The 57671-nt window shown below is 41.0% G+C and carries 57 protein-coding genes, 1 pseudogene and 1 riboswitch (1 of these 59 running past the window's edge); of the genes and pseudogenes, 8 read left to right on the top strand and 50 right to left on the bottom strand.

What is annotated here, in order from left to right; genetic code table 11:
• Positions 1 to 54, bottom strand: partial view of a TetR/AcrR family transcriptional regulator gene (locus tag DXC01_RS12660; RefSeq protein WP_118699037.1) — the 5' portion only. The gene continues 288 nt to the left of window position 1, outside the view; only the first 54 of its 342 coding nucleotides appear in the window; the start codon lies at positions 52 to 54; its stop codon lies off the left edge, out of view.
• A gap of 106 nt (positions 55 to 160) precedes the next feature.
• Positions 161 to 237, bottom strand: a riboswitch (cyclic di-GMP riboswitch).
• Positions 238 to 411: 174 nt separating this feature from the next.
• On the opposite strand from DXC01_RS12660, the gene DXC01_RS12655 reads away from it, so the two are divergent.
• Together DXC01_RS12655 and DXC01_RS12650 are read left to right on the top strand one after the other, a co-directional pair.
• Positions 412 to 1215: a TerD family protein gene (locus DXC01_RS12655; protein WP_118699036.1), complete on the top strand. Its 804-nt coding sequence runs from the start codon at positions 412 to 414 to the stop codon at positions 1213 to 1215.
• 15 nt (positions 1216 to 1230) lie between these two features.
• Entirely contained in the window at positions 1231 to 1935 is a 705-nt protein-coding gene (locus DXC01_RS12650; RefSeq protein WP_118252689.1) for an AIM24 family protein, read from the top strand.
• 50 nt (positions 1936 to 1985) lie between these two features.
• Here the strand turns inward: DXC01_RS12650 and DXC01_RS12645 are convergent, their stop codons facing one another.
• From DXC01_RS12645 to DXC01_RS12585, 13 genes are all read right to left on the bottom strand, one after another.
• Positions 1986 to 4625 (bottom strand): cation-translocating P-type ATPase, encoded by a 2640-nt coding sequence (locus tag DXC01_RS12645; protein ID WP_118699050.1) that lies wholly within the window; start codon positions 4623 to 4625, stop codon positions 1986 to 1988.
• A 98-nt stretch (positions 4626 to 4723) separates the two neighbouring features.
• Positions 4724 to 5314, bottom strand: coding sequence for a TerD family protein (locus tag DXC01_RS12640; protein WP_118699035.1), 591 nt, complete (start codon positions 5312 to 5314; stop codon positions 4724 to 4726).
• 64 nt (positions 5315 to 5378) lie between these two features.
• Entirely contained in the window at positions 5379 to 5960 is a 582-nt protein-coding gene (locus DXC01_RS12635; RefSeq protein WP_022213637.1) for a TerD family protein, read from the bottom strand.
• Positions 5961 to 6009: 49 nt separating this feature from the next.
• Complete coding sequence (locus DXC01_RS12630; RefSeq protein WP_022213636.1) at positions 6010 to 7155, bottom strand: toxic anion resistance protein; 1146 nt, start codon at positions 7153 to 7155, stop codon at positions 6010 to 6012.
• 6 nt (positions 7156 to 7161) lie between these two features.
• Entirely contained in the window at positions 7162 to 9432 is a 2271-nt protein-coding gene (locus DXC01_RS12625; protein ID WP_118699034.1) for a YceG family protein, read from the bottom strand.
• 173 nt (positions 9433 to 9605) lie between these two features.
• On the bottom strand, positions 9606 to 10559 hold the full coding sequence (locus tag DXC01_RS12620) for a U32 family peptidase (protein ID WP_330427670.1): 954 nt from the start codon (positions 10557 to 10559) through the stop codon (positions 9606 to 9608).
• Positions 10560 to 10568: 9 nt separating this feature from the next.
• Positions 10569 to 11933, bottom strand: coding sequence for a hypothetical protein (locus tag DXC01_RS12615; protein ID WP_118699033.1), 1365 nt, complete (start codon positions 11931 to 11933; stop codon positions 10569 to 10571).
• Positions 11934 to 12061: 128 nt separating this feature from the next.
• Positions 12062 to 13492: a glycoside hydrolase family 32 protein gene (locus tag DXC01_RS12610; protein ID WP_118699032.1), complete on the bottom strand. Its 1431-nt coding sequence runs from the start codon at positions 13490 to 13492 to the stop codon at positions 12062 to 12064.
• A gap of 329 nt (positions 13493 to 13821) precedes the next feature.
• Positions 13822 to 15402 carry a glucose-6-phosphate isomerase gene (locus DXC01_RS12605; RefSeq protein ID WP_118699031.1) on the bottom strand — a complete coding sequence of 527 codons (1581 nt, stop codon included), beginning with the start codon at positions 15400 to 15402 and terminating at the stop codon, positions 13822 to 13824.
• A gap of 130 nt (positions 15403 to 15532) precedes the next feature.
• Positions 15533 to 16219, bottom strand: a complete 687-nt coding sequence (locus tag DXC01_RS12600; RefSeq protein WP_330427669.1) for a pyridoxamine 5'-phosphate oxidase family protein — start codon at positions 16217 to 16219, stop codon at positions 15533 to 15535.
• Positions 16220 to 16249: 30 nt separating this feature from the next.
• On the bottom strand, positions 16250 to 16501 hold the full coding sequence (locus tag DXC01_RS12595) for an RDAC family protein (RefSeq protein WP_022213629.1): 252 nt from the start codon (positions 16499 to 16501) through the stop codon (positions 16250 to 16252).
• Positions 16502 to 16518: 17 nt separating this feature from the next.
• Positions 16519 to 17082 carry a hypothetical protein gene (locus DXC01_RS12590; protein WP_147342101.1) on the bottom strand — a complete coding sequence of 188 codons (564 nt, stop codon included), beginning with the start codon at positions 17080 to 17082 and terminating at the stop codon, positions 16519 to 16521.
• A gap of 59 nt (positions 17083 to 17141) precedes the next feature.
• Positions 17142 to 17996, bottom strand: coding sequence for an FKBP-type peptidyl-prolyl cis-trans isomerase (locus tag DXC01_RS12585; RefSeq protein ID WP_118699030.1), 855 nt, complete (start codon positions 17994 to 17996; stop codon positions 17142 to 17144).
• Between the two features lie 485 nt (positions 17997 to 18481).
• On the opposite strand from DXC01_RS12585, the gene DXC01_RS12580 reads away from it, so the two are divergent.
• A complete protein-coding gene (locus tag DXC01_RS12580) occupies positions 18482 to 19990 on the top strand; it encodes a DUF2828 family protein (protein ID WP_118699029.1) in 1509 nt (502 codons plus the stop codon).
• Here DXC01_RS12580 and DXC01_RS12575 read toward each other — a convergent pair.
• The 5 genes from DXC01_RS12575 to DXC01_RS12555 all read right to left on the bottom strand — a co-directional run bounded on the left by DXC01_RS12575 (position 19969) and on the right by DXC01_RS12555 (position 24260).
• Positions 19969 to 20289 carry a helix-turn-helix domain-containing protein gene (locus tag DXC01_RS12575; RefSeq protein WP_022213625.1) on the bottom strand — a complete coding sequence of 107 codons (321 nt, stop codon included), beginning with the start codon at positions 20287 to 20289 and terminating at the stop codon, positions 19969 to 19971. The two genes, DXC01_RS12580 and DXC01_RS12575, sit on opposite strands and share 22 nt — an antisense overlap.
• Before the next feature lie 17 nt (positions 20290 to 20306).
• Positions 20307 to 21335: an ADP-ribosylglycohydrolase family protein gene (locus DXC01_RS12570; protein ID WP_243111621.1), complete on the bottom strand. Its 1029-nt coding sequence runs from the start codon at positions 21333 to 21335 to the stop codon at positions 20307 to 20309.
• Between the two features lie 175 nt (positions 21336 to 21510).
• Positions 21511 to 22365, bottom strand: a complete 855-nt coding sequence (locus tag DXC01_RS12565) for a TIGR02452 family protein (RefSeq protein ID WP_118699028.1) — start codon at positions 22363 to 22365, stop codon at positions 21511 to 21513.
• Positions 22366 to 22375: 10 nt separating this feature from the next.
• Entirely contained in the window at positions 22376 to 23041 is a 666-nt protein-coding gene (locus tag DXC01_RS12560) for a vWA domain-containing protein (RefSeq protein WP_022214646.1), read from the bottom strand.
• A gap of 106 nt (positions 23042 to 23147) precedes the next feature.
• The gene (locus tag DXC01_RS12555; RefSeq protein ID WP_118699027.1) at positions 23148 to 24260 is read right to left on the bottom strand and encodes a macro domain-containing protein; all 1113 of its coding nucleotides are present in this window, start codon (positions 24258 to 24260) and stop codon (positions 23148 to 23150) included.
• Positions 24261 to 24414: 154 nt separating this feature from the next.
• Between DXC01_RS12555 and DXC01_RS12550 the strand changes: the two genes are divergently transcribed.
• Positions 24415 to 25191, top strand: a complete 777-nt coding sequence (locus DXC01_RS12550) for an alpha/beta hydrolase (protein WP_022214644.1) — start codon at positions 24415 to 24417, stop codon at positions 25189 to 25191.
• 53 nt (positions 25192 to 25244) lie between these two features.
• On the opposite strand, the gene DXC01_RS12545 is transcribed toward DXC01_RS12550, so the two are convergent.
• The 26 genes and pseudogenes from DXC01_RS12545 to DXC01_RS12415 all read right to left on the bottom strand — a co-directional run bounded on the left by DXC01_RS12545 (position 25245) and on the right by DXC01_RS12415 (position 45316).
• The gene (locus DXC01_RS12545) at positions 25245 to 26648 is read right to left on the bottom strand and encodes an APC family permease (protein ID WP_022214643.1); all 1404 of its coding nucleotides are present in this window, start codon (positions 26646 to 26648) and stop codon (positions 25245 to 25247) included.
• 18 nt (positions 26649 to 26666) lie between these two features.
• On the bottom strand, positions 26667 to 27014 hold the full coding sequence (locus DXC01_RS12540) for a P-II family nitrogen regulator (RefSeq protein WP_118252699.1): 348 nt from the start codon (positions 27012 to 27014) through the stop codon (positions 26667 to 26669).
• A complete protein-coding gene (locus tag DXC01_RS12535) occupies positions 27011 to 27826 on the bottom strand; it encodes a helix-turn-helix domain-containing protein (protein ID WP_022214641.1) in 816 nt (271 codons plus the stop codon). The genes DXC01_RS12540 and DXC01_RS12535 overlap by 4 nt, the downstream gene beginning before the upstream one ends.
• 31 nt (positions 27827 to 27857) lie before the next feature.
• On the bottom strand, positions 27858 to 28991 hold the full coding sequence (locus tag DXC01_RS12530) for a tyramine oxidase subunit B (RefSeq protein ID WP_022214640.1): 1134 nt from the start codon (positions 28989 to 28991) through the stop codon (positions 27858 to 27860).
• A 216-nt stretch (positions 28992 to 29207) separates the two neighbouring features.
• Positions 29208 to 30371, bottom strand: a complete 1164-nt coding sequence (locus DXC01_RS12525; RefSeq protein WP_330417654.1) for an NAD(P)/FAD-dependent oxidoreductase — start codon at positions 30369 to 30371, stop codon at positions 29208 to 29210.
• A complete protein-coding gene (locus tag DXC01_RS12520; RefSeq protein WP_022214638.1) occupies positions 30361 to 30693 on the bottom strand; it encodes a (2Fe-2S)-binding protein in 333 nt (110 codons plus the stop codon). Before DXC01_RS12520 ends, DXC01_RS12525 begins: the two co-directional genes overlap by 11 nt.
• Positions 30694 to 30704: 11 nt before the next feature.
• On the bottom strand, positions 30705 to 32285 hold the full coding sequence (locus DXC01_RS12515; protein ID WP_330427668.1) for an FAD-dependent oxidoreductase: 1581 nt from the start codon (positions 32283 to 32285) through the stop codon (positions 30705 to 30707).
• A gap of 27 nt (positions 32286 to 32312) precedes the next feature.
• Positions 32313 to 32630, bottom strand: coding sequence for a (2Fe-2S)-binding protein (locus DXC01_RS12510; RefSeq protein WP_022214636.1), 318 nt, complete (start codon positions 32628 to 32630; stop codon positions 32313 to 32315).
• A 452-nt stretch (positions 32631 to 33082) separates the two neighbouring features.
• Positions 33083 to 33577 (bottom strand): annotated as a pseudogene (locus tag DXC01_RS12500) (hypothetical protein); the annotation flags it as partial.
• Between the two features lie 164 nt (positions 33578 to 33741).
• Positions 33742 to 34980 (bottom strand): site-specific integrase, encoded by a 1239-nt coding sequence (locus DXC01_RS12495; RefSeq protein ID WP_062807191.1) that lies wholly within the window; start codon positions 34978 to 34980, stop codon positions 33742 to 33744.
• 37 nt (positions 34981 to 35017) lie between these two features.
• Positions 35018 to 35182: a CopG family transcriptional regulator gene (locus tag DXC01_RS12490; RefSeq protein WP_425458625.1), complete on the bottom strand. Its 165-nt coding sequence runs from the start codon at positions 35180 to 35182 to the stop codon at positions 35018 to 35020.
• 108 nt (positions 35183 to 35290) lie between these two features.
• Positions 35291 to 35482 carry a DUF6462 family protein gene (locus tag DXC01_RS12485; protein ID WP_015543500.1) on the bottom strand — a complete coding sequence of 64 codons (192 nt, stop codon included), beginning with the start codon at positions 35480 to 35482 and terminating at the stop codon, positions 35291 to 35293.
• Positions 35483 to 35869: 387 nt separating this feature from the next.
• The gene (locus DXC01_RS12480; RefSeq protein ID WP_062807189.1) at positions 35870 to 36121 is read right to left on the bottom strand and encodes a helix-turn-helix domain-containing protein; all 252 of its coding nucleotides are present in this window, start codon (positions 36119 to 36121) and stop codon (positions 35870 to 35872) included.
• The gene (locus tag DXC01_RS12475; protein WP_062807188.1) at positions 36093 to 36545 is read right to left on the bottom strand and encodes a sigma factor-like helix-turn-helix DNA-binding protein; all 453 of its coding nucleotides are present in this window, start codon (positions 36543 to 36545) and stop codon (positions 36093 to 36095) included. The genes DXC01_RS12480 and DXC01_RS12475 overlap by 29 nt, the downstream gene beginning before the upstream one ends.
• A gap of 171 nt (positions 36546 to 36716) precedes the next feature.
• Positions 36717 to 37289 (bottom strand): accessory gene regulator B family protein, encoded by a 573-nt coding sequence (locus DXC01_RS12470; RefSeq protein WP_062807187.1) that lies wholly within the window; start codon positions 37287 to 37289, stop codon positions 36717 to 36719.
• Between the two features lie 43 nt (positions 37290 to 37332).
• Positions 37333 to 38370, bottom strand: a complete 1038-nt coding sequence (locus tag DXC01_RS12465) for a hypothetical protein (RefSeq protein ID WP_062807186.1) — start codon at positions 38368 to 38370, stop codon at positions 37333 to 37335.
• A 21-nt stretch (positions 38371 to 38391) separates the two neighbouring features.
• A complete protein-coding gene (locus DXC01_RS12460; protein WP_141396033.1) occupies positions 38392 to 38772 on the bottom strand; it encodes a hypothetical protein in 381 nt (126 codons plus the stop codon).
• Positions 38773 to 38815: 43 nt separating this feature from the next.
• Positions 38816 to 39478, bottom strand: a complete 663-nt coding sequence (locus DXC01_RS12455; protein WP_025580726.1) for an ABC transporter ATP-binding protein — start codon at positions 39476 to 39478, stop codon at positions 38816 to 38818.
• Positions 39479 to 39493: 15 nt separating this feature from the next.
• Positions 39494 to 40354, bottom strand: a complete 861-nt coding sequence (locus DXC01_RS12450; protein ID WP_062807184.1) for a hypothetical protein — start codon at positions 40352 to 40354, stop codon at positions 39494 to 39496.
• A gap of 10 nt (positions 40355 to 40364) precedes the next feature.
• Positions 40365 to 41129 (bottom strand): hypothetical protein, encoded by a 765-nt coding sequence (locus DXC01_RS12445; RefSeq protein ID WP_062807183.1) that lies wholly within the window; start codon positions 41127 to 41129, stop codon positions 40365 to 40367.
• Positions 41122 to 41433 (bottom strand): hypothetical protein, encoded by a 312-nt coding sequence (locus DXC01_RS12440; RefSeq protein ID WP_062807182.1) that lies wholly within the window; start codon positions 41431 to 41433, stop codon positions 41122 to 41124. The genes DXC01_RS12445 and DXC01_RS12440 overlap by 8 nt, the downstream gene beginning before the upstream one ends.
• A 23-nt stretch (positions 41434 to 41456) precedes the next feature.
• Positions 41457 to 42563 carry a hypothetical protein gene (locus DXC01_RS12435; RefSeq protein ID WP_062807181.1) on the bottom strand — a complete coding sequence of 369 codons (1107 nt, stop codon included), beginning with the start codon at positions 42561 to 42563 and terminating at the stop codon, positions 41457 to 41459.
• Positions 42564 to 42649: 86 nt separating this feature from the next.
• On the bottom strand, positions 42650 to 43033 hold the full coding sequence (locus tag DXC01_RS12430) for a hypothetical protein (protein WP_062807180.1): 384 nt from the start codon (positions 43031 to 43033) through the stop codon (positions 42650 to 42652).
• Between the two features lie 15 nt (positions 43034 to 43048).
• Positions 43049 to 43198 (bottom strand): cyclic lactone autoinducer peptide, encoded by a 150-nt coding sequence (locus tag DXC01_RS12425; protein WP_118619051.1) that lies wholly within the window; start codon positions 43196 to 43198, stop codon positions 43049 to 43051.
• A 137-nt stretch (positions 43199 to 43335) separates the two neighbouring features.
• On the bottom strand, positions 43336 to 44613 hold the full coding sequence (locus tag DXC01_RS12420; RefSeq protein WP_062807179.1) for a sensor histidine kinase: 1278 nt from the start codon (positions 44611 to 44613) through the stop codon (positions 43336 to 43338).
• Entirely contained in the window at positions 44594 to 45316 is a 723-nt protein-coding gene (locus DXC01_RS12415; protein WP_070100027.1) for a LytR/AlgR family response regulator transcription factor, read from the bottom strand. Before DXC01_RS12415 ends, DXC01_RS12420 begins: the two co-directional genes overlap by 20 nt.
• A 190-nt stretch (positions 45317 to 45506) precedes the next feature.
• Here DXC01_RS12415 and DXC01_RS12410 point away from each other — a divergent pair, with 190 nt between their 5' ends.
• The 4 genes from DXC01_RS12410 to DXC01_RS12395 all read left to right on the top strand — a co-directional run bounded on the left by DXC01_RS12410 (position 45507) and on the right by DXC01_RS12395 (position 49191).
• On the top strand, positions 45507 to 45833 hold the full coding sequence (locus DXC01_RS12410; RefSeq protein WP_062807177.1) for a helix-turn-helix transcriptional regulator: 327 nt from the start codon (positions 45507 to 45509) through the stop codon (positions 45831 to 45833).
• A gap of 360 nt (positions 45834 to 46193) precedes the next feature.
• Complete coding sequence (locus tag DXC01_RS12405; protein ID WP_062807176.1) at positions 46194 to 46601, top strand: plasmid mobilization protein; 408 nt, start codon at positions 46194 to 46196, stop codon at positions 46599 to 46601.
• Between the two features lies 1 nt (position 46602).
• Positions 46603 to 48264 (top strand): relaxase/mobilization nuclease domain-containing protein, encoded by a 1662-nt coding sequence (locus tag DXC01_RS12400; RefSeq protein ID WP_062807175.1) that lies wholly within the window; start codon positions 46603 to 46605, stop codon positions 48262 to 48264.
• A gap of 306 nt (positions 48265 to 48570) precedes the next feature.
• Entirely contained in the window at positions 48571 to 49191 is a 621-nt protein-coding gene (locus DXC01_RS12395; RefSeq protein WP_062807209.1) for a PBECR4 domain-containing protein, read from the top strand.
• A 92-nt stretch (positions 49192 to 49283) separates the two neighbouring features.
• Here the strand turns inward: DXC01_RS12395 and DXC01_RS12390 are convergent, their stop codons facing one another.
• From DXC01_RS12390 to DXC01_RS12365, 5 genes are all read right to left on the bottom strand, one after another.
• Positions 49284 to 50441: a hypothetical protein gene (locus DXC01_RS12390; RefSeq protein ID WP_118619053.1), complete on the bottom strand. Its 1158-nt coding sequence runs from the start codon at positions 50439 to 50441 to the stop codon at positions 49284 to 49286.
• 206 nt (positions 50442 to 50647) lie between these two features.
• Complete coding sequence (gene ltrA / locus DXC01_RS12385; protein ID WP_118619055.1) at positions 50648 to 51937, bottom strand: group II intron reverse transcriptase/maturase; 1290 nt, start codon at positions 51935 to 51937, stop codon at positions 50648 to 50650.
• Between the two features lie 574 nt (positions 51938 to 52511).
• Entirely contained in the window at positions 52512 to 53363 is an 852-nt protein-coding gene (locus DXC01_RS12375; protein WP_118619057.1) for a YodL domain-containing protein, read from the bottom strand.
• Entirely contained in the window at positions 53360 to 53593 is a 234-nt protein-coding gene (locus tag DXC01_RS12370) for a transposon-transfer assisting family protein (protein ID WP_062807169.1), read from the bottom strand. The genes DXC01_RS12375 and DXC01_RS12370 overlap by 4 nt, the downstream gene beginning before the upstream one ends.
• Positions 53590 to 57642, bottom strand: coding sequence for a DUF3849 domain-containing protein (locus DXC01_RS12365; RefSeq protein ID WP_243111619.1), 4053 nt, complete (start codon positions 57640 to 57642; stop codon positions 53590 to 53592). The genes DXC01_RS12370 and DXC01_RS12365 overlap by 4 nt, the downstream gene beginning before the upstream one ends.
• Between the last annotated feature and the right edge of the window lie 29 nt (positions 57643 to 57671).

Raw genomic sequence — 57671 nt, 5'->3', positions numbered from 1 at the left:
TATGGAACGCTGAAGTCTTTCTTTTAATTCTTCTTTTGTGTATTTTCGAGCCATTACACTCTCCTTCTGTATGCCGTTGATTTGGTTAAATTTGACCGAATCCCGACTGCTGACTTCGCTTTTTACATAAAAAAAGCAAGACAGCAGATGGATTCTCTGTTCTTGCAACTGGCTGGCTCGTTCTCGGCCCCTATAGCTTTGCGTCACTGCGTTACCACAGCTTTGCCTTTATGAAGTTAAGTTCATGGTAACGTAAATTCTGCATTTTTTCAAGGGTTTTGATCCAAATAAGTAAAAATTAATGTAAATGTTAAAGTAAATGTTAACCTGATTTATTTTAATTCATGGTGTAACATGGTATGATTAGAACAGTGAACAATGTAGTATCAATAAAATACGGGGAGGTAAACTATGTTTCAAATTCCCACAAAGATCGAACCGGCATATACCGCCGGGAACGTTCTTACACTTAACCAGCGAAAGATCCAGCCTGCTCTGCACAGGGGAAATATTCTTTCTGTAAATTTGAAGAAAACTTCATCTGGCCATGTACAGGAAAATCCCAAAAGAACACAGGCTTATCGACATCCAGAACCAGCACCTGTAACTCCGACAGTATCTTCGGTATCCTCTGCTCCGCAGAAACACGATATCCCGGTTCTTCGTAACGTCATACAGAAGGGCCAGAAAGTCCGTATCGGCACAGTCGGGCAGCTTCCAAAGGTGCGTGTTGCACTTGGCTGGAACGTCTCTAACCCTCAGTGTGATATCGATTTATCCGCTTATCTTCTGGATGCTTCAGGCAAGGTTCCCGGCGATGACTGGTTTGTTTTTTACGGACAGACACTGAGCCCCGACGGAAGTGTTGCCCTGCATGTAAACGGCTCCGGGGCAGACCGTGAATATGCGGATATTGATTTTTTCAAACTGAATACTTCCATACGGAAGATCGTTTTTGTCCTTACGATCAACGAGGCACTGGAGCGGCACCTAAATTTCAGCATGGTCAAAGATGCCTATATCCGGCTTCTCGATCCGGATTCCGGTCAGGAGATCTACAGTTTCATGCTGACCGATTATTATGACAATGTCACATCCATGATGCTCGGAGAGATTTACTTACATAATACAGAATGGAAATTCAACGCCATCGGAAATGGTGTCGCCAGAGATCTGGCGGGGCTCTGCCAGTTATACGGCGTTGAGACAAACTAACGGGAGGATACTCTTATGATCAAATTTGAAACCATAAACGAACTGACACTCAAAGTCACTACTACAGGCAACGACGTTATCTTCACCAAGACCGGTGCTTTTATCGCAGGCGACTGCAGCGGCAACACTAATTACCGCTTCGAAAAAGTCCTTCTCGGACCGCAGAAAAGTCTCGCCCAGGCAGCACTCGGCTCCCTGATGCGCCGCGTCACCGGTGAAAACATTCCTCTTACCAAAGTCACCATGAACGGTCCATCCGAAACCTATTACGCAGAAAGCGCACAGCATGTTCTGGTCTATAAACTGGAACCGGGCGAAACGATCTCTGTCGAATCCGAAAACCTGCTTGCATTTACACAGGACTGCAAATACAGCGTCCGCTTCATCGGTGTCGGCGTTTTGTCCCAGAAAGGTCTTGCTACCACCACACTTACCGGAACTGGAAGCGAAGCTTATGTGGCGGTCATCACTGACGGAAACCCGATCGCACTCAGCAATGTACAGTCCCACAATACGATCTCTGTCGATCCGGATGCTGTGATCTGCTGGATGGGCAATGGCGCCTGCGACCCGCGCATCACAACAGATGTCAACTGGAAAACCTTTATCGGACAGGCTTCTGGCGAATCTTATTCCTTTGAATGGCATGGCGGAATTCCGGTAACTGTTATCATTCAGCCTTCTGAACGCAGCGGCGGTATCCGCGTTGCAATCGATTAAAAAAATATCCCCTGCCACTTTAGCAGGGGATATTTCAAAATCAGCTCTTTTTATTTGTTAGATCTCATGATCGCTTTTCGTACCATATCCACAGGGATGATCAGTACTCCAAGAACCATGGAAACAAGCAGTGCTTTCAGTGTCAGAGGAGTTGTGCTGAAGACTTCTCCACCGATCTGGATCAGGACTGTCTGAAGAACAAAGATCGCACCCATTACAAGGATAAATCTCTTATTTTCTCCAATATGCTCAAACAGGTTAAATCTCTCAGATCTGGTATTCAGACTGTTAAAGATAATCGCATAAATAAAGAATGCAAACATAAAGGTCTTCTCATACAGATCCGGATTTGAACATCCTGCCGGCATAACTGCTGTTGTGATTCCGCCGACATTTTCCAGGATCAGGATAGATCCCAGAGTGATAAATATTGAACTTACACCAATTGCGGACTTGATATATCCTGTCAGGATATTGTCGCTTCTCTTTGCCGGCTGCTCGTTCATGTAACGGTTCAGGATCGGCTCACCGCCGAATGCCATAGCTGCCAGTGTATCCATGATCAGGTTGATCCACAGGATCTGTACGATAGAGAATGGCTCTGTCCAGCCAAGGATCGGTGCCAGAATGTTCATCAACAGGGTACTGATATTTACAGTTAACTGGAAGATCAGGAATTTGCCGACGGATTTTGCCATCGTTCTACTGTTCAGTACACAGTCTTTGATAGAAGTCAAACTGTTATTCAGGATGACAACATCGCCTGCTTCCTGTGCAACTGCGGTTCCATCTCCCATTGCAAATCCGATATCCGCCTGTTTCAGAGCAGGTGCATCATTGACACCGTCTCCGGTCATACCACAGACATCATCAAGCTGCTGTGCAACTGTGACAAGGCGTTTCTTGTCCAGAGGTTTCGCACGGCTGACAACACGAAGATTCGGAAGTTTTTTCTTAAGCTCATCATCAGAAAGCTGTTCCAGTTCATCATGAGTAAGAACAACTTCTGTCTTTTCATCTTTGAGGATTCCGGCTTCTTTTGCGATCGCAACGGCGGTCTCTTCGGCATCACCGGTAACCATGACTACCTGGATTCCGGCACGGTTCAGGACTTCAACTGTTTCGATCGCATCTTTTCTTACGTTATCTCGCAGAGAAAGGACTGCAAGAAGGATCTTCTGGGAACCGATGATCTTCACTACGGAGAGAAGTTTCATAGTTCTCTTCGCCTGTGCGACCATCTGCTCTTCTACTTTGGCTTTCTCTGCAGATGTAAATTCTGCGATGCTGCCATCTTCTGTCATATAATGTGTTACGTCATTGATGATGTTCTCTGTTGCACCTTTCCAGTAAACAGTGCCATCATTCAGTTCTACGGTTGCACATTTCTTCTCGGAATCAAATCCGCTGATCTCTTTTACTTTGGACGCATCAACTTTATCCGGAGCACCCTTCGAAATAGCATAGGTCAGAAGTGCACGGTCCATGTTGTTACTTCCGATCGCTTTACCTTCAGAGATTTTTGCAAGGTTATTCAGAGTGATCGCTTCCAGAAAATCATTATGTGAGACATGGTCAACGATTCTTCCGTCTCCAAGGACAAACTCTACCAGTGAAAGATTTCCCTCGGTAATGGTTCCTGTCTTATCACTGAACAGAAGGTTCATGTAAGCAGAATCAGAAAAAGCTGCCTTATGGCTTACAAGGATGTTTTTCTTATACATAGATTCTGTGTTCATGGACTGAACCAGGCTGTTCATCATCGGAAGACCTTCCGGTACTGCCATGATAACGATGGAGGCCATCAGCATAACAGCCTCTGCGATCAGAAGGATCACAAATACTGGCGTGATTGCTTCATCTGCACGCATGATAGAAAGAACAACCTGCAGGACACCTGCGATCGCTGCTGCGGAAACACCAAGTTTACCGATCCCACCGGCAACAACTTCAAGTTTGAGGCTGGAAGTATCTTTACGCTCTTCTTCCTCGTTTTCATCGGTAAGGGCTTTGTTGATCTTACCAAGTTCGGATGCATCACCGATCACGGTTGCTACCATATATGCCTCGCCGCTGGTAACGACTGATCCCATAAATACTTTATGTGCAGAAGAATAATCTGTAGATTCTGCTTCTTCCATAGTATCTGCTGCGGACTTGGACTCATCACGGGATTCTCCGTTCAGAGCTGCCTGAGATACTTTCACATTGCCTTTGAAAACAAGTCCGTCAACCGGGACTTTATCACCTGCCTGGATCAGAATCGTATCACCTTTGACGATGTCACTTGTCAGCACTTTGACAAGTTTGCCGTTTCTGAATACTTTTGCATAGGTTTTGTTGTATTCTTCCTGCAAAGCCTCACTTCTTGATGTATTTCTGTATTCAGATAAGGTACTGAATCCTGTTGCAAGTGCAATTGCAAGTATGATACTGATGATCTCAATAACGTCATTGTCGCCGCCCAGTGCCGGAACGATCACGCCAAGGATCGCAAGCACAACCTTAAGCGCCAGTGCAAGACAGAGAACCTTGATCCAGATATCGTCAAAAGCACCGATGAACATAGACCAGAGTGACTCTGTTTCTTTCTTGGCAAGTGCGTTGGTTCCATACTGCTGTTTGCTCTGCGCCGCCTGCTCCTCCGTCAAGCCCTGTTCAAGAGCTTTCCTGTTTAGTTTTTCACTCATTTTGGTGAATTCCTCTCTTAAAATAAATTTATATATATTCTGATAATGAAGCAGGAAGAGAAACTGCAAAAGTTTCTCTTCCCAAACTCTTCACATCATCATACATACCGTCTGCAAAGATCGCCGATCGATGTGTCCTTTGTACCCTGACCGATAGCTCCGAATTTCCATTCGCCATTATGTCTGTAGATCTCTCCAAAAATCATTGCGGTCATACCGGAATAGCTCTCGGTAAGGTCATATTTACACATCTCGCGATTGGTACTTCCATCTACAATTCTGATAAATGCATTTTTGATCATTCCAAAATGCTGTTTTCTCTGGACTGCTGAATAGATATTTACAACGATCACAATCTTGTCATATTCCTGCGGCACCCTGGAAAGTTCAATGAGGATCTGCTCATCATCGCCTTCTCCCTCGCCAGTCAGGTTATCTCCCATATGACGGACAGTGCCTGATTTGTGCACAAGATTTCCGAAATAAACAACATCTGTCTTATCCACAAATTTACCATTTTTCAGCAGGATAGCAGTCGCATCACAGTCAATATCTGCCGCCTTAAAAAGTCCGAACAGCCCTGATCTCTGCTCCACTGCATCCCATCCAAGTCCTACGAGTACGTTTGAAAGTCCCTTGCTCTCTTTGCTGAGACTGACTTTCTGTCCTTTTTGCAAACTAATCGACATATTCTATCTCCTCCCGGCATTCGCCAGTCAGTTAATGTGTAACGTTGTTTTTGATGCAAAAAAATTATGCAACTTCGATTCCGTAATGTCCGCAGAGTGCTGCCAGACCGCCCTGGAATCCACTGCCGATCGCATTGAATTTCCATTCGCCGTTGTGTTTGTAAAGTTCTCCAACAACAATAGCTGTTTCGATGGAGAAGTCCTCTCCCAGATCATAACGGATCAGTTCCTGGTTTGTATCTTTGTCCACGATTCTGATATATGCATTGGAAACCTGGCCGAAGTTCTGTCTTCTTGCCTCTGCCTCATAGATCGTTACTGTAAAAGCAATTCTCTCAACATTTGACGGAACATCGGCAAGAACAACTTCCAGTTCTTCATCATCACCTTCGCCCTCGCCAGTACGGTTATCTCCCATATGCTTTACGGAAGCTGACGGATGTTCAAGATTTCCATAGAAGATGAATTCTTTGTCCGTCGGGCATTTACCATTGGAACCAAGCATAAATGCTGCTGCATCAAGGTCAAAATCTGCACCTGTGTCAAAAGCATTTACATCCCAGCCAAGTCCTACCATGATGTTCTTTAAGCCCGGATTTCCCTTTGTAAGATCTACTTTCTGTCCTTTTGATAAATTGATTGGCATAGCTGTTTCCTCCTTTATGATTTCCTCTTTTGAGAAATTTTAACATGTTTTATTTGCCTGCACCACCATAAGTTTTGAGAAATTCCTGTTTGATATTCTCAAGGCGGGCCGCATCGTCGATACGCTGTTTTCTTGCTTCCTTCTGAATGTTCTGCGTTTCCTCGATACCATTGACGATCGTTCTCCACGTTGTTTCCAGCGTTTCGATCTTGACGGAACTTCCACTTGCAAGTCTCGCTGTCATCTTGGACTGCTCAACTGTATTCCTGGCATTTTTGATCAACATTTCATTTGTCTTCTTGTCAAGTTCTGACAGTGCCTCTGCCTGGATCTTCTGGCGTTTGAGCATGACTGCCTGGGCAAGCCCCTGCTTAAAGACTGGAAGCGTAACGATAAACGCTGAATTGATCTTTCTGACAAGGTTCATATTGCTGTATGCCATTGTCTTGATCATCGGAATGGACTGGATCGCAATATTCTCAGCAACGCGAAGATCCTGTGTACGCTGTTCCAGCATCATAAGTGCATTGTTCAGTCCTGCCAGTTCAAGCTGAATGGAGTTATCTCCTGTCGCCTCAAAATCTGCCTGGCGCTGTGCAATGTAAGCTTCCAGTTCACGGCAGCCCTGCTCACCGGCAAGAATGTATTTGACAAGCTGATGGTAATAATCGACATTTGCATCAAACATCTGCTCCAGCTTACGGTTGGACTGCTTGATCTCGCCCTCATACTCACGGAGCTGCACATAGATCTTGTCTACTTCCTCTCCCATTGTATGATATTTGTCGAGGATCTTTTCGAGCTGTTTCTTCATATTTCCAAACAGCTTGTTAAACAGGCCTTTGTTTTCCTGAAGTTCACTCGGATCAAACTTTGACATGATCTTGGACAGCGATTCAAGCATCTCACTGGACTCATCCAGCTGGCTCATACTCATGCTGTTCAGAACAACATCCGATGCTTTTGCAATCTCCTCTGCCGCCTCTGCACCGAAAGAAACGATCGTTTCGAGATTATTGACCTCGATCGTGCTTACAAGTGCGTCGACCTCCTCGGAATTCGTCAGTGTTTCATTCATTTGCTGACGGTCTGCCATGATATCATATGGCTGCACTGTCTCAATCTCAGTGCTGGCTGCCGGTGCAGATTCCACGGGTGATGCCGGTGGCGTTACCTTGCTGAAATCAATTCCCATAACACTTTATCCTTTCCTGAATAGTCTGTCACGCCATGACGTGTGTGCTGTTAATGGAATCGTATTCCAGTCAGGAACCTGCAGATCATACATAAAATCTCCTGTCTGATGTTCTTCCATTAATCTCTGGTTAAAATGGTTATCCATATTGTAGCCTGTCGGAACAAAGAAAAGCACATCAAATCCCAGCAGGTTCAAAAATGCTGCATAGACAGAATCCTCCAAAGTGATCAGTACTTCTGAAGCATTGATGTAGATCAGTTTCGGATTCTTCTTCGTAAAATCAAAATTCTGTATCAGCCGCGTGACCTGTTTCGGCAGGTTCAGTGCGACAGATATGATCGTATATTCTGTTCCATTCTCAAATGTTCCCCGGATCAGCCGCTGCTCGATCAACGCCTCCAGCTTGTCCAGGATGTACTCCTGCATCTCTTCCCGGAGAAATCCATACGGATATGCCGGATGATTCCGGATCTTCCTGCGCTGCAGTTTCCCGTTTCGGAAAAATTCCGCCGCGTACATTTTAATCGGATTCGGTGATGTGGAAGTCAGAAACGGAGGATGATCGATCACCACCGTTTCCGGTGTCATCAACTGTTTGATCGAGATCCAGTAACCCTCTGTTTTCCTGTCCTTCACGCCGGATATTTTTGAAAAAATCACCGGCATGTTCACGGTTCCGTCAGACGTACTGAAATTTGGTCTGTATTTCATCTCCGTATTCCAGAGAAGCTTGATCTCCCTGTCCATAGTCTGCAGCGAGATCGTATTGGCTTTCGTAAACTGCTGATCCCGGAATATCACAGAGTCATTGTACATCAGTGTATCCAGTTCCCGTTCTGCATGATACGCGGCAGTTCCTATATGAAGCTGTGCGTTTTGCTCCGGAAACTGATCCAATTTCATTGAAGTCTCATAATTTATCTCATATAAAAGAGTATCTTCAAGCATGCAGTGTTCATTCCGGTCCGGACACAGAATCAGGACATCCACCGGCACTCTCGCCAGAAATTTCATAAAAAGAACTTCATTTACATTCTGACATGCGCCCAGATGGATAAAACAACCTGTGTCGTTTTTCTTCCAGTTCTTAAAAATCTGGTTCTGATATCTCCGGATCCAACACAAAAGATACACACCCTTATTCATCAGTCTGTTAAGATTGATCTCCAGCTCTCCTGCTTCCAGCTTCATCACTTCTGCAAAAGCCCTGCAGAGTACTGCCTGCAGAACCGGGCTCACCGGATATTGTATATTCATCTGCAGATCCGCGATCATCTGCTCCACTCCTGTATAGTGGTTTCTGCGGATCTTCATGATCTCATCTGTTGTCGGGTTTGGAATGCTGCCATTCACGATCACTGTCTGCCGCTTCTGATTCTTCAGTTCCAGATAAAACTGGTACAGATCATTTGCATAAGTAAGTTTATCCTCCACACCACCTATCCGCAGATAACAATTATAAAAAAGATCCTCCCTGTCGCCGCGCTGCTCCGGTGCTTTGAGGATATCTGCCAGTCCACTTCCTTCGATCCAGGCATTTGTGCAGTTGATAAGCCCATCCTTTGAACCAAACAACTTCTGATTCTCCTCTGCCTTCTCAACCTCTGCTCTCAGTTTCTTAAGTGAAAAATCCGCCGGGAATCCTCCGACGTTTTCTCCTGTATATAAAGTAGATTTCTGAGACTGCGGATCAAGTTTCAGATACGCTTCATCTCCCATCGGTTCTGCAAGGACCACATCACATCCTGCATTTGAAAGAACAGAAATCAGCAGAAGTTCATAATTACTGATCGAACCAACATAGAGGATCTTGGGAACATTTTGCTGTCCGAGCTGATTCACGATCCGCTCAAATTTGTAATAAAGCCAGCACATAAACTTGATATATGCATTCTTGAGCATATTTTCAGTTTTTCCCGCTCTTCTCAGTTCCTCCAGTGAATCATAGATGGAAGCGGCTACATTCTCGTTCTGTGAACGATTCATCCTGGGGAGCCATTTCTGAAGCCCTGACATGATAAAGCCCATGCTGAGCTGAAAATCATTCCCCATCATTTCATAGTAATAAGACAGATTCCCCTCCGTGGGATTCGGTATCTTACCCTCAACGATCACTCCGCATTTCCCCGCGGCATCATAATAATCGTACAGAAATCTGCCGATTTCTTCCGAGTAACCATTGATACGGTAAAAATAAACACCCTTTTCCCTACGCTTCCCCAACTCTGTAAAAAAGTCACTGAGGCTTTGAATTTCCTTATGTTCTAAAACCAACGATTCTCACCTCAATATTTATTATAAATCATATTGTGACTCTCTTTTTTCAGAATAGTCACTGTAAATCATTTTATCATAGTCGACTGTTAATTACTACAGGTCTGGATTATTTTAAGATAATTTTTAGAAAATAGTTACATTTGTCATATAGTGTAAAGTTATGTCCTATTTTACAGGTAATAGCAGTTTCCACTGCATCCGTATGGAAAAATCTGCTTCTTCATTTCTGTCCGGAAAGCAGCTTCTGTGTCTGTATTTTCCAGAATCTCAAGAGCAGTTTTGAGGTTTCGGATATCTTTCTCCATAAAATCGGTGTAGTTGCCTCTGCCGACCAGTTTCAGGTGTGTAATCCCGGCATCTCTCAGTCTGTAAAGTGCACATAGACCGCAGCCGGTCGCACCGCACAGATAGCCGTTGTCATCGTATTTGGGGGCAGTGGCATCTTCATCCTCAGATTCATCTCGTACCGGTTCCGTCCAATAGGGAACCCTGCACAGATGCCCTAGCTCATCACAGTGAAGCGAATTACAGAACGCTCCCGTAAACTGGCACATCTCATTCAGCACAAAAGCCTCAAACTCTGTCTCCGCCCGTCTCCCACCGGCATTTCTTTCCGAGCAGATCACAGACTGCATATCCTCGAAGCTGTTTTTCCTGTGAAAAATCACCCTCTTCAGATCCAGACGCTGAAAAACTTCCACTGTTCTGCGGTTGATCTCTCCCATCTCACCACTCATATGGATTTCGCACGGGATTCCCTTCTCCCTCAGATAAACGATCAACGCCGGGTCTGCAATAATATAGCTCATAAATCCAAGTTTCATACAGTTCTCTATGATCTCCACGATCTCCGGATACTGCTGTGGAATATAGTACAGGGAATTGAATGTCAGATGTACCGGCTTTTTGTATTTCCGAATCATTTCTGACAAAATTTCCAGTTCACTGAACGCCCCAAGCTGCACATGATAACACAATACCTCACGACGGTTGAGCGGCATGACAGTTCCGTACTTTTCCGTCCACGAATACGGTACAAATCCGCTGAAAAACTCATCTGCGCCTGCTTCCACGAAACGGATATATTCATCTGCTGATCCCAGTCCTGCTGTAATCTTCATCATCTTTTTACCTCATAACAGATTCAGGACAAGTCTGTCTATATTTGAATCTGTATACCTTTTTAATTGTTCTGAATCTTCCAGGAAGTCCCGGTCCAGCGCAAACAGCGAATTATATCTCCCTATCATATTCAAATGTTTCGGATACAAAAACGCCGCATTTTTACAATACTGCGGACATTTGTATACCAATCTCTGTCTGCCTCTGTCTCCTTCTTTCTGCACTGCATACAACGGACAATACTGCGACGTATTCGTCTGGTAAAATGGAAAATGCAGGCTGTTTTTTCCTGCCGGGATATCCTGCATATAACCACAGGACTCCCACTCCGCCCGCTCAATTCCTAAACTTTCTCTCAGAAATTCCTGGTAAAAATCTGCATTGAAACTGTTCTGGCTGTACAGGTCTCGCTCGCCTTTTTTGTAATTGATACGGGGATCTTTTTTTCTTTTGTTAAGAAGCGTTCCGAGGCAGGGGAGCAGATGTTTCGTTTCTTTTCTGATAAAATCTGCCATTCCCCAGTCGTTGACTACACACTCCATTTCAAGTTCATTTTTGCTACACCAGTGATCGATTTTTCTTAACAATGCAAAGGTGTCTTCAAGCAAAATTTCTCTGACATAAGTAAAAGAAAGCGTAACTGCCGTAAACTCTTTTTTTGCCTTTTCCAGCATAGCAAAAAGAAGTTCTTCCTCTGGAAAAAGGAGATGACAGAACTGGTTTCCAATATAAATCCGATCCGGGATACGCGCTTCCAGACCGCTTCCCTGGAGATGATTTTTTCTCAGATAATCATGGTAAAATTCCGGAAGAGATTTTTGCAGGTATGCCGTATAGCGTTCCGGGCAGTCAAGTTCTATGGCAAATTCTGTGTGCTCCGGGATTTCCATATTGATCTCAGTACGACCTGCTTTTTCTGCAAACCAATACTGTCTCTGTTCCTCCAGACTGCTGCAATGCTCACCGTCAAATTCTGAGGGATATCCTGTCAGTTCGCTTTCAAGTTCTCCGTCATCTTCCAGTTTCAGCCGGATATATTTGCTGTACTGCCGCACAAGTTTCTGCACCTGCCGCCGATACTCTTCCTGCTCCGTCCATACAAGAAACTGCGTAAAAAAATCCTCTTCTTTCTCTCTGCAGATTTCAAATTCTGTAATGACTACAGTCCCGTATTCTGCCCTCTCCATATCATAAAAACAAACTTCCAGTTTCTGTGGACTGCAGATAGCACTCGCGGTTCGAAAGCAGAATCCTTCCTCTGCCATTTCTGTAATCTGAATTTCTTTTCTGTTTCCCGGACTCTCCTGCATTACAGCACTCAGAAGTCCATACGGCAGCATGGGGATTCCATGAAAGCGTTCCTTCTTTTCCTGCATCCTGTACATCTCCTCATTTTTCTCGTCTCAGTATAACATTTTTTCTTTATAATACACAGAGGGTGTTATACTTTCCTTTCGTATAACACCCTCTGCATTTCCATTCGTGCGGCTTCTGTATGATTCTGTTATTTTATCCCGGTCATCTCTTTTAATTCATAAATATGTCCCTGGATCTTGTCTGCTTCCAGTTTCACAACTTGTGTCGTTTTTTCCGGATAGTATCTTGTTGAGGAAACAACTTCCCCGTGATTCAGATAAATTTCCACAGCTGTTGTGTCCACAAGCATCCGGAACTCTTTTAATCTGCCTGACGGAATGACTGCCTTTCTCTGTTTCCGTCCTGCACCGGCTTTCTCAGATAATCGCAGGCAAGCTTCTCTGCCATCTGCCTCAAACATAAGATCATCTCCGACAGATATTCTGCATTTGCGTGAATCCAGTTTCAGGTCCAGCTCAAACGGTTTCCAGACTTCAATATTTTTCTGCGTCTCATCTATTTCACAACATCTTCCCCGAAGGGCTTCCATTTCTTCGACAGGATACTGGTACAATCTTCCATCATGTAAAGTGATCTCGCGCGGAATCGTCAGGCAGTGCTGCCAGCCCTCGTCTTTTGCTGTAGGATTCGTGTATTCCTCTTCGACATCCGGCAGACCCATCCAGCCGATCAGGATCCGTCTTCCTTTCGCATCCTCAAACGTCTGCGGCGCATAGAAGTCAAATCCCATATCCCATTCCTGAAATTCTTTCACATTGATCTTATCCTCTTTCAGAAGGAAATAGCCTGACTGGTAGATATTCTGAAAACGATATTCTTCTCGTTCAAGTCCCTGTGGAGAGATGGACAGTGCCTGCTCTCCGTCGATTTCAAACAGATCCGGACATTCCCACATGTATCCGAACGGCTCTTCTGTCGTAATTTCTTTATCATAATCCCAGTTTTTGAGATCCTCAGACTTGTAGATCAGCACAGCTCCCTGGTCATTTTTCTTTCGACCGCCCAGTGCCATGAAATAGTCAGCGCTATCTTTCCACACTTTTGGATCACGCACATGCTGCGTATAATCTTCCGGATAATTGCGGTAATCGACTGCAACTTCCTTCGCACTGAAATGAACTCCGTCCTCGCTCTCTACGTGAAGAGTACTGGCCTGCCTCCCGTTATTGATGTAATCGTAATCTCCGTCCATTTTGATATTTCCGGTAAAAAAAAGATGCAGCTTTTCATCCTCAACGATCGCAGAGCCGGAATATACACCATGGCAGTCATAGTTGCTGTCCGGGTACAGCGGCACGCCCTCGTATCTCCAGGAAACCAGATCCTCGCTGGAATAATGTCCCCAGAATTTCAATCCGCCCTCTGCATCAAACGGAGCATACTGAAAAAACACATGATATCTTCCCTTGAAATAGCACAGTCCATTCGGATCATTCAGCCAGCCCGTCGGAGGCATCAGATGATGGGTAAGACGCTGTTTCTGAATTTCTCTGCTCATTGCTGCGGTTTCTTCGATCTTTCTTACTTCTGTGTCAAGGATTCCTGTTAATGCACTCATTTTTCTGACCTCCTGTTATTTTTCGGCTATATATTTATGGTATCATTATCATTTAATTTTTACATGTATTTCATATACTATACATGTAATATTTTTATTTTATATGTAATCGTTTTCATATTTTTACGATATTATACACCATGCCATCCACAATTGTAAATACGCATGATGTCACAAAAAGCCTGTCGAAATTTGTACATTTTATATAATATAGCAGAAAAGCCGGCGGATACCCGGGGATCTGCAAAGAAAAAGGACTTCCCCACGGTACAGATTTAACTGTACGGCAGAGAAGTCCTCATTATTTAATATTAATTTTCAGCTCAAGATCAGATGTTCAGAAGGTCGCTGAATACCTTAAGTGCTCCGTCTGTCTCGTGAGCAAGTACACGTTTTGCAAGGACCTTACCAAGCTGTACGCCTTCCTGGTCAAAGCTGTTTACGTTCCACAGGAATCCCTGGAACATAACTTTGTTCTCGAAATGAGCAAGAAGTGCACCAAGAGATTCAGGTGTTACCTGATCACCAATGATGATGCTTGACGGACGTCCACCCTCGAAGTTCTTGTTTCGGTTCTCATCTGCTTTACCGCAGGCAAATGCTACGATCTGAGCAGCAACGTTTGCACAGAGTTTCTGCTGGCTTGTGCTGTCCTGGATCACTACATCTGTTCCGATCTGGCTGTTCTTGAAGCCGATGAACTGAAGCGGTACAATGTCAGTTCCCTGATGCAGAAGCTGATAGAAGGAATGCTGTCCGTTGGTTCCTGGCTCACCGAAGATAACCGGTCCTGTCACATAGTCTACAGGCTCACCGAAACGGTTTACAGATTTACCATTGGATTCCATGTCAAGCTGCTGAAGGTGTGCCGGGAAACGGCTCAGTGCCTGAGAGTATGGAAGAACTGCTGTGCTCGGATATCCCAGTACGTTGCGCTCGTAAACACCGATCAGGGCATCCAGCATAGCCGGGTTCTGCATTACGTCTTTGTTTGTTGCAAGCTTGTCCTCTGCTGCTGCTCCATCGAGGAACTGTGCGAATACTTCCGGTCCGAATGCCAGAGATAATACAGCACCGCCAACAGCAGATGTGGAAGAATAACGTCCACCGATATAGTCATCCATGAAGAATGCTGCAAGGTAGTCATCGCTCTTTGCAAGAGGTGATGTCTCACTTGTAACTGCGATCATGTGTTTAGATGCATCCAGTCCTGCATTCTTGAGGGCATCTTTTACAAAAGATTCATTTGTCAGAGTTTCAAGAGTTGTTCCTGATTTGGAAACCAGTACAAAAATGGAATGTGCAACATCAATAGAATTCAGAACTGCAGCTGCATCATCAGGGTCTACGTTGCTGATGAATTTTGCTTCCATTTTGAATTTACCGTTTTTCTTAGCCCAGTTTTCAAGTGCAAGATACATTGCACGAGGACCAAGGTCACTTCCGCCGATACCGATCTGGACAACAGTTGTGAATTTCTCGCCTGCTCCGTTTGTGATCTCACCAGCATGTACTTTGTTCGCAAATTCTGCGATCTTTTTCTGCTGTTCTGTATAGAAAGTTCTCTTGTCAACGCCGTCAGCTTCTACTGCGTTTCCAAGCTGTCCACGTGTCATATGATGAAGAACAAGACGTTTCTCTCCTGTGTTGATCACTTCTCCATTGTAAAGAGCTTCGAATTTCTCTGTAAGCTGTGCTTCCTCAGCCAGTTTCTTAAGTCCTTCCAGTACTTCGTCGTCTACCTGTTTTGCTGCAAAGTTATAAGCAAATCCCTCTGCCATCGGAACGCTGTAATTCTTTACACGCTCTGCACCGTTTTCTCCTGCCATAACTTCTGCAAGGTTTACTTTTTTTACTCTTTCGAGTTCCTTAAAAGAAGCAAGTGTATCCAGATTGTTCCAGGTAATCATATTTGATTCCTCCTTAAATATTATCGGTTTTTCGTTTCCGAACTTTTTCAATCATTTTAATTATAATATTAAATATGGGGAAATTCAAGGTAATTGTTCACAACTGGTCATGCCAGATCAATTTCCCATATCAGTCGCAGATAAGTGTCTGTCTGGAATCTGCGCCATCTTTCTTGAAGTCGGAATTTACAAATTCGATCTTCTTTGGTTTTATTTTGATGAGATTCATCGGATGCAGCATTTTTTCCAGAGCCTTCAGTGGAATCTTTCGGAAATCTGCCGCCTGCACATATTCCTGTGAAAATGGCTCTACAATAGATGCCAGGCCTGTGACCTGCATTCCTTTGAGCTTGCCAAATCCTTCATATTTATCAAAGATGACCAGGCATACATTTTTGTTCTTTTCCAGCGCATAAAACTTCTCGCCACCTTCAGAAAAAATCCAGAAGCAGTCGTCATGATACGTATACTCCAGCGGCGTACAGCGCACAAAATCTCCTGCCGCGGTTGCCAGTGCGCAGGTGTTGTTTGCCTGAATATACTCCTCCACGGCCTTTTTTAGAGCATCCTGGTCCAGCTTTTTTGACTGTGCATCTTTTTCTTTCCAGTAGTTTGCAGCTCTTTCGTATTCCTCGTGAGAAAGATCTGTATTCTCAGGGATTTCCTCATATTCATCTTTGTCCAGACAGAGTGGGATTCCTGTCTTGCTGTTTACATTGATCCCGCCATACCAGGTTCCTGTCACTTCCAGGATATCGCCAACCTGATAATCCATGGAATAGTCGTCATTTTTCTTGATTACTCTGACCTTTGCCATTTTTGTGCCTCACTTTTTGTTATAGTCGGATTACTTTTTGTCCAGGGTAAACTGTAACTTTTCATCGTCCCAGTATTTTACATTCAGTCCTTTATCCAGGAAATACTGTTCGATCACCTGATGCATCTCATCATAATGTCCCTCGCAGGCACAGTTTCCCAGTGGTTCGATCCACAAAGCCTGTGCTCCGCAGGCGTCGCGAAGGTGGAGTTTGAAATTCAGATGTTTTTGTTCCAGTATTCCGTTTACTTCTATGATTTCGTTGAAAGTGATAATTGCCATCGTTGTTCCTCCTGATGTTAAATTTTTCTGAATGGGATCTCCTTTCCATCATGTGATAAAACAATTTTATTTTGCTTTAATTCATATTCGAATTTATATATTGGTATTATTGAATTACCAGTAAAAGGAGCAAATCCAAAATCTGTCTCGAGTGGATTCAGCCACAATGTTACTGTATCATCATCCACTCCAATAATCCAGCCTCCGATTCCCGGATTTCCAGCCTCCGAATCATAAACGTCCAGATAAGGAATCTTTGCTGAATTAATTATAAGATCATAACAACTGTTATAGAAAAAAATGTCACTGTCATCGTCATCATCACTGGTCTCTGTCCCGTCTTTTTTCAGGTCTACTCCTGTATAATAGCCTGATATCTCCCCTAACCTTTTCGCATCTACGCTAAAATAAATCATCGAAAAAATGATCAGCACGATTACTGCCACTGTAATAACTATTTTCTTTTTCTTTGTATACACTGATATCCCCCTTCTGATAATTATAAATTCTGGTTTTATTATAATCTCTCTTTTTGTGGATGTACAACCAAATTTTCCGGCAAAGTTCGACCTTGCCTGCATGCAAAAAAATCCCGGTCTGCTCTGGATACTGGCAGTCCGGGATTTCATACTATATTAGATTATTTTACTTCTACAAGTTCAATCTTGAAGTTCAGTTCTTTGCCTGCCATCTCGTGGTTTGCATCGAAAGTGATAGTGGTTTCTTCCTTTGCTGTTACTTTAACCGGGAATGGCTGTCCGTACTGGTTGGACAGATATACCTGCTGTCCTACGGTAAGATCCTCAGAACCCGGAAGCTGTGCGATCTCAAGTGTAAAGATTGCATTCGGGTCCGGCATGCCGTATGCTTCTTCCGGCATCAGATGAATTTCTTTGATCTCTCCGACTTCCATACCAGCTACTGCTGCATCGAAGCCTTTGATCATCTGCCCTGCTCCACAGATAAATTCAAGCGGTTCTCCACGATCATAAGAAGAATCAAACTGTGTTCCGTCGTTAAAAGTTCCCCTATAATGGGTACGGCAGGTTTTGCCTACGTTCGGGCCTGTAAATGCCGGCTTGTGTGAACCACATCCACCACCGCAGGTTCCTCCGCAGGAATGTCCCTCTTCGTGATCGCCACAGGAATGACCTTCCTCATGGTGATGATGGTCACAGGTTGTTCCTGCTGAAACCAGTTCACCCTTAAGGTAAGCCTCTACCACCTCATCTGTGTTTCCCTGAGCACCTGAGCATAACTGAACCCCGGCCTCTGCAAGTGCATTCTGTGCACCGCCGCCGATTCCGCCACAGATCAGGACATCAATTCCCTGCTCTGCAAGAAGTCCTGCAAGTGCACCGTGTCCTGTTCCATTAGAACCGATCACTTCGCTGGAAACAACCTTATTATCCTCCACCTCATAAACCTTGAAATTCTCTGTTTTTCCAAAGTGCTGGAAAACATTTCCATTATCATAAGTTACTGCAATTTTCATGTAAAAATCCTCCAATTCATACTATGTCTGTCTGATTAGTATAGCTTGTTGGAGAGATAAAAGCAAGGGAAGACTTTTTTATAGTTTTTTCTAAACCACAGGTTCATTGTTTTGCCCCGGAAGCTGTGCTAATCTTAATGCATCGAAGGAACACGAGTCCTTCAAAAGAAGTCTTGCAGAAGGCAGACTTCACAGATATTTTTATCATAATCTTATATTAATCAGGCGCGTACAGCAGCGAAATAAATTAGCCTTATGAGTTTTCTATTGTTGCTCAGGTGATCTTTTTTAACCATAACACAGATAACTTCTGATCGGAGGTGCTCCACGTTGAAGTGGTATAAAGAGAGGTATTTACGCTAAAAAACAATACACATATCAGATGAGATCTTACATCGCGTCTCGCTCATAATGATATAAGGTATAAAGAAGTCTAAAACCTTCTGCAAGTTGTAACCAGACTAATTCACAGAAAGGAGCAGCCAATGTCATTTCTTGATAATCTTAAAGAAGAAGCAAGCTTCACAGAGACATTGAACGGAGCAAAGACTCACTCTACCTCCGGCGATGCCTGTCTGGATCTGTTTGCTGTGACCGGCGGCATGCGTCATCGTTCATACCGTGACCAGATCCATCTCTTTGATCGCGCTTATATCGAAAATCCAGAGCTGGCAATGAAGCTTCTTTTCTATATCCGCGATATCCGGGAGGGACTTGGCGAGCGTGAGCTTTTCCGCAACCTGATCCGGCATACCGCCAAAACCTGGCCGGAATCTGCCAGAAAAAATATTTCTTTAATTTCTGAATACGGACGTTTCGATGACCTCATGTGTCTGATGGGAACTCCATCTGAGGAAGCTGTTGTCGAGCTGATCCGCACTCAGTTGAACCAGGACTGTGAAGCTCTTAAAGAGCGAAAAGCAGGAAATATCAATGCACATATTTCTCTTCTCGCCAAATGGCTTCCTTCCATCAACACCTCTAGTGCACGTACAAGAGGACAGGCAAAGGTTCTTGCCTCTGCTCTTGGAATGAACGCCGGACAGTACCGCAAACTTCTGTCCGCACTTCGTGCAAATATTGCTCTGCCAGAGCGTTATCTTACGAGCAAAAAGCGGGGCAAAATCAATTATGAAGCTGTCCCGGCAGGCGCAATGCTCAAATATCACAAAACCTTCCACCAGCAGGATACCGAACGTTTTTCTGCTTTTCTGGCAGATGTCAATAACGGTCGGAAATCCATCCACTGTGACACGCTTTATCCATATGAGATCCTGCGTCCATTAATGCCGGATGGCCGCAGTCTTCCATACCGCGAACCTGACTCTGCAAATGCTGCACTGGAAACTCTCTGGAAGCAGCAGCCTTCCAAAGTATGTGAGCAGAATGCAATTTGTGTGATCGATGTTTCCGGCTCCATGTATTGTCATCGTTACGGAACGCCTATGCCGGCTCTGATCTCACAGGCATTGGGGCTGTATCATGCAGAACACTGCACTGGTACTTTTCACAATACATTCATCACTTTTTCATCCAACCCGGAACTGGTGGAAATTTGCGGTCAGACACTCGAAGAGAAACTTCGTTATATCCAGAGCAGCAGCTGGGAATTTTCAACAAACCTTGAGGCAGTTTTTGACCTGATTCTCCGGACAGCAGTCAATGCTGGCACACCTCAGGAAGAAATGCCTTCCACCTTATTTATCATCTCTGACATGGAGTTTAACGGTGCAGTGGAAAATCCGGATAAAACCATTTATGAAAATGCAAAAGCTGCATTTGAAGCCAAAGGCTATCAGCTTCCTGCTGTTGTATTTCACAATGTCAGCAGCTGGCAGATGCAGACTCCAGTCAGAGCTCATACCAAAGGTACTGCGCTCGCAAGTGGTGCCGGAACTAATTCCTTCAACTACAAATTTGATGGAAACATCACGCCGATGGATCACATGCTCCGCGTTTTAAACAGTCCCCGTTACGCGGCTGTGCATGCATAACCGGAGACTGTATCACTGGTGTTTCCTCGATACATACGAAGAAAACAAGAAGAGGCCATTTCGGCCTCTTCGTATACCAGCAAATCTTCCATCTGCACATGGTACAGATGGCTGAGTGCCAGCAGGTTATCAATTGTAGGGAGACACGCTCCGCGTTCCCATTTGTAAACTGCCTGCTCAGATATGCCGCCCATGTATTCACATACAGCGGCAACTCTGATTCCGTTCTCCTTTCTCATATTTCTTAATCGTTTCCCTGTTTTTTCTATCTGAATCACAGGAAAAGAAGTCGTTGTCATACGACATTCCCCCTTTTTCATTCCCTCTGAATTATCTTCATCATTGCATCGATCTGTTCCTGCATTACATCGACCAGTTCCAGACGGTCAAGCCAGTCTTTTGGAATTGCATCCATTCCCAGATATGCTCCAAGAATATTTCCGGCAACAGCTCCGGTAGAATCACTGTCTCCGCTGTGGTTTACAGCTGCAATCAACATTTTTCTGATATCATCTGGATACTTCAGACAACAGTATATCGCAATTGCCAGTGCTTCTTCTCCAACCCATCCTCCGCCGAGTTCTTTTTCGATAGTGGATGCATCTTCCTCACAGGCTGCTTCACTCAGTGCAATAGCTTTCTTTATGAGCCGTTCAAAATATGCCATGCTTTCGGATTCTCCAAACTGATTTTTTGTATCAGCCAGAGATTCCTCGATGATGAGTTTCAACGGCTTCTTTTCTCCATAAATACATTTGAAAACAATATCCGAAAGCATACCTGCCGGAATCCAGCCAAGCGGATGACCGTGAGTTATGGCTGCCGCTTTGGCACCATTCAAAAGAGGTAAACCGTAAGCGTCTGTGAATCCAAGCGGTGCAGTCCGCATAACGCCGCCACAGCCTTTGCTGTGGTTGATCGGTTCCTGAATTGTTCCCATCTTGCCTGATGTCAAAGCATACAGACAAGTATTACCCGGTGCCCGGCGGCAGTTCATTTTCGGAACCATGGCGAGTCTGCTTGGCCAGTCACATGGCAGTTTTACACTCATCCCCTGCGTCTGCGCCCATTTCAGATAAGAAAGGTAAATTTTTTCCTCCACTTCATCTTCTGTCTCCACAGACATTCCCTCCATGGTAAAAAGAGTCATCTGTGTATCATCCGAAATGATCGCTTTCTCTCCCGTCCGCAGCAGATCCTGGATTCCGTCTTTTCCATATTTATTCTTGATACTGCTATACAGGTCAAATTCCACTACATATCCCAGAGCATCACCCAACGCCCCTGCAAATACACAGCCGCTTATTTTGTCCTGAATCATCTGATATTTTTCTTTTTCCTGCATATTTGTCCTCTTTTCCACAAAACGCAATTCTCAGAGCCCTATTTATTGTTACAAGAACAGTATAACCCTGAAAATTGCAATTTTGTGTTTTCTTATAATTTTTTTATCGTCCTATTACTTTTCCTTACTGCCATCCAGATATCTCTTATTATATCCTCGGATTGCTTACCCCATATCACTCTTTTTCCACACCAAATGCTTTAGAAAAAGCTTTGTAGTTCTTTGTCTCATATCCTGCACAGAATATCGCATATTCAATTACTTCAAAGTATGATTCATATTTTTTCTGCACTTCCCTGAAAGCCTTCGCGACAATCTCCGGTGGATTACAGAAGGCACCGCATCCGAACGCTCCAAGAATCAGCACCTCTGCCTTATTTGCTGCCGCCACCCTGAACAGTTTCTCAATTCTCTTCAAATGCAATTTGTACAGTGCATCTTCCGCAATATCGGCAGGTTCATCCCCGGCACATGGATTCATAAAATTACTCGGTGCATTCCGTAAGTTTGGGGCTGCACAGGTCAGAACATCCACCTGATACCAGTCTTTTTCCTCCATTCTTTCCGGAAATGAAAGATCACTCTTAAAAACAATTACTCCCGGTGTATACAGGCAGTCATCATTATACAGGGGATTTCCGGCTCTTCTGTGTGGAGTGTAAAACTCCTGCCACATTTTATCAATATCAAGGCACGGATACAATGTACTGCACCGGCATAAAGACTCCTCCTGTGCTGAGCTTCCATGTACCACACCGCCGCCAGGATTCGTCGCAGATGCAAAGTTAAGCACACATACCTTTTTTCCATTCCTTGCATATCTGGATGCAGTTTCAAAGCTTCTGCCTGTTGAAACGAGTGTCCTGCACTTACTGGCATTACTCTCTGGAATTTCCACATTTTCTGCTTCCAGATACAGTGTCTGTTTCTCTACAGATTCTTTTATTGCCTGCTGCAATCGCTCATTTTCAGACATCATTTCCATGGAATCTTTAAATATAGTTACGTTTTTTGTTCTTCTGTCAAACATAGTATTCCCCCTATTCCTTATGGCGTCTCCTGTAATCTTCGCGGATCGGGTCACAGCAGGAAAATGCTTCATTCATCTCTTCTCTGTTTCTGGATCTGCGTACTGCTGAGACTGTTTCGGAAAGCACCTGGTAATTCAGTACTGTGCCTGCGCTGTCACTTTCATAGTTTAAAGCTCTGTCAGCTCCAATTCCAAATCTTGCAGCAACCTGAATGGCATCAATGTTTGCTCCAAGAAAAAGGAACTCCCATCCGTATTTCTGTTTTTCTTTCTCGACCATTCGCTTTACCTTGTCATAAGTGTAACACCGGCTGGCATTCTCCATTCCATCTGTAGTGATAATGAATAAGGTTTTTTCCGGTCTGTCTTCTTCTCTGGCGTATTTATGTACATTGGCAATGTGATGGATTGCGCCGCCGATCGCATCCAGAAGAGCGGTACAGCCTCTTACATAGTACTGGCTGTCATTCATCGGCTCTATCTTATCCACCGGAACCCTGTCATAGAGAACTTCACACTGACTGTCAAAAAGTACCGTAGAGATTAAGACCTCTCCTTCTTCTTTCCGCTGCTTCTCGATCATGGAATTGAATCCCCCGATCGTATCTTCCTCAAGCCCTCTCATAGAACCGCTTCTGTCCAAAATAAAAACAACTTCTGTTAATCCCTTACGCATAATTTATCCTCCTCTGGTTTCTTATTTCTCGGTGTTTTTTCTTGTTGGACTCATTATACACAAAAGCTGCTCTTAACCGGTCGTTTGAAAAGCGACCCTTATTTTTCTACGAAATAATACATGGCAGGCCATGTTCCTCAAGCTGAATATCCAGTTCGATCATGTCATAAATTTCATTTTCAATAAAATAGGAAAAAATAATATCTGTCTTATCGCAGGGTGATAATGCATAACCCGCTCTGGCAAGCAGATCTCTGGTCTCATCCAGATTCAGTTTTGCCCCTACGCAAAGACATAATGCTGTCAATTTGTTTGGGTGATAATTTACATTGTTTTTTATTTTTGAAAATATCTTTTTATCTACAATTGCCCGCTTCCAGACCTCAGCATTTTCCATCTTTCTTTCCTGGATCAGATACATTAAATACTCCGAAAAAGTATCCGAAAGATGGCTCATTCTCTCTTCCAGTTTTCCTTCGTGTAATCCTTCAAAATCCAGAAATGAAGCTTCATCTTCACCAAATCCACAAGGTTGTGAATCCACTCCACTCAAAAACAACTTTGGTTGTTTTTCCTGCGTCCCATTATTTTTATTTGGTCTTCTGTCAATATTGGATGAGCTCCGCTCTCTCCACAACCTGATAGACTGTTCAGAAGACTTTCCGTATTCTTTTTCCCGAACACTCTCTACATAATTGTGGTCAATATAAGATTCCAGATTGGGATAAAGTTTTTCCCCAAGTGCTGTTGCCTTCCTGCCAAAAACGACCAGATAGATCAGCATCTCATTGCTAAGAAGAAATGTATTTATCTCATCTGCCGCGATTCGTATTCCCTCTTCCTTCGGATATCCGAAACCGCCTGTGGATATCAATGGAAACGCGATAGACTTAACCCCGTTCTCCTTCGCAAGCTGCAGGCTTTTGCTGTAACAGGAGCGAAGTTTCTTCTCTTCTCCATGCTTTCCATCGACATAATATGGACTTACTGCATGGATAATATACTTCGCCTGCAACTGAAAACCGGGAGTAATGAACGCACCGCCTTCTTCCACGAAACCGATATGTTTCTTACGATATTCCAGCAACTCCTGATATCCGGCCGCTTCGTATACTGCGCTGTCACAGCCTGTGCCAACAGCAGCATGGTCATTCGCTGTATTAACAATCGCTTCTGTGTTCATTTTTGTGATATCGTTGCGTATGATTTTAAATGGCATATATTCCCCCCGCTTTTATAAACATCCCATATTTACTGATATTTCCAGTATATACGAAACAAATAAAAAGTGCCAGAGTATTGCCACATTTGCTAAAACATGTAATAATTATTTTGTTTTTACCCACATATTCATAAAAAAGGAACTGATTCAAATGAAAACATACGAAGAATTACTCTCAGATATCGAAGACGATATTGAACTCATGGGTGCGTCGCATATCGTTTATTCCATGGAAGAAAATAATATCATTACAGACTACGATTACCTCCCATCCGATTCCTGCAATATCTCCACTACCTTAAAGGACCTGCAGGAAAATATCCGCCAGCAGATGCTGTACGCCAAAGTTTCCGGTCACCTCGCTGCTGCAGATAAAACTGCTCCGAAGCTGGCAGTTATTTTTCCGGGCATCGGATATACTGCTGACAAACCACTCCTGTACTACACAAGCCGCCTTGCCAGAAAACATGGATACCAGATCCAGACCGTCTCCTATGGCACCCTCCCGGAAAATATCAAAGGAGACTCTGTCAAAATGCGGCAGGCTTTTGATCTCGCCCTCGCACAGACAGAAGAATCCCTGCGCGATATCGACTGGACCTCTTACGGCAGCATCCTCTTTATTTCCAAAAGCATTGGTACTGCTATCTCTTCTGCTTATGCAGCCCAATATAATTTAAACGTAAAAAATATCCTGTTTACGCCATTGGCAGACACCTTCTCCTTCCCGCTCCAGGGAAGCATCGCCTTCCACGGCACTGCCGATCCGTGGGCTGAAACTGCTGCGATCCAGACTTTGGCAGAGCAGAAAGAAGTACCACTTTTTCTCACCAAAAACGCCAATCATTCCCTGGAGACCGGCGATATCCAGACCGATCTCTCCATTCTCAAAACTACGATGGACCGGGTTGAACGGTTTATCATTTAATCTGTGACAATAATTAAGCCCTTCTGAAGTTTAGCTCAGAAGGGCTTTGCTGTTTATTTCCATATTCCTTTGCTTTTCCGGACGTAATAGTAAAGATCGTTTTCCATCGCCATAACTTTTTCGAGTGGAATACTCTTGAACACTTTCATTTTCATCTTGAATTTGATCCAGACAGCTGAGTAAATTCCAAGTACGATAAAGCAGCCACCTGTCAGAAGCCAGATCATCAGACGTTCATGTGGATCACTGGAGATGTTGAGGACCATATATGCGGTTCCGACGATTCCTATTACCGGAAACAGGGCACCGCATGGCACTTTGAAGTTTCTCGGTGCATTTGGAAGACGTTTTCTGAAAACCAGCACATCCACATGTGCAAGTATGTACGAGATCATCCAGAATACAGAACCTGCCAGAATAAGGAAGGAGATCATATCCGCGGAACTGTCGCTCAGATATCCGAATATAAGAATTGCCGCACTTACAAACACCTGTCCAAACCACGGAACATTATGTTTGTTTGTCTTTGAAAAGATCTTCGGCATCATATTCATCTTTGCCATTCCCTGACAGATCACAGCAAGTGAGTTAACCGTGGAGTTCTGTGTACTTATTACCGCAAGCGCACCTACCAGCATCATCCAGACTTTTCCGACCTCGCCAAGTACCGCATATCCATAAAGAAGATGCGGTGCTGCTGAATCAGCAAGCTCGCCCCAGTCTACATAATTGTGGAAGCCAAGTACCATGACTGACTGCATGATAAAAATCAGAAACAGACCGATCATCATACCAAGCGGTACATTTCTCTTTGCATTTTTGACTTCTTTTGAGATCGGAATTGCATACTCTGCTCCGATAAACAGCCAGAATGCAACTGCTGTCATAGCCGCAATATCTTTAAAATCTGCATTGAGCACATAAGGCTGCTGTACTTTTACGCCTGTACCCATTCCGATCATTCCGATAAATCCCATCGCAACCAGGGAACCTACCAGCAGAAATGCAACAATATCCTGGATCTTCGCAAACATATCCACGCCGCGAAGATTCGCCAGCAGAATGATCACCGTCATAATGAGTGTGTATACAAAACTCGGAATATGACCTCCCACTACATCTGCCAGTGAAAAGGAAAAGATTGACGCTTCTACTCCACAGGACATTGTATTACAGATTATGTAGCCGCCAACCATCGATATCAGTGTCGGAAAAGGGCCAAGTGCCGCAAGTGTGTACTGTGCAAGTCCACCTGTCGTGTTTGGCATAAGTGCATTGAGTTCTGACAATGATGCAACCGTAGTCATATTAAGCAGCATGGCAATTGCCATCGCAAGTATAAACGTTACTCCAAGTGTACCGGCACCATTTCCAAGTGATACCAGACAGCTGGTCGCCACAACAAGTCCGACTGAAATAGAGACTACGTTCCCCAGACCTAATTTTTTTTCATTCATAAGCAACTCCTCTTGTGTTTAAAGAGCTTTGACGCCCTCATCTCCTGTACGGACTCTGATCACATTGTCGATATCATATATGAAGATCTTGCCATCGCCGATATGCCCTGTGTAGAGTTCCTTTTTGATGATATCAACGATCTTATCTACTTTCTCCGCTTCCACTACGATATTGATCTGCTGTTTCGGAAGCAGTTCCATCACTTCATTGCGCTCAACCTCGTATTCCGGAGTTCCCATCTCAATTCCACATCCAAGCACCTGCATGACAGTTGCACCTCTTACACCAACCTTGCTGAGATTCTGGATCAGATCTGTGAGTTTTGACATTCCGGTGATCACTTCAATCTTTACTATTCCACTCATATACGGTTCCTCCCTGTAATTTCCTGCAATTTTCTATACTGCTCAATCGTTATACCTGCATAATTCTTAAATCCCTTCATCATATGCGCCTCGTCATAATATCCGCACTCAAGTGCAAGCTCATCATAACGCATATTTCCGGTTTTTAACTTTTCCAGAAGAATCTGAAATCTTATATACTGTGCAAACTGTTTTGGAGATATACTATGATAATTCTTGAATACTCTCCTGAGATAACATGCTGAATAATTCGTCTCATCTACAAGCTCATTCATACTCACACAGCCTTTTGCACGGGTGATCCTGCTTACCAGATACTCATTGATCTTTTCCTTATCTGAAAGATCAGGTCTTCCATAGACAAGGGTTTCATAAGCCTCTTTGAAGATCCTGCTTCTGTCAACAATGTTGTCGGCAAGTGCAATCTTTTCCGTAAGGTTTTCCCCAAAGATATTACCATCAATTTCCACATCGTTATTTACAAGCATGTCCATCGTCAGGTCCTTCGGAAGAATTCCCTGTCCCGGCTGAAATCTGACGCCGAAACACAGATCCGCATCTCCCAAGTTCCAGTCTTTTACACTAAATACCGTTCCACTTATATAGGTCGTAACCTTGTCACTTCCTATATTGAAAAGCAGATCAATACTTCCATCCGGGACTGCTTTCAGCTCATGTGTTTTTCCCTGTCCAAGTGAAAATTCATAAAAATGAGAAATTCCAAGCTGTGGACAATTCAGCTTCTTGAGTTCATCGACTCCTAATTCTATGTATAACTGACGTGGATTAATGATCGTAGTATCTCTTCTCATAGTTAATCTCCTTTTTTAAAGAGAGTTATAACTAGTGAAGTTCAGGTTCGTCCCACAGATGAAGTTTTACGCCTATTCCAAGTTCCAGTGCTCTCTTGTAGACAGTTTCACCCCAGGCAATGTCTTCTACAGGCATGCCTCCAACGGAATAGATGATCCTCTGTTTGTCATTTTCTCTTCCTGCAAGCTTTCCAGTTATAACATCCGCAACATCTATTATTTCATCTCTGGTGATTTTTTTATCATGCAGAAGATCCATGAACTTACATCCTACGATCTGTACCGGGTCATAGCTTGGATATGGATACTCTTCAGCCCATGCTTCGTACAGTTTATAGTTATCTACAACCAGCTTCGTATTTTTATCAAGGTAAAAACTCTCATCAAATCTGGCTGCTGACGGCATACATACAAGAGCACCTTCCTTGATCCATTTTTCATCAATATACGGGAATAAGATCTCTTTATCTCCAACACAGGTAGTTGTGCTGATGATATCGCTGTCCCTGATGGCTTCTTCCATTGTCTCACAGACTGTGATCGTTTTGATCTGTGGAAACTCTTTCTTCACATATTCAACAAAGGAATCAATGGATCTTTGACCACGGCCTTTGATCTTTACAGTGTCGATCTTCGGGCAGACACTTATGAATGCTGCCAGTGATGTTTTTCCCATGACGCCCGGTCCTACGATCGTTACAACTTTGGAATCTTTTCTTGCAAGATATTTAGCTCCGACTCCTGGAATCGCACCTGTTCTGTATGCACTCAGAAGGTTCGCCGACATCAGTGCAAGCGGTTCTCCTGTATCTTTGTCGTTGAGCATCATCATAAGGATGGAACGTGGAAGACCTTTTTTCTTGTTTTCGGTGTTTGAACCATACCATTTCATACCTGCCATCTGGAAATTGCCTCCCAGATATGCCGGCATTGCCATGAAACGTCTGTCTTCACCATTTTTCGGCATTCCTTCGAATTCCGGATTGTCCGGGAAAGTAACCATACATCCGTGTGAGTTGTGGTTTTCACCACCCATTACGTAGTCACCTTTTTTGAGTGTGACCATCATGTCTTCCATGACTTCCACACATTTTCCCATGTCCTTGACACCGGCTTTGATCATATCCGGCTCACTTAAATATAAAAAATCAATCTTTGCACTCATTTTTTCTCCTCCATTCTATGTCTACATATGCATGTCGGAGAATCATCACCAATGAAAAAAGGCGCCAACAGATTCACTGTTGACGCCCTTGTCACGCACATATAGTAACATATTTTATTTTCGTAGTCCATATTACTAAAAAAGTTTCTCAATTATTTTTTTATGATTGTATACCTTAATCCTGTTGATTGTATTGTAAAAAACGATACAGCATCTTTATCTGCAAGGCTTAAATCTGTCATAGCGAAGTGCGCTGATATCTACGACTGTTTTTTCGCCTCTTACCATCTGGCTTAACATGAGTCCGACTGCAGGTGCAGTTCCGAATCCATGTCCTGTAAATCCACATGCAAGAATCAGTCCAGGTGCCTCCTCTACAGGGCTCAAAAATGGTACTCCATCGAAAGCTTCATCCAGCCATCCGCACCAGCTTCTTACGATCTTGGCATCACGCAGTGCCGGAATGTAACCCTGGATCGCTCGACAGCTTGCTGAAAGTGTCATTGAGTTTGTGATCATTCTGGATGGGTCTGCGATATTTGTAGACGGATCTACCATCTCGTCGACTGTCTCCCAGCCTGAGTCTGAACCAAACACAAAGGATCCATGTTTTGTCTGATGTCCGTAAAAATCTGCCGACGCGCATCCAAACATTACATCGATCATATGTGGCTGCATTTCTGTTACAAGACATTCGTCGATCAGTCGTGTCATTGGAACATCGACTCCGACTGTTCTTGCGATCGCCCTGCTTTCATATCCCGCAACAAGGATGATCGTCTCACCTTCAAATACAGTTCCATCGTTCAGGATTACTTTTCTTACTTTTCCTTTTATCTTCTGCAGGCTTTTTACAGGTGCTTCTGTGTAGAATTTTACGCCCAGTTCAAGTGCTCTTTTATAGTATCCGAGAGTGGTTGTAAGCGGGTTTGCATGTCCGTCTGTCGGACACCAGCTTGCACCGATCACATCGTCAGAAAGATATGGGCAGATTTCTTTTACTTCTTTCTGATCGACCATTCTTACATCAAGACCTACAGATTTTGCGGAGTTTGCAAGAGCTTCCAGTTTTTTCATATGCTCCGGAGTTTTTCCCATTCTGAGATTTCCTTTCTGGGTATACTCTGTATCTACTCCGAGTTCTTCTGACAATGTCGGCCACAGATTCTGGATTCCATACATCGCATATGGAAGTTCTCTTACATCTCTTCCTGACTGACGGACACCACCGCCATTTCTTGATGAACCGCCATGTCCGATACTGTTTGTTGCCTCTAATACAATGACTGACTTTATGCCGCTTTTTGCAAGGTAATATGCTGCTGCACATCCATTTACTCCACCACCGATAATTACAACATCTGCTACATTACTCATCATCGTCACCTCCGTCTTCTGCAAGTATGCACATCTCGATTGGTCTCATTGGAGCCCGCGAACTTGCCGGAACGACTTCCGCCGGAGATACTTTTAACTCACTTGCAATGATTCCTTTTACTAATTTTCCGCAGGTCTGTCCCTGACATAATCCCATTCCGGAACGGAGATATCTGCGCATCTCTTCCAATGTAAAAATACCTTCGTGTACTGCTTTTCGGATCTGTCCTTTTGTGACTTCTTCGCATCTGCAGACCAGGAGATTATCATCCGGTCCTTCCACAAAAGGTCCTATTTCTTTTAATTTTGCCTGAATATCAACCATGATCTAACCTCCTAAGCTTCTTTTTTATAGAATCTTGCTTTCATTACCATATCATTTGGAACTTTGATCGTAAGCAGATACGTATGATCAAATGCTGGTGCTGTTCTTATTTTTGTTACCTCTGCCTCGCATACATATTTTCCATTTCTTCCAAGTGCCACGCCTTTGTCTCCGACTTCCGGAAGTGGAAGGAATTCATATGGCATTGTGACTTCTCCATATCCTTCTTCTACATCTTCTTCCACAAGGAAAATAGACTGACCGGAGCAGGAAGCTACGCACATTCCACAGCCGATGCATTTTTTGTCCGGATCGATTGCCGGAAGAGATGTGATATTTTTTCCGATCCTGATGCAGCCTTTTTTGCAGGCATCCTGACATGGGTTGCATGGAATATTCTGCGTACACTCGATGACCGGATGAATTCCTTTCTGATGTGTCACGCCTGGAAATCTCTCGATCTCATCATCTGCCACATATCCTTTATTCAGAAGGTTCATGGAAACGTCGATGCCTTCCTCTGTTTTTTCAACGAGTTTTCCTCTGTTCTTTGGTGCAAACATTCCCTGACGCAGAGTATCGAGCTGACCTTCCAGTTCATCAATCCTTGCATCTCTTTCTTCCTCTGTCATGTATCCAAGATAACATGCAATGGATGCACCGGACATTCTTCCCTCAATCATAGCGGAACTTGCTTCCTCAATTCCAGAAACATCACCTGCCGCGTAGATTCCCGGAACACTTGTAGCTCCGTATTTGTCACATACCGGAACGTGTCCGCCTTTTGTATCATTCATCTTGACCTCAGCCTGTTTCAGAAGCTGTGACATTGGTGATAAACCAACTGCCAGACAAACTGTATCCACGTCGAAATGTTTTTCTGTTCCAGGAATGATCTTCCAGTCCGGACCAACCTGTCCGATCACAGCGCCTGTTACGTAGTCATCTCCCTCCACTCTTACGATCGTATGGGAAAGATAGAATGGAACTCCGCATCTTGCTACTTTTGCGGCATGAACACCATATCCGCCGACTCTCGGTGCGGCATCCGCAAGTGCAACGACCTCGCATCCTGCCTGCATGAGCTGATAGCTTACAACAAGTCCGACGTTTCCTGAGCCAAGCATCAGAATCCTGTTTCCAGGTTTGATATGGTGAAGGTTCATCATTGTCTGTGCGGCTCCGGCTCCGATAACACCAGGTTTTGTCCAGCCTTCGAAGTTTACCATATTTTCGCTTGCTCCTGTTGCAACGAGGACTGCATCGCCTTTGTAATGTTTTACTTTATCTCCAACCTTAACGGTTACTTCTTTCTCCGGATATAACCCAACTACTGTCGCATTTAAAACTACTTCTACTCCGTATTCCTCAGCCTCTGCGAGAAGTTCCTGTCCGATCTTGAAGCCTCTTACTTTTGCCTTATGTTCTTTTGAACCGAAGAACTTGTGGATCTGTTTAAAAAGCTGTCCGCCCGGTTTTGCGTTTTCATCAAATACAATCGGTTTCAAACCTTTTTTGGCAGCTTCGATCGCTGCAGATAAACCAGCTGGACCAGCACCAATTACTATCATGTCGTATCGTTCTATCTTCATAATTCCAATCTCCCATCCGTTTATTTTTTACTCCTGCGGTGTTGCTGAAACTCCATACTGTGTCTGCACAACCATTCCTGCTTCAAGCGGTGTGATACATGTTCTGATGTTTGGCTTGCCATCTACGATCATTACACAGTCCGTACATCTTCCTATCGCACAGAACACACCTCGCGGTTCATGTGTCTTCGCCGTATATCGATGCGCCATAACCCCCGCCGCCTTCAACGCTGTAGCGATCGGCTCTCCCTCATATCCTTCCAGTAATTTTCCATCATAGCTGAATGTAACTTTTTTCCTCTTCGGTGTCTCTCCAAGTATTGGGTGATTTTCAATTCTATCCATAGTCTCATCCTCCTATAAATAAAGAAGGCGTCAACGATCTTATCGTTGACGCCTTTGTCTGTCTCAGTTCATTTACTGATTAGACTTTATCATTTAGTTGGGGATTCGTATTGTAAAAAACGATACATGTGGGATAGGAGTGATTTCTAGGTTTCCGGATGAGCAACATAATCTTTCATTTCCTCCATTAACAATGTCTGCATTATCTTGTACATATCAACCATTCCCTTCCACTGCAGCCAGATTGCCTTCAGCTTCCTCATAATATCTGTCAGCTATATATTCTGCCCACAATCCATTTTCAGTTTCCTTTAAACGAGAAATTCACCGACCCTTGAACATATTGAGTGAACAATTTAAGTAAAAAAACAAGCCCACAGCATTTGCCATGGGCTTTGTCTAGAATCTGAGGGGCTGGAATTCAATCCAGCCCCTCTATATATTCTTTTATCTTAGTACAGCTTCGCACCAGCCGGGATATGGTTATCAACCATGATCAGATGAAGTTCTTCATCCTCTGAATCCTTAAGGTTGTTTACTGCTGAGAGCAGCATACCGCAGGATTCGATTCCCATCATTTTACGTGGCGGCAGATTTGTGATCGCGATCAGGGTCTTGCCTACCAGTTCTTCCGGTTCATAGTATGCATGGATTCCTGAAAGGATCGTACGGTCTGTGCCGGTTCCGTCGTCCAGTGTGAACTGAAGGAGCTTTTTGCTCTTCGGAACTGCAACACACTCTTTAACCTTCACTGCACGGAAGTCAGATTTGCTGAATGTGTCGAAATCAACATCTTCTTCAAACAGTGGCTCAACCTTTACATTGGAGAAGTTGATCTTCTCGTTTGGTGTGAAGAATCCGTTGCTGTCGTCCGCTGCTACCTCTGCAGTATCGCCTGCTTTGGATGCATTCTTGTCGGAGTCAAGGCTCTTCATTGTCGGGAAAACTGATTCGCTTACCACACTATCCCGTATTGTCGAGTATTATACATTATTTTCAAAAAGTCTGCAACTTATTATAACGTATTATTCAGTATGTATTTGTTGTATTTCTGTTGCACACCACATAATTCTGTTGCACCTCATAGAGTTGAACCCACAAGGGCTCTTTCCTAGAATATGTTCAAATTATGTGATAATTTTTCTATTGCTTCTGTTTTTTTCATATCAGTGACTTCGGCATATATATCCATCGTTGTCTCAATATTTGCATGTCCCATAACTGCCTGTATCACCTTAATATTAGTTTCATTTTCGCAGAATCTCGTACAAAAAGTATGTCTCAAATGATGGCAGGAAAAATGTGGGATAATAATCGGATCTCTTTTTTCCTTTTTTGCTTTCAGAATTTCTTCTGCATTATAGTTTTCCCGGATACGTTTGATTGTCCGGTTAATTGCCTGCGGATTATGAAGATTACCGAACCGATTTGTAAATATAAATCCCTCCATACCATCCAATGTAACAGTACTGAATCCATTCTCTTTCTGATATTCGTACTCTTCCATAAAAGCATTATATACAGGCTCCATCATCGGAACTGTACGAATACCTGCCTCTGTTTTAGGTAATGAAACAGCAAATTCACATCGGGTTGTTTCTGCTCTGCGTGGATAATATGTAACACTATGATTGATATTGATCAGTCGTTTCTCTAAATCAATATCTTCCCATCGAATCCCAATAATTTCACCTATACGGCATCCAGTACCTAAAAGAACGGTAAATAATGGTGCCCAATGATTAAATACCGGACTATTCGCTGTATAGTTCATAAATGCTCTCTGCTGTTCAACCGTCAATGCATGTCTCACTCCATGATTCCTCCCTGGTTTCTTTTTTATTTCTGCCATTACACCATGAGATGGATTGTTTCTGATAATATCATCTCTCACTGCTAACTGAAATGTTGGATGAAGCACCGTATGAATCGTTTCCAGCGTATTAACCTGTAATTTTCTTTCATTTATTAAATGGTAATAAAAGTACAGTACATCTGAATATTTGATTTCTCCGATTTTCTTCTTCCCAAAACTATCTCTGACGTAATGATCATACATGTACATATAATTGGTATAGGTTGTTCGCCTCAACTCTGTTTTCGTAGAAATATATCTATCAAATACAAAATTAAGGCTGGCATTTCCTGCTGCATACATATCAAGACCATCTAACTGATCTTTCAACAATTTCTGCTCTTTTTCCCTTAACTTAACTAAATCCTTGGAATATATATATCTTCTTTTTCCAAATGGATCTGTATAAGTGTATATGTACATCAGGTCGGACTGGCGTTGACTCTCACCTTTGCGTAAGGCTCTGCCTCTATTATCTTTTCTTGCTTTTGCCACTATAACTCCTTCCTAATTGTAGCAAGGAGTCCTTGTGTTACTTTTCTGGCATCTGATATAAAAGATCAATACCTTTTTGTATCGCTTGTGTTGTAGTCAGCTCATGCTTCGCTGCATACTCTGACAATTTCTGATATTCTTTCTCCGTTAATCGGAAACTTACGTTTTTCTTTTTCGGGGATTCTGCTCTCGGTCTCCCCATTTTTGCCACCGTATGCACCTCCTTCATAGCTTGATTACATTATACTTTTTGTCGTGCAAAAAGTCAATACTTTTCGTAGCACAAAAACTCTCGCAATATTATTTATCACTAAATACCAGTTCGAAACGTTTCCAGATATGCCTCAAAAATATCACAGTTCACAAGTACCAATTTATCCAGTTTGTAGACAGCATTTGCTTCCTTTGCCATTTTTTCAAACTTACTTTGACACATGCTGTACATTTCTGCACCTTCTTTATAACGAACAAATCTTTTCCTATTTATAATATGTCTTTGCATTCTTTCGCTCCTTTTCCAATTTATAGCAATCCCACAGGTAGCTGTCGGGTAACAGCCTCATTGGTATTTCACCATCTTCTCAGACCGGGCAGCTTTCCCGGAAGTATCATTATCAGAAACAGTATCTTCGCCACAAAAGTCCCACTTCCTGATCACAGTCAAATATTTATCGCTCATGCCTTTACTTCAATATCATTTTGATATTTCTTCGTTTACAACATTTCCGTTTTGCGTCATGATGTCGCAAAGTTATAATGCAGACAGTCTTGGCGTATTTGCTGCACAGCTCCTCTGTTTCATACGTCCTGCAGGATAAATATTAAATTTTCAAGGTACAAACAACGCTAAATAACTTTTCCAGCAGAAATGGATGCTCTTAAATGTTTTTTAGCGAACTATTTTAAATCCAATAATTGTTTTTATCAATTTTGTTTCCAGACGTCTGCGAAGTGTTTCATCTACACAATAATGAACGCAGCCATACTCATCATACATTTTTCTGACCGATAATTTTGCAATATATCCCTCATAATGTTTCAGAACTTTATTTATCGCCTGAATGTCACCCTCCAATGCTCTTTCGATTACCCAAAACGGTATCAATTTTTTATTATTTACACTTTTTTCTTCCGTTTTCATCTGCATTTTCCTCCAGCATAATCTTTAGTATTTCAAGCGATCGTGTACGATGCTCATGTACCGTACTTCTGACAAGATTCAGTTTTCTTGCTATATCCGCATCATTCATTTCCATAAAGTATGACAAAAGAATAATGTCCCTTTTTCTCTCTGTCAGCGCAGTTAATGCTTCTGCCAATAGAGCATTTTTTACCTCCACATCATAACCGCCTGCCCGAAAATAGCTTTTTTCCAATTCATATTCATCAAATATAGAAAGGCTCTCCATCTCTTGTTCGGATAATTCTGAAAACAAAGTTTCATGTTTTCTAAGATAGGCTAAATGTCTTTCATAATCCACTATTTCGCCCTTTAATGCCAGTTTGCATTTTCGATCAAACTGGTGCATTACCGTTTTCTCATCATAGGAAGAAGATTGCTCCATAGAGTTCACCTCCTCCCCGACCATGAGATATGAGCAAAGGTCTTTTTCCCTTTCACCCTTATCCCGTTTGAACAATGCGTTTTGTTCGGATCTGAAAGAAAATTTCTTAAAAATGACATAAAAAAACGTCCTCATAGGTCAAACCTACTGGACGTTTTTAATTTATATTTTTCACAAAACGAATACTCGCTTCCTGTACTTCCATTTTCCTGCCAATGCAGATATTCCCACTATCAAAACTGTGTATATAATTGAATCTCTTAAAACCATAATTCGCAGAGCTATACTTATTACAAGCAAGAAGCTGTACCAAAAAATTAATTGCCTCGATCTTTTTGCATAGAACCTACTATCGGCTTTTGACAATGGATGTATCGGATTATCTACAGGAGAAAACAGAACAATTACACAAATGAAGCATAAATAAATAACAAACATACAATCCAACGAAATCACGTTGATTTTTCTTACTAGCATTGCAATATTCACAATTCCTACAGAAATCATACAGCATTTTATTTCTGTATCAGCATGATAACCGCCCGCATACGGGCGCAAAAAATATATTTCCAAAAATACCAAGATACTAAAACAAAATTCGTGCCACAAAACACCTGATATTGCAATTGCAAAAAAATTTAATAGTATCCAAAAAAGCTGATTTAAACCATATTGAATAATTTCCTTTTCGTTCTGATTTTCACATATTTGGTTTGATATTTTCCTGCTCCACTCACCTATCATTCAATTTTCTCCTACAGAATCTCTCTCTTTAATCATATTAATCCTACATTAAATATATCTCTTTACCTGTTTCAGCATTAACCAGCATGACATATTTTTGAGAATTATTATCATTTACTTCCAAATACCAGATTGGTTCTGCCGTATATTGCTGATCTTCATTTATGTATGCACGCTCATAAAATTTTGCCCGAGTCACTGTATAAGTAGCTTCATCTAATAAGTTTTCATACTTTGTTTCTACCGTTGCTGCTATTTCGTCAAACCCTTTTAACGATACATTTTCCCCATCTTCCTGGAAATTATAAAGACCATACACACGCAGGCTTTCTATCCCCCGTGTAGAACAAACAGCAACCACTGGACTGGACTCTGGCGTATCATATGCAAGCGCCTGTGCCATAACCGATAATTCAGGATACACAGGAATCCCACTTACTGTCTGCCTTGCATATACGATACATACATCATCCTCGTTTGTCCACTCAGGCTTTCGTTTACTCTCTTCCAGCAATCCTTCAGCAACATATTGGTTTTCAATTTCCCGAAGTATATCCGCGCTCAAAGAAGAAGTCTGAAAAACTAAATTTTCTACTGCATATCCGGCATTTTCAAGAGTTTCTTTTACTTTTTGTACAGCATCCTGATCGTTTACAATAGATTCTGTCGCAGAAGTAAACTTCTCCATATTCTCCGTATTAGTCACCCCTATTTGAGCATAATAAGCCGATTTTTCCGTTGATACTCCAAACTCCATTCCAATCCCTACATTTGTACCATCCGCTAAAACATAATAGTTTTCTTCCGGATATAGATCACTGGCAGGAGTATTATAATGCTCAAGAATTTCTTTTCCTTCTACAAAATTTGCATATGCCTTTTCACTATCCACAAAATGCACACTTTCCAAAATAAATTTGGGAATCTCTTTTCCGTTCCAATTCTCCGAAACTTCTAACTCACACTGAAACCTAACTTTACCGGATTCGGATTCCTTTTCATACGTCTGCGCATACGCATTTTGAGTCAGCATAATAAGCGATAACGCACATATACCTGAAATCATTATGTCTTTTCTCATTTTTCTGCTCTCACTTACAAATCACGGTGTATAACGTCCTTCTACATGTAAACTGCCTACACTTGCTGTACAATGCATAAAATATTCGTATCTGGGCAGCGCGTAGCTCGTATAGGAAGCACTTGCACTTGGAGTATTTTTTGAAATCGTTGCAGTATTAGATGTTGTTGTCGCATGCAGTCTACTGGATTTACAATATAATTTTCCTGAACCACTGAACTTAGTACCTGTCACATAAAACTTCTGCTCATCATCAGCTTTCACCGATCTTTTAGAAATAATATCACCCGGTATAGTAATGTTAAATGTAACTGTATCTGCAAATACCGGAACAGTGCTTCCTGTCAAACATAAACATGCAGCTACTCCACATAACCATTTTTTTCTGTTCATCTTCATCATAATCTTCTCCTTTTCTCTGCATTTTTGCTGCCATCTTTAACTTTTAATTTGTTTCATCTTTTACTTTACTGATCACACCTCCCTCCATCTCATATACCTCATCGCAAAGAACCTCTATATCCTCCCGATTATGACTGGCCAGAATAATCAGTTTATTTTCTTCTTTCATTTTTAACAGAAGTTCCCGGATTTCTCTTACCCCGTTTTTGTCCAGACCATTCATAGGTTCATCCAGAATCAAAATTCCCGGATCTTCCATGATGGCCTGTGCAAGAGCAAGTCTCTGACGCATACCCAGTGAATACTTTCCAACCGGTCGCTTCAATGCAGGATCCAAACCAACCTTTCTCAGAACAGAGCAGAGATAATCTTTATTCTTTTTGTTTCGCAAAGTATAAAGAAATTCCAAATTATGATAGCCACTCCAGGTCCGCAAAAAACCCGGATCCTCAATAATGATCCCCGCATCGGTCAGCATATCCTTATCTTTCCCCATCACTTTACCATTGACAGTTATCGTTCCCTCATCACAGGAAAGAAAACCGCAAATAGACTTAAACAAAACAGTCTTTCCAGAACCGTTGTGCCCTACAAGACCATAAATTTTGCCACTTTCACATAAAAGTGAAACATCCTTTAAAACTTTGTTATCTTTGAAGCTTTTACTTACATGAGATACTTCAATTACGTAATCCTGCCTGTCCATATATTTCACTCCTCGCTATATATCCTCATTTTCCCAGTTAAATTCTATTTTTTTTACCTTTATTAAAATAATGACCGTCATACACAAAATCCCTGCTATTAAAAATCCAAACATATAAGGTATAGATGGCAGCCAATAGTAACCATAATCCGGGGTTGCAATCCTTGCCAGTTCAGCCCATATCGTCGGGATAAAAAAGGCCAGTTTATGACGTATCATGGGATGTATATTCAGCACGGGAAATAGAGCGATTGCCAGGGCAAGACCACCTGCAACTGCAGCAATCTTATTCAAAAACAAACTTAGCAGGAACATCAGAACCCCAATAAATGTACAGATACAGGCACAAAGAAGAATCTCCAGCCCTATAAGCTGTAATGGCGAAAATTCAGAGAAAATCTCGTAATAAATAAACACAGAACTATCAAACTGCGTAAGAGCCCTTGTCGTTGCTGCCGTTCTCAGCAGCTTTCCCCATTCATTGCTCCATTCAATGTCCGGTAAAAGAGGAAGTATTGTGCAGATGACTGCCACAACAGTAAGAACAATGGAACGGATAAAAATCCCTCCTATTTGCCCTAATGCCCAACACTTTCTTCCTACACGGATTGCATGATACATATTCACATGCTGCATAAAAGGCACATCCGAGTTCGCATAAATTACTCCAAACCAAAACATAATCAGATAAGAAAAACTACACATCGCAAATGGAAATACGCACCAAGAGGACGGGTAGTCCACTGCAACTGAAAACTGTCGGATAGCCCCTACATATGACCGGCTGACTACAATCATCAATATTACAAAAACTGCCATTTTGCTATTGGCGATTTTCATCATGGAATTTTTCCAGGTATACTGTAATAACTTCATACTCCCACCTCTATAATCTGCTTTTTATTTTTTTGTAGATTCCCCAGGTAAGCAGTGCCGAAAAACACAAGCTACAGCCAAAGACTGTAAGAAAGTACTGTATATCCGTCGAAAACCGATTCAAGGTCGGATATATCAGCATTACACTGAACCAGCCCTTTCCACGATATTCCAATAATATCTGCTGTATTAAAATAGGTGTGATCAATATCAGCATTTTATTAGAAACAAACATAGACAGAAATGAAGCCGCCAATGACAAGGTCCCTGCCAGCATTCCCATTTGCAATGCACATAAAAAAACATAAGACCAGTAGTGTTCTCCGGCAATCAGTGAACCGTACATTCCTTCCATAAAAATATCCTGTAATCCCTCTGAAGTCCAAGGTATCTTTAACCTTATAGACGCAACAAACAGAAGGCTTCCCAAAACCATAGTGATCACAGACGATCCATAAACAACCACTGCCTTGGATACCACATATTTCCATGTATTTCCTCTGTTGATGCTATATCTGGCATATTTATACTCCAAATCCTCACAAAACACAGTTGCATAAGAAAATGCACAAAAAACATAGGCAATCATGATTCCGGACATACCAACAGCCAAATCGTATGTATCCAACGCATTTCCATTTACCATTCCCTCAGTAAATGCAGAATCTTCAAGTGAAAACCACATGGATATTGCAACACCCACAATGCCTAAATATATTGGATAATTTTTTATCAGACGACGGATATCCGTTTTTAAATAATGTGCTCTATTCATCCGCTTCTCTCCTTTTGTAAACGGCTCTTTTGCTACAGAAAAAAATAAATATACAAATACCTGCAGCAAAACCACTTACATCTATCAGGAATAACATCCTTTTTTTTATTTTTCTTTGTTTCTCCTTTTCTTTAATCAGCTCTTTGCTTGTTTCTAGAATTGTATCCAATTTGTCATAAGGTATCTTCATATCTCTGATTTTTCTATATATTTCTCTCTCACATTCATTCGGAGCATTTTCTATACATTTATTAAGCCTTCTTCGTTCTTCTACAATCGAATAAGGAATTGTGGATTTATTCATAAAACATCCCTTTCGCTAATCTTTTATTGCAAGAATATTTCCTTTCCTGTTTCCGCATTAATTAAGGTTACAGATTTACTTATATTATTTTCGACTACTTCAAAATACCAGATAGGATCTGCCTTATATTTTTGTTTCTCATCCAGATATACCCTCTCATAGAATTTTGCTCTTGTTACTTCATAATCAGCATCATTCAAAATGTTCTCAAATTTTTCCTCAACCACAGCAGCAATATCCTCGAAAGGCTTCAGCGTAACTTGTTGTTTTCCCTTTTCAAATTCATAAACGCCGCTGATGTCCAGCTTTTCTATTCCCCGGGTAGAATATATTGCCTGAATCGGGGCATTATCCGGAGTATCATATGCCATAACTCTGGCAATACTCATCATTTCATGAAAAATGGGAATATCTTCATATTTTTGATACCCGTAAATAAAATATGCGTCATCTTCCTGACTCCAACTTTCCTTTCTTTTTTCTTCTGCCAAATAACCTTCCTGTAAATATTGTTCTTCCAGTTTTTTCATTGTCTGAAAATTCAAGGGGTAACAGGCAAATATAAGGTCTTCTGAATGGTATCCCAATTCATCTATTATTTTTTTTAATTCTGTAATACATTCTTCGCCGCTTTTAAAAGAAACTTCCGTTTCTTCAAATACAGCTCGATTGTCTGGATTAGTTACACCGATATATGAATAATATTTGGAATTACTGCTTCCGTAAGTAATTCCTTCATTTATATCAAGACTTTCATCATTTGCAAATAGATAATAGTCTTCTGGTGCCCTCCCTTCATCTACCGGAGTTTCTGGTTTTTCAATTATTTCTTTTCCTTCACCGAATATAGTCCATGCTTTTTCTCTGTCACATCTATACAGTCCCTTTACATCAACTGTGCTTATGGCTTGTCCTTTTATATTTTCCGGCACTTCCAACTCACAATTAAATTTTACCTTCCCTGAATCAGAGGTTTTTTCATACTTCTCCGGGAAACTATATTCTGCTTCTTCCATTGAAACTATTTCTTCCCCTGCTTTTTCTTTGACATCTACAGCACTCTTGTTACATCCAGCCAAAACCGAACATGCACATAATATCAGGCCAAACCCTCTTATTTTTTTCATCATATCTTTTCTCCTAAAACTCAGCTAAGGGATACAGTATGTGTATCCCCCTAGCTGAATTTCTTATTTCAAATTTTATTCACAAAGTATTACGGTGTATACCGTCCAGTCACATGAAGATTTGATACACTGGCGGATGTTGTCATATAATAATACTGCCCTGATGGTGCATAGCTACGATATGATGCACTGCCCGACAATTTACTCGGGGAAATTGATGCTGTGTTTGACTGGATTGCACTATTGTTTCGATTAATAGACCTGCAGTTCAATGTTCCCGTCTTATTAAACGAAGTTCCTGTTACATAAAACCGCTGCTCAGAATCAGCTTTTTCAGCTCTCTTAGAAAGAATATCTCCTGGTACAGTTACATTAAAATCAACTGTTTCAGCAAATACCGGAACTGTACTGCCTACCAGACATAAAGAGGCAGCTAATCCACACATTGCTCTTTTAATCTTTTTGTTCATCATAATTTGAAGCTCCTTTCATTTTAAATTCTTTAATTCTTTTACAGCTGTTGGGAGTTTAGGCTGGTATCCTAAGAAAGGACAGGTTGTATTGGCATCTCTTACAGCTATCCTCTTTGCTATGTACCCCAATACCTTGTTCCCATTTGTAGAAGTTCTCTTATCCATTGGCTTGCACCTCCCTTTGAAGTGATTGAATTGTAGCATATAATTATTGATTATTTATTCGATTGTCAAAATTCGCCCACGATTTTGTCAAAATTAGACTTTCCTTTCAAGTAAAAAAGAGACCCCTAACGAGTCTCTTAGTTTTTAATCCGCGACATATATAAAAGGACCTGAACACAGAATCTATTAGATGTATAATCTATTTTTATTTCTCCTCCATTGGCAATGACCACCTTTTTTACATTTTCTAATCCAATGCCATGTATTGCAAGTTCTGGCTGAGTTGTCTGCAGTCCATTTCTCTTTTCAAGGATTTTTCCTGAATAGCTGTTTTCTATAAAGATTAATAACACCTCTTGTTTTATTTGCATTTTTATAGTTAGTAACTTTTCCTTCGATTTACTGGCCTCTCTTACTGCATTATCTACCAGATTCCCCAAAATCACGCAAATATTAAAATTATTAAAATATAGATCTTCCGGAATATTTATTTGAACATCTACTTGATTCAGCGTCTCGTTTGCTTTCTGCAACATATAATTTAATACTCCGTCTATTTCCTGGTTACCTGTAGTTGAATATTCTTTTGGATTTAGCATAAAATCCTTCATGCCGCTTAAATATTTTATCATGTCGTCATTATTATTTTTTTTAGCCATTGCAGACAACTCAATGATATGATGTTTTATATCATGCCTCAATGCTTTCACCCGTTCTTCCGATTCTCTGGCTATATCTAATTGATAAGAATAAACTTCTAACATCTGTTTAAACACCTGCTCATTCATACGGGCAGAATAAAATTTAAGGAGTGAATGATACAGATAAAAGATGAGAATATTAATAAAAAGAAGTGCCAGTGCTGCAAAAATAACAATTTCTTTTATTTCATGCGCAACAATAATCAGATAATATATATATACAATACTGACAACAGGAACCATTAAAAGTGCAGCCATATTTAATGCCGGTAATGTAATTTCTTTTTCGGGTTCTGTTGTCCTCTGGATAATAATTGCAATAAATAATAAAGCAAAGCTGGTGATACATTCATATACCTGATTCACCGGCTGTCCCATCGTATATTTTGTTAAAGATAAAATGACAATGCTGTCAACCAAAGCATTAATCACATATATAATAAATACAGCCAAACATTTCTTTGTTTTCTTTATGCGGTATGGAAAAAAAATCAAAAAAAGACTTGTAATGTTTGACAAAATATTCATAGCCGGAGAGGAAAATAGCAAGCTTATCGCACTTGTCCATGCCCAGCCTATAATATATAAAATAGAGACATGCTTCCATCTACTCTCTTCTTTTTGCACAAAAATACCAACAAAATACTTCAATGCGTAAAAACGTAATGCATTTGCCAGTAACGCTATAATATCATTAAATATTTTTAAACTCATCTGCAGCACTCTCCAAAATCTTTCTTCGTACATCTGCACGATTAATTTTACTTATATTTAGTACATCTCCATTCAGCATTTTTACCCACTCGTATGTAAATTCCTTTACATAATTTTTATTTACTAAATACGATTTATGTATTCTTAAAAAAACATTTTCTGGAATTCGTTTTTCAATCTCATTCAATTTTCCATAAAATGTTCTGATCTCTTTTTTCATTACAATATTAATTTTTCTTCCAGTACTTTGAAAATACAAAATATCTTTATACGAAATGCGATATGTACTATTTTGAGTTTGGAACTCAAATCCCACACTATTTTTTCCCGATATACGATAAATATTATCCAAAACATGATATATCTTCGCCGCTTCTATGGGCTTTACCAAAAAATCAAACGGACGATTTTGAAAAAGCTGTAATGCATAATTTTCCTTTGAAGATATATATATCAAAAATATATTCTCTTCTTCAAGAACCTCTCTTATATATTTGCCTACCATAACTCCATCTTTCCCTGGCAATTCTATATCCAGAAAAAGAATGTTTATTTTCTCTCTTTTCAAATAATCCAACAAAGTATCTCCAGAATAAAAAACTTCTGTCACAAGTGAAACGCTCTTCTCTTTCGCATATTTCAGTATAATCTCTTCTAGCTCGGAACATGTGCTTTTTTCATCATCGCAAATTATAGTCTTCATGATTTTTCCCTCCGGGAAGTATAATACTCTCTCGGTATTACTCATGCAAGTCATCTCCTTTTAAATCTTCACTCAAAACCGTTTTTAGGTATTTATAGTATATTTTTCATCAAAATAATTGTCAAATAGATATTTAAAATCGAATAAAATTATTTTAAAACACTTACAATATGTATAGGAGGTGTCATGAATGAATGAGGAAACTGATTTTTCAACATTTATCAAAAATAGAATTACTGAATTACGTTGTCAAAAAGGAATCTCCGAATACACTTTGAGCTTAGCAATCGGTCGTTCGCAAGGATATATACAATCAATTAGTTCCGGCAGAATATTACCCTCTATGAATACTTTTTTAGATATTTGTAAGTACTTCGATATTACTCCTACTGAATTTTTTGATCCATCTTTTCAGAACCCTACTTTGTTACATTCTATTATTTCAGATATTAGTAAATTTTCTGAAGAAGATTTATTATTACTTTCATCCGTTTTAAAGCGAATAACAAGGAATTAAATTCTATTATCCAATAGGTGAACAAGAATTATTTATTTTAATCTTGCTCACCTATTTTTTCTGGTTTATATATATTTATAAGCAGCAATTTTTCAACACTATAGAGCAAGTTTCGCCTGAGTAACTCAAAACTCACTTCGTGGCTTTCGACTTTCCGGCAATCTTGATGGGGATTCTGCTCCCCATACCCTCAGATAATACAGTTTTCACTAATATGCATACTTGGCTCCTGTAAAAAACAGTCGCATCGTAATCATATCTATCACGAAAAATCCATAAATTTTTTTATTGTGTTACCGCCTGATATTTTCAAATCGGCTTTATATATAGAAATATCTTTATTTTGAAAGGAACTATAAAATGGCACGACCAAAAAAAGATAAAAACTTACGGCATACTCGTCATATCATGCTCCGTCTCACCAATACTGAATATGAAATAATTGCAGAAAACGCAAAAGTTGCAAGCCTCCCGTTAGCAGAGTATGTCCGTAAACAAATAACAAATAAAAAAGTAATTGTGAAATATGAAATTGTGGCAGATTTACCGGAGTTAAAAAAATTAATTGCTGAATTTGGAAAGATTGGTAGCAATCTGAACCAGATAGCTCGTTACTTTAATACTGGTGGACTTCATTCCCAGGAAATGCGCAACGAAATCAAAAAGAGCATTACTGAAATTTATAAATTAAAATACGAAGTAATAAAACTGGCTGGAGATTTTATCACTGTCAATGCAAATAATAGAAATAGCGCAGGAGAAAACTAATATGGCAATCCTGAAGCATATTGCAAGCAAAAATGCCGATTATGGAGAAACTGAACGCTATCTGATTTTCCAACATGATGAATATACACAAAAACCAATTCTTGATGAAAATGGGAATATGCTTCTTCGTGAAGAATATTATCTGGATGGTATAAATTGTGATCCGTTTACATTTGATGCAGAATGTCGGGAAACTAACGCTTTCTTTCATAAAAATCAATCTTTTAATGAGATTAAGTCGCATCACTACATCATCAGCTTTGATCCTAAAGATCAGGAAGAACATGGTCTGACCGGAGAACAGGCACAGAAACTTGGCGTAGAATATGCCAGAGAGAATTTTCCCGGACACCAGGCTCTTGTCTGCACCCACACTGATGGTCATAATGGCAGTGGAAATATTCATGTGCATATTGTAATCAACAGTGTGCGAAAATATAATACAGAACCACAGCCCTATATGGAATTTGACCGGGATTCAAAAGCCGGATATAAACATCATCTTTCTGACAGATACAGAATCTACTTAAAGCAAAAAGTTATGGATATGTGCCGTTCCAATGGACTAAACCAGGTAGATCTTCTGAACCCCGCAGAAAAGAAAATATCTGAAAAAGAATACTGGGCAAAACGCAGAAGTCAAAAAAATCTCGATGAACACAATGCAGAACTGAAAAAGAAAGGACTTACTCCAAGACAGACAACATTTCAAACGGAGAAGCAATACCTTCGTGATGCGATTGATGCAGTTGCTTCACAGGCAACATCACAAGAAGAATTTTCCAGATTGCTGTCTGATAGATATAATATCACATTTAAAGTCAGTCGTGGCAGATACAGCTACCTGCATCCTAATCGTCAAAAATACATCACTGGAAGAAATCTCGGAACGCTTTATGAAGAAAATCATCTTATGCAGGTATTCCAGGAGAACTCCAACAGGCAACACGCTGAAAAGTCACATTCTACTGACAGACCAGTTACAGATTTTTCAGAACAGTCAAAATCGTCAGCTTCTGTCCAAACTGACGAAACTACACACTCTTTCCTTTTTATAAAATCTGATTTACGACTTGTAACAGATTTGCAGCACTGTATCAAGACACAGCAAAGTCAGGCATACGCACAAAAGGTAAAGCTGTCTAATCTTAAGATGATGGCTCAGACTGTTGCCTATGTACAGGAACATGGTTTCCAGAGCAAGGAAGATTTAGATACTGCCCTTTCCAATGCCTCTGCCCAAAGCACTGATGCCAGAAATACTCTGAAATCCACAGAAGACGCTTTAAAAAATATAAATGAACAGATTCATTACACCGGACAGTACCTTGCCAACAAATCCATCTATTCCGATTACCGAAAAAGTCGAAATAAAGAAAAATTTTATGACGATCACCGGGCAGAACTCACTCTTTATGAGTCTGCTCTCCGAATACTCAGAGAAAAATCACAGGGTCAAAAACTTCCTACCCTGAAAATGTTGCGTGAAGAAAAAAATCGTTTAACAAAATTGCAGACCGTACAGCGGGATGAATTTAACACCCGGCGTGAATATGAACGGGAACTTCGTACAGTATGCTCTAATGTAAATATTATTCTTAGGCACCCGCATATCCAAGAAACTCTGCACGAAACCTCACAAGGACATTCCTACTTCCGCTAAAAATCTCAATGAGAAAATTTCCAAATTATTTTTCATTTTCTCCGTTGACTAAATTCATTTTATCGCATATACTATAAATAGGAAAACAGGCGACATCCTGTTGGTGTGGCTGACACCTAAAATCCGAAACGAAAGCCGAACGTGGATCGGAGAGTTGGCAGGCAACAGAAAAACCTGAAAGCAAAGCCAGACATATGAGCTGGAGTGTTGGCGGACAACAGAAAAATCAGTCTATAAGGGAGATGCACAATGCTACGGCATTGTAATCTCCCTTTAAATATTTTTACAGATTTCAGAGGTCATAACATGGCAAAATATACCAAACAACAAGCTATTTCCATCATCACAGATTGTGCCGTTAAATATAAAGAGAATCTTGACGGATATCAGCTTTTATTCATTTTAAAAGATAAACATAAACATATTTCTTCTTTGGAAGTAAGTTTTAATCCGTATAATTTTCTTCACCTGACAGGCATAAAATTAGCAGATAAAACTACTGCTACTGATTTTTATGAGCGTTGTTTGAATCATAAGTTAAGTCCCGATGATTTTTCATTTGCCCCTGATGGAACTACACAATTAAAACTAGAAATTCTGCCACAACTTATGGTCAAAAATATTTCTGCAAAAATGGTTGGAGATTTCAATGGCTGCAACCCGAAATTATACACTGAAAAACTAGCTGGTGGCGTAAAAGCCTGTCTTGGCTTTGTAAAAACTCCTTATTCTGAATATGTACCAAATACGGTGTTAAATATAGATATTCGGACTGCTACCAGACTTCCATTACAGGTCATTGCTACATATCGCCGGAAAAGATCTGACTCCGTATATAACGAATTAGTTTACAAAGCGAAAAAAATAGACTGGGACAATATCACTTTTCCAAAAGATTATGATTACCTATCCAAACCAAACATGTAAAATTAGCAGTTCAATAAATAGAGGGAACACAAATTATTCTTCTTATGTGTTCCCTTTATTTATTGAACAAATACTTTTTATCTGTTTTTGCGTTATGAATTTCTCCTTTTTTCTTTTCGTACTTTATATTTTACTCCATATTTCTGAAAATATAGTTCACGCAATTCTCTATTTTTCATAACATCTTTAGCTACAATCCATGTCAATTCTGCTTGTATTTGTTTATCATTTTTATCAATTTGAGGAAAACATTTTTTTATAGTTTCCACATCTCCAGCCCATATAGCTTCGTTTATTTTTTCAAATAATCTATCTTCTTCGCTTTCTTCCATATCTTCAAATGCTTCTGGATGTTCTGCATAATACTCAGCTTCTGCTTCTGCCCTCTCAGCCCATTGTTCTACATATTCGTCTGAAAAAAGATATACTTCATTATAATATATATCGTCTAAATGAGTCTTGATCCACTTGTTTTCTGCTTCTATTTGTACTTCAATAAACTTAAACATTCTTGCTAATCTATTCATAAACAACAACATACAATGATTTAAATGGACGCTAGTATAATACTTGTCTTTATCCAACATATTATTATCACTCAACATATGGATACATTTCTTACATTCATTTATCAGTGTAAAATGTTTTAAGTTATCATATTCTTCTTGGGTAATAATATTGTCCAACAACAGGCTTTCAAACGGTAGACCTTCATACTGACTAATTATCTCTTTAAAATACACCAAAGAGATAGTTGAAAATTCTTCTAATTTTCTCTTTTCTTTTTCCTCAGTAATACTCTCTATATCAATCTCCTGCATTTTCTTAAAAAAATCTGAAATTTCTTTTGTTTCTTTCATAGGAATAAAAAATAATGTCTTCTTTTCTTCTCTTACTCGATATTCATCAATGTTTAATATAATATGAATATATAGCTTTCTTACTGAATCACACAATGGACTAAATATCATCTTTTTATATTTTTGTAATTTTTTTCGCTCGATTTGGGCATTTATAATTTCCAGATATAACGTAACTAATGCTGATGTAATAATTCCTGTTCCAATTCCAACAGCAATATTTCTTCTGTCCGAATCATTAATCCAACATGATGTGTATACTACTACTGCTCCACCAAATATAATTGCAATAATCGCAACATAGTTCCAATTTCTTTTTTCAAAAAAAGCCTTTATTTTCGTCATTACTGAAATTAAATTTCTTTTTATTTTCCATTTTTTTATCCACACTATATTCAGTTTCTCCATACTTCTATTAATTATGTCTTGCTTTATTATAATATCATATATCCCTATCTATTTAAAGTTTATGGTGTATATTAAATTATTACCTGTAGAGTAGGTTAGAGGGCATCCGCCCTCTTTCCCCTCATCAAACCGTGCATGAGGTTCTCCCTCACACGGCTTTCCGACATTCTTCTTTCTACAGCATTACGTCATGCTCTAGCCATTTTCTTTAATCCTTTTTCGTAAATGCTATTCCTAACAAATCCCACTCTTGACATATGTTTACGCCTTTGGTGTTTCTTGTTATACCATCTTGTAAAGGTACAGATAATGTACCAGTCTAGTGCCTGCATCCATTTCTCATTTGTTTTGGTGGAATAATAATTCTTCCAACCTGTGATTTTCGGATTTAGATTCTTTATTAAATCCTCTTCCTTTGCAACTAACAGACTTCGACCGTTTACATTCTTTTTGATTTCTGTTTTCATCTTCTTCATGGCTTTCCTGCTCGGGTACTGATAAGTTTCTTTATACAATTGTCCTTTGCTTGTTTCCGTTGTCATTCTTCTGTGGTGCATTCCAAGAAAGTCAAATCCCTCTTTTCCGTCCCACAGGCTGACAATCTTTGTTTTTACTGGGTGTAGCTTTAAATCCAGTTTTGCCATGATGTACTGCAATAAGTCCAGTGCGTGATTTGCACTTTTCTTATTCTTGCAGATGATTACTGTATCATCTGCGTACCTTACTAGAATACCGTGAGTAAGTCCATACTTTTCCCACAGTCTGTCCAGTGTATTTAAGTAGATGTTTGCCAATAACGGAGATATAACTGAACCTTGGCTTGTTCCCAGTTCAGAAATTGTCAGTACATTTCCGTATAATGCTCCTGATACTAACCATTGTCTTATCAGCTTCAATATCCTACGGTCTGATATTCTCTGCTCTACCAGTTTCATCAGCTTATCTTGGTTTACGTTGTCAAAGAACTTCTCAATATCTGCGTCTACTACATAATAGCCCTTGTTGTTACACGCTTTCCTTACCACTTCCAGTGCTTGCTTGGCACTTCTTTTCGGTCGGAATCCATAGGAACAATCTCTAAAGTCAGCTTCGAATACTGGCTCTATTGCTATCTTGGCAGCCATCTGCACAATTCTGTCCTTGACTGTTGGTATTCCAAGAGGTCTTTCACTTCCGTCTGGTTTTGGTATCATAACTCGCTTCACTGGAGATGGTTTGTACTTTCCATCCATCAGTTCCAATTTGATTTCTGACAGGTATTTTTCAATTCCCATCTCTTCAATATCTTCGATTCTGATACCATCTACACCACTGGAACCTTTGTTAGCTTTTACCCGTTTCCATGCTTCAAAAAGTACATCATCCCGATATACCTTATCGTAAAGTGCATGAAATCTTCGGCTATCACATTTCTTGGCTGTCAGATATAGTTTGTTTTGAAGTTGTCGAACTTTTTCTTTGGAGTTGTTAGTCTGCATGACATTCTCTCACTCTTACCCTCTCTACAAACGTGAATGAAGCAAGGAACCTTCCCATAGACTGCGTTTTCTTGCACAGTCATTATCGGTACTATGTTCCTCTCCGACTCCCTCCCATCAGAAATACGATTTCGCCAAGCTTATACGCTTTCTTTTTACCTTTCGGTGATGGGTAGGGTCTCTCCAGTTCCGAACCACACTTTTCATATATACCGCTTCCTATATACCGAGGGGTTCTTCTGTGCTGCTTTCCAGTTTCTTCGCACATTCCATGGTTTTCGCCCATATGCACAAGGCTCAACTCCCCTTTGTTCTCTTTTCAGAGACCTTTTTTAACGATACGACAGAATTCACTTAATGTTACGGTCTGTATGATTGCTTGCACCTTTTATCAAGGTTACTTTATCCACTCGCTTAGCACCCTGTATTACTACAGCGCACCGAGTTTAGCTACACGGCTCACTGGCGATTACCGTGACCGGACTTACACCGGCAAGTGTGGTCCAGCTTCGCTGGACACACTACATAGAAAAAGCCAGCCACAATTATGTGACCAGCCTCTCTTCTACTTGCTCTATTTTTTGGTACGTTCTCCCTCAGATTCCATTACCTGTTGCATAGCTTTCTGTCCAGTGCGTCTTGCAATTTCCTCCTTTTTCTCATTTAGTTTTGCAAGGACAGATTCTTTTTGATGGTTCTTTTTATCTTTTGGTGCAGCATTATTCTTAAGTCCGTCAATCATATTATAATTTGCTTCCTCTGTAATTTCCGCACTTCGCAGGTATTCTCCATTCTCCATGTACTTCTGCCAGTTATCCAATTTCGGTTTATAGCCTTCTGTCTGCTCCTGCACTGGCGGATGCAGAGAATCAAGAATCTTCTGTTTTACTACATCATCAAATCCATTGTAGGTGCTGTCTACAAGCACATTACCTTTCTGATCTAAGACTACATACGCAACATCTTTCCCATACTGCTCATGTTCCATAAGAAAATAATTTTTCCCCTCTACCAACAGATAATCTATTACTTCCCATGTTCCGTCTTTTCCCTCTATTTCATATCCGACTGTATCTTTGGTAAGTCCACCGCTTTCTGAAGATGTGACTTTCATAAAGTCAGGAATCTCTATAAAAGTGTCTTTGTTTACATAGTAAGTGGTCATGACACCCTCATCATTCAGGATCAGCACATCACTGGTACTGACTGCATGACCTTTATAATTGTGCGGCTGTTTCTTCTCCAGCTCCTTTTTTATCTGCTCTGGTGTTTCTCCCGGCTTCATTGTTCCCAGATACACCTGTTCATAATTTGCCACCTGCACAGGAATCTGATCCTGTGCAAGTTCTTCATAGGTACGGAAAAGAAGATTTCTCAATTCCGGTTTCTTTTTTAACTGGTAAACTGCAAACTGACTTCTACTCATTCTCCATCCACCTCCAGATCTGCTTTATAAATTTCTACCGTTTTCTGCAATTCTTCATATCCCTCATCGCTAAGATAATAGAGTTTCTGAATCGTCGTGAAAATCAGCAGCTTCATATCTTCGTCCAGATATGAAAAAATCTCATCCATTGCTTCCATTGTCTGTACCCGGTTTCCTGCATCAAAAATTGCCACTGCTATATATTCATCTTCCTCAAACCTTACCATCATAATGTTACATCTCCCTTCTTATGTGCCTTGGATTTTTCTTTCGACATATTCTGCTCCTGCTCTTTTATTTTCGCCTGACGCTCTCTGAGTGCCTGAAGAACAGATTCTTTTCTGCTCTTTGGCTGCGAAAGATTTTCTTTTGGTACAGACTTATCTTCAACTGCTTTTTCCTCTATTTTCGTAATCTCCTGCTTTGAGTCAAAATATTTTTCTACATCATCCATTGCTTTCTGCACTAATGGACTTTCCTTATAATGCTGAATCATCTCCACACCTTCCCGGTCAACTTTTCCCAGTCGCATAAGATCATACGGTCCGTCATAATCGCTTCCATCATGCAGTTCAAATCCAACACCTTTTATTCCATTTATGCGTTCTGCAGGAATTGATTCATAAATGCGTAAGGCTTCTTCCAGGGTAAGGTTCTCATGATACTCACCCATAACAGGAAATTCCATACACTCCGCAACATAAAAAGTGATCGTGTCTTCCGGCTGTTTCTGCTCTGGCTGTCTGGTAAAAACAGAAAGTGTTTCTGCATTTTTCAGACGTGAAAGTAATGACTGGGCAGTGACTACATCGCTGTCTATATCCGATTCTTCTGCCACCTCAGTCAGCCAGTCTTTTAAACCTGCTGTCTCCTTGTTCAAAATATCCTCTGTGAGTTTCTCAACCTGTTCTTCCCTATTTTCAACGGTATCTTTATATTCATAAGTATCATATTCATAACTAAAATTATCCAAGTCCACTGCGAGTTTCCTGATTTCCTGCTGATCAAGATAGGCTTCCGATTCCTTTATATACTCTGCCAAAGTAATTCTTTCTTCTAAGATTGGGGTAATATCTACTTTAATGCCTGCTATTGCCATACCATACGAATTCAATTCGTTAAAAAAACTATCCTCTCGAATATTTCCTCGATAAGAAAGCACCACATCAAGATCAGAATCTGCACGATACAGGTCATCTCTACTTCTGGAACCATGTACTCTCGCCCCAATCAATGTAACTTCATTTTCCAGTCCCATTTCTTCCAGCACAGCTCTTGCATGAAATAAAACTTCATATTCAATTTCTGCCCTGCCCATCCCATTCAATGCTGTTTCACATCTGCCAAGTTCTGAAGTGAATCGAACATCTCCACTGGCTAGCACTTCTTTAGAATGACTGATTACCTTATCCCGAAACTCCCTGTCATCAACTTTTACACATTCAACATCTTCCAATCCTTCATTTTTTAGACTGGCATACATTGCTTTCTGAATAGAATCTTCTGGATTTCCACAGGCATCTCCTGAAATTTCATGAAGTTCCTGATCATAAACCAGATATTTATAGCCTTCCTCAGTCGGTTGCACTGTTAAATACATACCAGACATTTTAAATTGTACGGTTATTCCCTCATAATTTTTTAATGCCGCTTTCCTGTCATAACCATCAAAAAAAGCCTTTGGACAATTACGTTCAAACTGTATCTTCTCCCGTCTCTCTTCTTCTGCATATTCAATTTCTGCATACATTTCTTCATAATCTATCACATTTGCATCTTCTATGGACAATCCTTCTTCCTCTAAAATATTCTCCATTGCTTCTGAAATAGAAATATTCGGATTATCGTAGACACCGCCATCCATTTCCAGATAATCCTTATCATAGAACGTATAATCATAACCGTCTTCTACCGTCTGAATTGTGAAATACTGATCTCCAATCTGGTATGCTATCTCTGTATCATGCACTTCCAGACTGTTGCCTATCTCTTTAAAAGTATTGTATATCTGCGGATTCAGCCAGCCTTCCACTTCCTGGCAATCATAGATCAGCGTATCTACTCCATTCTTGCACTGGATAAAATCAAGACTGCCTCGCAGCGGTGCCGTATTCTCAATTCCAAGAGCTTTCATTTTATGGTTAGGCAAAGAGTAATATGCTCCAAGGGCAGCTCCAAGATCCTTATATCTCTCAATCTTCATCCCACCTTTTGCTGCCAGATCTTCAATCACATAATATTGGTCAATATAATGATTTTCTGGCATTTTCAGATCAATGCCATTATTTTCTCTGACTTTATGTATCTCGAAAAAACTGAATTTCTGTTCTTCCCCCCGCAGATTCTGTCCGATCAGTGTCGGCTCCCATGTATCCGTACTGATTGGCTGCTGTTCCATGATTTTCATAACTGTTCCGTCTGCCAAGATAACGGTTGCCTGTCCTGGAAGATTCATCAGGTCATATACTGTTGCACCATTTTCTTCCAGATATTCTGAAATAGCTTCCCTGGCTCCTTCATCAAATCCATGCCAGATGTCCTCTGCCACCAGTGTTCCATTTTCCGATACGATAATATCTGCCACATCCTGACCGTATTCTTCACTCCGCATCTGGAAGAATCGCTCCCCATGATAAGTTTTCATATCAATCGCATACCATGTACCTGTATGTCCGTCTGCTTCATACCCTCTTGTAGTTTCAGTGATATGCTGATTTTTCACGCCAAGCACCTCTTCCAGTTTCCGGGTGCGGATTTCGTTTCTTGCCATATCAATGAAGCCATTCAGGACTGCAGGATGGCTTTCCACAATATAATCTCTGTTCAGATCCATTCCCCTGCTGATATTTTCCGGAATATCAATGCCATCTGCCCACTGCTTATTGCCATCAGAAAATCTTCCATCATGGGAAAGCTGTTTCAATGTATTTGCCAGAACAAAGGCAACTCGTTCTTCCCCATATTTTTCAATCACACCTATTGCAGTATCCGCTTTCAGGCTCATGCCATCAAAGTTTTCTGCGATTGCCTGTTCGATTGCATTTTTACAGTCGATATTCAGTTTTCTGGAATCCAGGTAAGCATCTACATTTCTCTCCTGCATAGCCTTTTCCAAAGTTCCCATATAAACTTCCGGATACGCTTTTACAGGATTGGCATTTAACATTTCAACTCTCTGTGCCACAAAGTCCGGCAGTTCTGTAAATCCAAAGGAATCCACATAGTATGCGGTTAATCTGCCGCCCCGGTTCATAATGATCACATCACTGACTGACATGGAATGCCCGGTAAAATCGTTTGGACGTTCTATATTAAATCGCTCAAAAAGGTTATCCAGTGTCGTAGCATCTCTCAGTCTTTCACTGTAAACCATCTGATAGTCTTTACCATCTACGGTAAATCCCATTTCTTTTGCCGCTTCCAGACTTAAAAACTGATACCCTCTTTCTTCCTGTCCGCTGTTGATCTGATAAATACCATAACGGTTTCCATCGCTTTCCAGAAGAAGCGTTTCTTTGATCTTTACTTTTTCTTCTGGTATCATAACCATTTCCTGGCTTCTCCGGTAATTTTCCCATTCAAATTTCGTCACTCCGAATAACCCGTCATGCTTTAAAATATCCAATTCCAGATTCATAACCCTCTGCGACTGCTCCTGACCGCCAATTGCTCCGGTCAGCCCGTAAATCGTTACTCCCTCATGGTGCAGTTCCACTGCCCGTTCCCTGGTAAGCGGAAGCATACTTTCTGAATAAAATCCGGCTTCATGCAATTCTGATAAACCGATCATCGAATCCGGCAGACTGTCAATCTGTTCCTCCGCTTCTCCAATCAGTTTTAGTACCGCTTCCCTGTTTCCATCCAGAATAGATTCTGCAAGATTCTCTGCCAGTTTTTCCGTCGCTTCCCTGTCATCCAGTTTATAAGCAAAATTCACGATAAGGTTTCTCTGGTCATTGCTGAAAATCGTCCGTTCCTGTTCCAGACGGTTGATGGTCTGCTCCGCATACTGCATGACACTCAGTTCTTCTGTCTGCTCCACAGCAGTTACTTCCTGCTCTGGCCTTTCGATATGAAGTTCCTTGAGTTTTTCCTCAATCTGTCCGATCATATCAGCAGAAGTCTTACGGATGGTGTCCATAGAAGCACGAAACTCTTTCATATTTTTACCGGAAGACCAGCTCGCAATATAGGAAAAGGAATACTCCGATGTATCCAGTCCAAAATGGTTGCATACCACATAGGCAACACTTTCAGCCTCAAATGTTAATGTTTCCATTTGAAGCATTATACCCATGTTTTTATAAT

The organism is Blautia sp. OM07-19 (assembly GCF_003481595.1).
Taxonomy (GTDB): Bacteria; Bacillota; Clostridia; order Lachnospirales; family Lachnospiraceae; genus Blautia_A; species Blautia_A intestinihominis.
This window is presented reverse-complemented; position numbering and strand designations above follow the sequence as displayed.

Excerpts from the sequence above, each read along its gene's own strand:
- DXC01_RS12465 (WP_062807186.1), bottom strand. The coding sequence starts at position 38,370 with ATGAGAAAAGACATAATGATTTCAGGTATATGTGCGTTATCGCTTATT.
- DXC01_RS12540 (WP_118252699.1), bottom strand. The coding sequence starts at position 27,014 with ATGAGTGGAATAGTAAAGATTGAAGTGATCACCGGAATGTCAAAACTC.
- DXC01_RS12545 (WP_022214643.1), bottom strand. The coding sequence starts at position 26,648 with ATGAATGAAAAAAAATTAGGTCTGGGGAACGTAGTCTCTATTTCAGTC.
- DXC01_RS12440 (WP_062807182.1), bottom strand. The coding sequence starts at position 41,433 with ATGAATAAATCCACAATTCCTTATTCGATTGTAGAAGAACGAAGAAGG.
- DXC01_RS12395 (WP_062807209.1), top strand. The coding sequence starts at position 48,571 with ATGGCAAAATATACCAAACAACAAGCTATTTCCATCATCACAGATTGT.
- DXC01_RS12485 (WP_015543500.1), bottom strand. The coding sequence starts at position 35,482 with ATGCAAAGACATATTATAAATAGGAAAAGATTTGTTCGTTATAAAGAA.
- DXC01_RS12610 (WP_118699032.1), bottom strand. The coding sequence starts at position 13,492 with ATGAGTGCATTAACAGGAATCCTTGACACAGAAGTAAGAAAGATCGAA.
- DXC01_RS12525 (WP_330417654.1), bottom strand. The coding sequence starts at position 30,371 with ATGATGAGTAATGTAGCAGATGTTGTAATTATCGGTGGTGGAGTAAAT.
- DXC01_RS12435 (WP_062807181.1), bottom strand. The coding sequence starts at position 42,563 with ATGATGAAAAAAATAAGAGGGTTTGGCCTGATATTATGTGCATGTTCG.
- DXC01_RS12585 (WP_118699030.1), bottom strand. The coding sequence starts at position 17,996 with ATGAAAATTGCAGTAACTTATGATAATGGAAATGTTTTCCAGCACTTT.
- DXC01_RS12635 (WP_022213637.1), bottom strand. The coding sequence starts at position 5,960 with ATGCCAATCAATTTATCAAAAGGACAGAAAGTAGATCTTACAAAGGGA.
- DXC01_RS12430 (WP_062807180.1), bottom strand. The coding sequence starts at position 43,033 with ATGATGAACAAAAAGATTAAAAGAGCAATGTGTGGATTAGCTGCCTCT.
- DXC01_RS12420 (WP_062807179.1), bottom strand. The coding sequence starts at position 44,613 with ATGAGTTTAAAAATATTTAATGATATTATAGCGTTACTGGCAAATGCA.
- DXC01_RS12365 (WP_243111619.1), bottom strand. The coding sequence starts at position 57,642 with ATGGAAACATTAACATTTGAGGCTGAAAGTGTTGCCTATGTGGTATGC.
- DXC01_RS12560 (WP_022214646.1), bottom strand. The coding sequence starts at position 23,041 with ATGCGTAAGGGATTAACAGAAGTTGTTTTTATTTTGGACAGAAGCGGT.
- DXC01_RS12460 (WP_141396033.1), bottom strand. The coding sequence starts at position 38,772 with ATGATGAAGATGAACAGAAAAAAATGGTTATGTGGAGTAGCTGCATGT.
- DXC01_RS12535 (WP_022214641.1), bottom strand. The coding sequence starts at position 27,826 with ATGAGAAGAGATACTACGATCATTAATCCACGTCAGTTATACATAGAA.
- ltrA (WP_118619055.1), bottom strand. The coding sequence starts at position 51,937 with ATGCAGACTAACAACTCCAAAGAAAAAGTTCGACAACTTCAAAACAAA.
- DXC01_RS12520 (WP_022214638.1), bottom strand. The coding sequence starts at position 30,693 with ATGGTTGATATTCAGGCAAAATTAAAAGAAATAGGACCTTTTGTGGAA.
- DXC01_RS12600 (WP_330427669.1), bottom strand. The coding sequence starts at position 16,219 with ATGGCAAAGGTCAGAGTAATCAAGAAAAATGACGACTATTCCATGGAT.
- DXC01_RS12530 (WP_022214640.1), bottom strand. The coding sequence starts at position 28,991 with ATGAGTGCAAAGATTGATTTTTTATATTTAAGTGAGCCGGATATGATC.
- DXC01_RS12490 (WP_425458625.1), bottom strand. The coding sequence starts at position 35,182 with ATGGGGAGACCGAGAGCAGAATCCCCGAAAAAGAAAAACGTAAGTTTC.
- DXC01_RS12450 (WP_062807184.1), bottom strand. The coding sequence starts at position 40,354 with ATGAAGTTATTACAGTATACCTGGAAAAATTCCATGATGAAAATCGCC.
- DXC01_RS12410 (WP_062807177.1), top strand. The coding sequence starts at position 45,507 with ATGAATGAGGAAACTGATTTTTCAACATTTATCAAAAATAGAATTACT.
- DXC01_RS12580 (WP_118699029.1), top strand. The coding sequence starts at position 18,482 with ATGTCATTTCTTGATAATCTTAAAGAAGAAGCAAGCTTCACAGAGACA.
- DXC01_RS12615 (WP_118699033.1), bottom strand. The coding sequence starts at position 11,933 with ATGCAGGAAAAGAAGGAACGCTTTCATGGAATCCCCATGCTGCCGTAT.
- DXC01_RS12470 (WP_062807187.1), bottom strand. The coding sequence starts at position 37,289 with ATGATAGGTGAGTGGAGCAGGAAAATATCAAACCAAATATGTGAAAAT.
- DXC01_RS12570 (WP_243111621.1), bottom strand. The coding sequence starts at position 21,335 with ATGCAGGAAAAAGAAAAATATCAGATGATTCAGGACAAAATAAGCGGC.
- DXC01_RS12400 (WP_062807175.1), top strand. The coding sequence starts at position 46,603 with ATGGCAATCCTGAAGCATATTGCAAGCAAAAATGCCGATTATGGAGAA.
- DXC01_RS12640 (WP_118699035.1), bottom strand. The coding sequence starts at position 5,314 with ATGTCGATTAGTTTGCAAAAAGGACAGAAAGTCAGTCTCAGCAAAGAG.
- DXC01_RS12445 (WP_062807183.1), bottom strand. The coding sequence starts at position 41,129 with ATGAATAGAGCACATTATTTAAAAACGGATATCCGTCGTCTGATAAAA.
- DXC01_RS12620 (WP_330427670.1), bottom strand. The coding sequence starts at position 10,559 with ATGATGAAGATTACAGCAGGACTGGGATCAGCAGATGAATATATCCGT.
- DXC01_RS12650 (WP_118252689.1), top strand. The coding sequence starts at position 1,231 with ATGATCAAATTTGAAACCATAAACGAACTGACACTCAAAGTCACTACT.
- DXC01_RS12565 (WP_118699028.1), bottom strand. The coding sequence starts at position 22,365 with ATGTTTGACAGAAGAACAAAAAACGTAACTATATTTAAAGATTCCATG.
- DXC01_RS12475 (WP_062807188.1), bottom strand. The coding sequence starts at position 36,545 with ATGGAGCAATCTTCTTCCTATGATGAGAAAACGGTAATGCACCAGTTT.
- DXC01_RS12655 (WP_118699036.1), top strand. The coding sequence starts at position 412 with ATGTTTCAAATTCCCACAAAGATCGAACCGGCATATACCGCCGGGAAC.
- DXC01_RS12480 (WP_062807189.1), bottom strand. The coding sequence starts at position 36,121 with ATGAAAACGGAAGAAAAAAGTGTAAATAATAAAAAATTGATACCGTTT.
- DXC01_RS12630 (WP_022213636.1), bottom strand. The coding sequence starts at position 7,155 with ATGGGAATTGATTTCAGCAAGGTAACGCCACCGGCATCACCCGTGGAA.
- DXC01_RS12405 (WP_062807176.1), top strand. The coding sequence starts at position 46,194 with ATGGCACGACCAAAAAAAGATAAAAACTTACGGCATACTCGTCATATC.
- DXC01_RS12515 (WP_330427668.1), bottom strand. The coding sequence starts at position 32,285 with ATGAAGATAGAACGATACGACATGATAGTAATTGGTGCTGGTCCAGCT.
- DXC01_RS12575 (WP_022213625.1), bottom strand. The coding sequence starts at position 20,289 with ATGACAACGACTTCTTTTCCTGTGATTCAGATAGAAAAAACAGGGAAA.
- DXC01_RS12645 (WP_118699050.1), bottom strand. The coding sequence starts at position 4,625 with ATGAGTGAAAAACTAAACAGGAAAGCTCTTGAACAGGGCTTGACGGAG.
- DXC01_RS12370 (WP_062807169.1), bottom strand. The coding sequence starts at position 53,593 with ATGATGGTAAGGTTTGAGGAAGATGAATATATAGCAGTGGCAATTTTT.
- DXC01_RS12425 (WP_118619051.1), bottom strand. The coding sequence starts at position 43,198 with ATGGATAAGAGAACTTCTACAAATGGGAACAAGGTATTGGGGTACATA.
- DXC01_RS12550 (WP_022214644.1), top strand. The coding sequence starts at position 24,415 with ATGAAAACATACGAAGAATTACTCTCAGATATCGAAGACGATATTGAA.
- DXC01_RS12375 (WP_118619057.1), bottom strand. The coding sequence starts at position 53,363 with ATGAGTAGAAGTCAGTTTGCAGTTTACCAGTTAAAAAAGAAACCGGAA.
- DXC01_RS12590 (WP_147342101.1), bottom strand. The coding sequence starts at position 17,082 with ATGCAGGCAAGGTCGAACTTTGCCGGAAAATTTGGTTGTACATCCACA.
- DXC01_RS12605 (WP_118699031.1), bottom strand. The coding sequence starts at position 15,402 with ATGATTACCTGGAACAATCTGGATACACTTGCTTCTTTTAAGGAACTC.
- DXC01_RS12415 (WP_070100027.1), bottom strand. The coding sequence starts at position 45,316 with ATGAAGACTATAATTTGCGATGATGAAAAAAGCACATGTTCCGAGCTA.
- DXC01_RS12455 (WP_025580726.1), bottom strand. The coding sequence starts at position 39,478 with ATGGACAGGCAGGATTACGTAATTGAAGTATCTCATGTAAGTAAAAGC.
- DXC01_RS12510 (WP_022214636.1), bottom strand. The coding sequence starts at position 32,630 with ATGGATAGAATTGAAAATCACCCAATACTTGGAGAGACACCGAAGAGG.
- DXC01_RS12555 (WP_118699027.1), bottom strand. The coding sequence starts at position 24,260 with ATGCCATTTAAAATCATACGCAACGATATCACAAAAATGAACACAGAA.
- DXC01_RS12595 (WP_022213629.1), bottom strand. The coding sequence starts at position 16,501 with ATGGCAATTATCACTTTCAACGAAATCATAGAAGTAAACGGAATACTG.